Origin of the sequence: Thioclava sp. NG1 (assembly GCF_003122275.1) — a bacterium.
GTDB lineage: Bacteria > Pseudomonadota > Alphaproteobacteria > Rhodobacterales > Rhodobacteraceae > Thioclava > Thioclava nitratireducens.
The window spans coordinates 1-55,232 of record NZ_QFBB01000014.1 but is presented as its reverse complement, the minus strand read 5'-3'; the positions used below and the strand labels follow the sequence as shown (position 1 = coordinate 55,232).

The following is a 55,232-nucleotide window of genomic DNA, read 5'->3' as shown; positions in this document are numbered from 1 at the left end:
CGGACCCGACGCCGCAGGTCCTAGGACAGGAACTCCCGGCCCTCGTGCGCGACGGTTACAGCTCGTTCAAGGTGTTCATGACGTATGACGATCTGGTGCTGAACGATGCAGAGCTTCTCGATGTCTTCGACGTGGCCCGGCGCGAGCGCGCGCTGGTGATGGTCCATGCCGAAGGCCACGACGCGATCAAGCACATGACACGCAGGCTCGAGGAGGAGGGCAAGACAGCACCCTATTACCACGCTGTGGCGCATCACCAGATCGCCGAGCGCGAGGCGACCCATCGCGCGATCAGCCACGCGCAGCTGACCGACGTGCCCGTGATGATCGTGCATGTTTCGGGTCGCGACCCGATGGAGCAAATCCAATGGGCGAAGAAGCGTGGCATGAAGGTCTTCGCCGAAACCTGTCCGCAATATATCGTCCTGACACGAGACGATCTCAAAGGGCTGAACATGGATTTCGAGGGCGCGAAATATGTCTGCTCGCCGCCGCCGCGCGACACAGACAGCCAAGATGCGATATGGGAGGGGCTGCGCGACGGCACCTTCGATGTCTTCTCCTCCGATCACTGCCCGTTCTATTTCGAAGGCGCCAACGAGACCGGCAAGGACAATCCCCGCGCACGCACCTCGTTCAAATGGGTGCCGAACGGCATCCCCGGCGTGGAGACGCGGCTGCCGATCCTGTTCTCTGAAGGGGTGCGCAAGGGGCGGATCAGCATCGAGCGTTTTGTGGCGCTCACCTCGACCAACCCGGCCAAGCTCTACGGCCTCTACCCGCAAAAAGGTGCGCTGGTGATCGGAGCGGATGCCGATATCACGCTCTGGGATCCGGAACGCAAAGCGGTGATCACCCAAGCGAGGCTGAACCACGGTGCGGATTACACGCCCTATGAGGGGATGGAGATCGAAGGTTCGCCCGTCCGCACGATCCTGCGCGGCCAGACAATCGCCGTCGACGGAGAGGTTCTAGAGCAGGGCAGGGCCGGGCGGTATCTGTCGCGGGCGACCAGTTCGGCCTGGTAGGCGGGTGTCTGGCCAAATCAGGGCGCGCGTTTCGCAGCATCCAGACATTCCTCGATTCCGGAATTTTCAATGCCTTGCAGGCGGCATGGGGCGAGCGACCGACAACACGCAATGTCGCGATCCGAGCCCCCCTGAAGGCACGCCCATGTCGTTGGTCGAGCACCCAAGGGCGGTCAGGATCGCCTGTGCATGACGGGGCCGGGCCGAACCTCTGCGAAATGAGCGCGAAGAATTATCTGCAGGCGGCGCTTTATTCCGGCAGGCACAGGCGGATAAGAAGCGCGAGGATCAGCGCCGGTGGCATGACCTTCAGCCCGACGCCCAAAAACTGGGCAGCGGAGACGTGAAGCCCGGACCGGCGCAGAGTCGCGAGCCATAGGAGTGTTGCCAGCGACCCGGTCACCGAAAGGTTCGGTCCAAGATCCACACCAATCATCAGGCAGTCGCGCATGAGATCTCCGAGCTCTCCTGCTGTCGCGGCCGCAGCGGCAGCCAGTCCGACAGGCAAGTTGTTGGCGAGGTTGCTCGCGATGCCGACTGCGGTCCCGCTCAGCCCCGCGGTCGCCCGCGGCGAGGTTGCTGACATCTGCCCGAGCCATTGGCCCAGAGTCGACAGGACCCCAACGCGGTCCAGCATGGCGACCAGCACGAAAAGCCCGGCGACGAGTGGCAGCACGCCCCAAGTCAGGTGCCGCAACAGGGGCAGGGGAGACCGCCGGGTGCTCAGCGCAACCGCCAACGCCACGGCGACCCCGGCGCTGAGTGTCGCAAGACCAAGGCCGCCGCCCAAGGATGAGACCGTGACTAGTGCCACCGCCGAAAGGCTCAGCCCTGTCGCCGCGATCCAGCCGCCCCGCGAAAGCGTAGGCACCTCGGGCGTGGTAGGCTCTGTGTCCAGATCATGGCGCATCGCCCAGCGAAGGCAGAGATAGCTGACCACGATCGTGGCAAGAGCGGGGAGGGCGAGCCGCGCGAGCCAATCGCCAAGTGGCGGCATCACGCCATGGTAGATTACGAGATTTGCCGGGTTCGAGATCGGCAGGACGAAACTCGCCGCATTTGCCACGATGGCGCAGGTGAAGAGATAGGGCAGGGGCGGAACGCGCGCATGGCGCGCAACTGCGAGAACGGCAGGCGTCAGCACGACAACCGTGGTGTCGTTCGACAGGAAAGCCGTTACGCCCGCGCCGACCAGGTAGAGGATGAAAAACAGGCGCCGCGCGGACCCAGCGGCTGCCTGCACCGCGCGGGCGGCAAGATGGTCGAAAAGGCCTTCACGACCGGCGACTTCGGCGAGAAGCATCATGCCGAGCAGGAAGAAATAGACCTCTCGGCCTTCGCCGATGGCATGCAAGGCGTCGGAGAGTGGCAGTGCCCCAAGAAGAACCACCGCTCCAGCGCCGCTCACGGCAAAGATCCACTCAGCCCAGCCAAAGGGGCGCAGGATCACGCCAGCCGTCGCGAGAGCCGCGATACAAAGACCGATAATCTCGACCATCACCAACGTGTCCGACGCATCAAGCCGTTCCCATTCGCTCCTAGCTCCAATGCAATGGCCGATCTGGCGATAGCTGTCGATGGCTCCGCTTAAAGATGACGCAAAGATGTCTCAACGGCCAAATTTCGCCTTAAAGTTGTCTTAAATGTTGAACTCGAAGCACGTGGATGCTTCCGAAAATTTCTGAAGATTTTTTGGATTTGATATGGCTCGGAAATTTGGCAGAGGTGCAACTGCGAAAGCGCGATCTCCAAGCGCATTCGTCCGGGATCAAATGGATCGCGTTTCGACCGGCGAGCAGTTACATTTCGCCGCCCCCCTCCTCCTTCCGAAGCGCTGCATTATTTACTGTGGCGCAGGAGGTTCGATCGGCGCGGAACTCGCTGAAATTTGTGACCGCGAGGACGCGAGATTACTCATATGGCCGGAAGGGGTGTTGCCCGAAATTTGGCTGGCGCTTCATACCGACGAGATCGACGTCCTGATGGTCGACGGCGATCATTTGGGAGACATTGAAGACACGATTGATTTTTGCATGCGCGTAAGGCGCACATGCCCCTCGCTCCCCTTGATATTGGTCTCCAGCGAAATGCGCGCGGATGACCTTACCAGCGAACGTATGCAAGCCTGCGATGTGACCCTCAAAGTTCCTGTTTCACAAATCCGGTTGGAATGCGCGATTCAAGCGGCTCGTCAGAACAACGCGTATTTTCTGTCACGCCGGCATTGGGAGAACTCGTAGCAATTCCGCTGAAGAGGTTTCTCGGAGGCGAAAAGACGGAGCTTTTCAGGTGGGCGCTGCCCGCGCAGCCTGCCTGTTTCGGCCGCCCGAAGCTGAATGGCAGAGAGGCCCTGCGCGAACGCGTTACCTTTCAACGGCTCCGACGCAAGTTTGGAGGACGTCATCGCGCGAGCTGATATGTCTTCCCCTCTTTAAACGCTCGGTGATACCGCGGCGGAAACGGTGATCACGGCTGTTCTCGATCTTGTCACGCAAGCCGGGGAGGTGGGGGCGACCCGAGGCTGCGGTCGACAGGCGGATCAATCCTCTGACTCGATGGGCGCAGCTGCGCCAGACAAGTCGGTCGATGGATGCTCACGACGCGATGCCCGGGCTCTCGCGCATTAGCGTATTTTGATCAATCATGAACTCGCTTGCGATCCTGAAGGCTGCGGCTCCAAGGGCACGAGAGACGTCTCCAAATTGTCCCTCCAAAATTTCCGGGCGTAGCACGCCTTGCAAATCCTGCCGTCCAAGTTCTTCGCACAGCTGGGCGATGATGCGCGACCGAACGCTCTTTGGGAATGCTCCGTCGATTACGGCGGCCTCAAAGTCAATGACTGCGAGGCTTGAAACGATAGCCTGGGCCAGGCTACGCGCAACGCGGGAAATCCATTGCGACAGAAGAGGTTCCAAGGCGTCCCAGTCGGAGCTTTCATCCTGCACGATCTTGCGTTTTGCGTCGTCGAGTTGTCGTTCGAGGACGATCAGGGACGCATGATCGACAAGCCGTTGGCCGCCAGGTTCATCGGTAATTCTGAGTGGACCGAAGCCGCCTGAATTCCCGCGGCTTCCTGTGAATACTCCACCGTTCAGGACGACACCGCCACCGATGAAGGTCCCGACGAATAAGTATATGAAATCTTCCAGCTTGTTGTGGGCTCCGAAGACCAATTCGGCGCGGCAGGCTGCTGTCCCGTCATTTTCTACCGAGATCGGCCCAGAGAAGACCTGCGTCAACTCGGCGCCGATGTCGACGTTGCGCCATTCGTCCATCACATCGCTGGGCACTCCCAGTTCCTTTGTCCAGTGCCACAGCTCCCAAGGCATCGCGACGCCGAGACCCGAGATGTCGTCCTTGTATATCTTTGCCGATCGCAAGAGGGGGCGCATCGCGGATTTGACGAAGTCGATCGTGCTTTCAAGCGTCGGGTAGTCATGCTGCCCTTGACGTCGTGCCACGACGTTTCCGCTGAAATCAATGACCACCATGTCAAAGCTTCGGCGTCCAATCTTTAGTCCGAGATAGTGACGCGCCGCAGGATTTATCCGCATCGGGACCGATGGCTGGCCCACGCGCCCCCGGATGGGGTCGCACCGGAGAAGCAAGTTGTCGGTCTCAAGCGCCTTGAAGATCATCGACGCGGCATTGGGTGAGAGCCCTGTCGCGCGTGTCGCCTCAGCCTTAGTCAGAGTTCCATACCGACGGACGAGATGCAGCACCAGCCTCTCATTGAAGCTGCCAACCGTGATCTGGTTCGACCCCTTGATCGGGGTTGATCTGAGGTGTTCGTCCTTGTTGCCGCGATGCATCTTTTGCCTCTTCTCTATGCTCAAGAACACCGCCGTTGACCCTCGAGATGTGCGCTCCTGGAGCTTGGGTCGAATCGGTTTTCTCACTCGCAAATTTCACACGATAACTACTGTCGCCTCAAGTTTTCCAGATTTTACCGGCAGGTTAATCTCTAAATGCTTCCAGCTCTTAGCTCTTATGGGGGCGCATTGGCCGCCTTGAAACAATTGAATGCAAGCATATGTTTTTATTTAATAAAATGTTTTACCTCAGCGGCATATGGCAGTGTGTATGGTGCTGTTTTGTGTCCGGCGGCGTCCAGCGCATTTTGCAAATAATACTTCATCCAAAAGTAATGATTGACAGGTTTGACGATGGGGTCGAAGCTTTTGGAGAGCGTGGAGGAGCGGAAAATGCGTAAATGGGGAGGGGCAGGGCGGACGGCTGTTTGGGGGTCAACGTCATGCTGGAGATGAGAGAGCAGCAGATCGAACAACAAGACGCGGCGCACCAGGAAGGACATGTCCTTCTCCGCCTTTCTGGCGCGACCAAGCGGTTTGGCGGCACGACTGCGATCAGCGATGTTTCGTTCGAGATCAGGGCTGGTGAGGTGTTGGCGCTGCTGGGGGAGAACGGTGCCGGCAAGAGCACCTGCGTGAAGGTCCTCGCCGGTGTCTACGCCCCTGACGAAGGGGTAATCGAAATCGAAGGCTCGGAGCGGGTTTGGACGAGCCCGCTCGATGCGAAGCGGGCGGGCATCGCGGTCATGCACCAGCATCCGGGACTGTTCCCCGACCTGTCTGTGGCGGAGAACATCTTCTTCGGGCACTTCGTGGAGACGCAACGCGGCACTCTCGATATGTCCAGGATGGTCTCAGAAGCGGAAGACCTTCTGAAGACGATCGGTCTGGAAGTCAGCCCGAACCAGCCGCTCAGGACTCTGAGCGTCTCGGAGCAGCAATTGGTTGAGGTTGCGCGAGCGCTTTCGACCAATGCGGATATCCTGATCATGGACGAGCCTACCGCCGCGCTCTCCCATCGTGAAGTCGTCAAACTCTTCGCCGTTGTCGAGCAATTGAAGGCACGGGGCGTGGGTATCGTCTTCGTTGGTCACCGGATGGATGAGATTTTCGAGATTGCGGATCGCGTGGCAGTGCTTCGCGATGGCGAGTTGGTCGGGTTGGAACCCGCCGATATTCTGACGCGGCAGGAAGCGATCAACCTGATGGCTGGTCGCGAATTGACCGCAGAATACCCGACCCGGAGTTCCACCCATGGAGCAGTCGTGCTGGGCGTCCGCGATCTCTCCCGCGACGGAGAATATGACGGCATCTCCTTTGAGGTGCGCGCTGGCGAGATTCTCGGGATCGGTGGACTCGTGGGGAGCGGACGCACCGAGGTGGCCCGCACGCTCTTCGGGATCACCCAGCCGTCCTCGGGAGTGATAACGCTCGACGGTGAAGCGACGAGCATCAGGTCCGCGGGAGACGCGATGCGAAAGGGCATCACTTATGTTTCCGAGGACCGACTGTCGCAAAGCCTGATCATGGACTTTCCGATCCGGGTAAATGCCTCACTGACTGTTCTCGAGCAATGCACGTCCCGAGGGCTCCTGAAGGCGGAAAAGGAAATTGATGCCGTCAAGGATCACTTGGAGCGATTGAAACTGCGCTATGCGAGTTTTGACCAAGAAATTTCGGGTCTGTCAGGCGGCAATCAGCAGAAGGTCGTTCTCGCAAAATGGTTGGCACGTAAGCCGCGCATCCTGATCCTCGATGAGCCGACCCAGGGCATCGATGTGCAGAGCAAGGCAGAAGTCCACGAGATGATCGCGGATCTTGCGGCACAAGGCATGGCGATCATCCTGATCTCCTCGGAAATGCCGGAACTTCTTGGAATGTGCGACCGGATTGTCGTTCTCAACGAGGGACATCAGAGCGCCGAATTCGATGGCAAGGACGCAACCGCGGCGAGCGTCCTCGAAGCCGCAACCGCCGATCTGCGCGATCGCGGTGAAGCAGCGACCGATATGTCGGAGCCAGAAAAGGGAGGCCCTGCAAGCGGGTTGGCCGGCACGCTATCGCGTATACTGCTGCGCAGAGAGCTTGGACTTCTCGTCGCGATCTTCGCGGTGATGATCCCCGTGACGGCTCTCAATCCGCGAATGATCAGCGCTTCCAATCTCTATTCGATCGGAATGGATGCGGCACTGCTCGGCCTAGTAGCGCTGGGGCAGATGCTGGTGATCCTTACTCGGAACATTGATCTCTCTGTCGCTTCAGTAATCGGCCTGACCGCCTATGCGTCGGCCGCGCTGATGTCTGCTCATCCTGCGCTACCCGCGTTTGTTGCGGTCGCGATGGCTATCGCGATCGGAGCCGGGCTGGGTGTTTTCAACGGGGTCGTGATCGCCTATGGGCGCGTGCCCTCCATTGTCGCCACCTTGGGCACGATGTCGATTTTCCGCGGTCTCGACAGTATATTTGTCGGCGGAAATCAAATCAGTGCGGACGAGGTTCCCGAACACTGGCTTAACCTGGCGGGGACACGAGTGGCCGGGATTCCGATGATCGTTCTGATATCAGTGGCCGTGCTGGCGCTGGCCGCGTTTCTTCTGGCCAGAACGCGCTATGGACGTGAACTCTACGCCGTTGGTTCGAACCCTGCCGGGGCCGACCTGATCGGCATTCCGTCGACCCGACGGACTTTCGCGGCCTTCGTCATCTCGGGCGCGCTCGCGGGCCTTATGGGCGCGCTTTGGGCGTCACGCTATGCGACCGTGGATGCCCGTGTCGCGTTTGGTTTCGAACTGACCGTCGTAGCTGCAGTCGTGGTCGGCGGCGTCGCGATCCGCGGTGGGTCGGGGACGGTTCTCGGGATCGTGCTCGGAGCGCTGGCGCTCTTGATCATTCGCAACGGGTTGGTGCTGGTCCGGGTCGATCCGCTCTGGCTGCAGGGCATCTATGGCCTGGTCATCCTCGTGGCGATCACGATCGACGCCAAGATTGCGGCGCGCCATGAACGCAACCTCGCGAGGAGGGTCCCGTCATGAAGAAACCCGAATGGTTATCCGGCTGGGATACTTTCATCTGCGCGGTTGCCTTGCTGATTTTACTTCTGGGGCTGACGCTGTTCGACAATTTCGGCAGTAGCTTCAACATTTCGCAGATGATCGCGGGAGTTTCGGAGAAGGCATTGATCGTGCTGCCGATGATGCTCCTGCTGATCACGCGAGATATCGACCTCTCGGTGGCGAGCACGCTTGCGCTATCAAGCGTCATTCTAGGCCTCCTGGTTCAGGCTGGAATGCCGCTCTGGCCCGCGATCGCCCTGACGCTCGTCGCCGGTGCCTTGCTGGGGGCGTTCAACGGGGTGATGGTCACCGTGTTCGGCCTTCCCTCACTCGTGGTGACGCTCGGGACTATGGCGATGTTCCGGGGCATTGGCTACATGCTGCTTGGCACGAATTCGGTCAATGTCCTGCCCGACAGCCTGCTGAATTTTGGCTTCACCAATGTGCCTGGCGTTCCGATTCCGTGGACGATCGTGCCCTTCCTGGTGATCTTGCCGGTCTTCACCGTGATCGTGCATCGGACGATACTCGGGCGGCGCATCTTCGCGATCGGCGGGAACCCGATGACGGCGCTGTATTCCGGGATCGCGGTAAACCAAATCCGCTTCGGACTGTTCGTGTTTTCCGGGCTCATCTGCTCCATCGCGGGGGTCGTCTATACGGCCCGGCTTGCGAATGCACGGGCCAACAACGCCTTCGGGATGGAACTGGAGATCATCACCATCGCGATGCTCGGCGGCGTGAGCGTTTTCGGTGGGAAGGGTGGAGTTGTCGGTGTCGTGGGCGCGCTTAGCCTGGTTGCCCTGATCCGCAACCTGATGGGCATCAACGGTGTCGGCGGCGATGCGCAGAGCACGATTGTGGGCGCCCTGCTGATCCTGGCGCTTCTGGCGGGCCGGTTCGTCCCCGCTCTGAGCGAACGCTTCCAGCGGTTCAAGGCGTCTCGCACTGCGCTCGGGCAAGATGCCACCTGATCCAAGAAGCAACGACCCAGTTCAACAAGGAGGAGAGAGAAATGTTGAAGAGAGACCTACTGATTTCGGCCTGTTGCGCCTTCGCGCTCGCAGCGGGCAGCGCGTCGGCGCAGGACTGCCTCAAGTCGCCGGGAACAATCGGCTTCGTGCCCAAGCTGGACACCGATCCCTATTTCAAGGTCGCGAACGAGGGTGCGGAGAAAGCAGCTTCGGAAATTGGCGGTAAGGTCATTATGGCCGCGCCGAGCACAGCGACGGCCGAGGCGCAGATCGAGTTCATCAATAACCTCGTGGCTCAGCAGGTTGATGTGATCGCGATCTCCGGCAACGACGCGAACGCTGTGGCACCCGCGCTGAAGCGCGCCGCTGCGAATGGTGTCAAAGTGATTTCCTACGATTCCGATGTGTCAGCCTCGGCACGTTCGTTGTTCATCAATCAGGCCAAGGGGTCGAGCCTCGCCGAGATGATGCTGCAATCGATGCACAAGCTGATTGGAGAAGGGGAATTCGCGATCCTGTCCTCGACCCCTACTGCGACCAACCAGAATGCCTGGATCGCCCAGATGAAAGATGAACTGAAGTCGAATCCCGACTATGCCGGAATGAAGCTGGTCACCGTCGTCTATGGTCAGGAAAGCGAGCAGGTCAATCAGCAGCAGACCCTTGCACTCGCGCAGACCTATCCGGATCTGAAGGGGATCATCGTTCCCGCCGGGATCGGCCTTCCTGCCGCCGCTCGGGCACTTGAAGAGGCGGGGCTGACCGGAAAGATCAAACTCACCGGCCTTGCGCCGGCTTCCTTGATCCGGAAATACATCGAGAACGGATCAGCGCAGGATATCTGGTGGAACGTATCCGACCTCGGATATCTCGCCTATTACGCTGCTCAGGCGCTAGCCGAATGCAAGATCACTGGCAAACAGGGTGACACTTTCGATGCCGGCAAGCTTGGGAGCTACACGGTCGGAGAGGACGGCGAGGTTGTTCTCGGGCCTGCGAAGATCGTAACGCCGAAGAATCTTGACGAGTTCAAATTCTGAGACCTTCAGAGCCAATTGGTTTTGGATCCGCGCAAAAGAAGCTGGCCCGGTTGTCGGGCCAGCTTCTTTGACTTTTGGCGTTGCCCAAGATCCCCAGCTTTTTCTCGATGACGTGCTCCTGCTCGGAATCCAATCCACACCTCCTGCGTCGGCTCGCATAGGTTGAGACAAATCAATGACGCTGCCGCCATCTCGGCCGAGTGTAAAAGCATGTTCTGAAGAAACCGCTTTGAGAAACCTCGCTGGGGAGTGCCGGATTAATGCCGACCAAGAAAAAAGACGTCGAGGACGATGTGCCCCTGACGACTGGCATGCTTGCGAAGTCTCGCGAAACGCTGCGGGCGGCCTGCGAGCGGCTCAACATCCATCCCGACGTCTACGAAGAGCTGAAATGGCCCCGCGAGACTTTGGCCGCAACGCTTCTGATCCGGATGGATGACGGGAGCCGCATGGCGTTCCAGTCATGGCGGTGCCGCTATAACGATCGACGGGGACCGACCAAGGGTGGCGTTCGTTTCCATCCAAACGTCTCGCTCGACGAAATCGAGACCCTTTCCTTCTGGATGACCTTCAAATGCGCCGTCGCCAACCTACCGTTCGGCGGCGGGAAAGGCGGGGTCTGCGTGGATACGAAAACGCTCTCGGCCAACGAGTTGGAGCATTTGAGCCGGGCTTATGTCGAAGCATTCGCGCCGTTCATCGGCCCCGATCGCGATATTCTGGCGCCGGACATGTATACGAACGGGATCGTCATCGCGTGGATGGCGGACCAATACAGCTGGATTTCGGGGCAAGCCTCCCCGAGCGCGATTACCGGCAAACCTCTCGCTTTCGGGGGCACGAACGGGCGCGTCGATGCGACGGCACGCGGCGGATATTATGCCCTGCGCTATCTGGAATCCGCACTCGCTCTCGATCCGAACACCGCCACGGTGGCGATCCAGGGGTTTGGGAATGTCGGCTTCCACTGCGCCAAGCTGTTGCACGCGGACGGGTATAAAATCGTCGCCATTTCGGATTCCGGAGGCGGTATATACGACCCGGGCGGTTTGGACCCGCTGGCCGTCATGCAGCACAAGCATCAGACGGGCGGCGTGAAAGGCGCGAAAGGTCAAGGCAAGACCAAAGAGATCTCAAATGCCGAACTCCTGGAGCTTGATTGCGAGGTGCTGGTGCCTGCCGCATTGGAGCGGCAGATCACGCTTGAGAATTGCGACAGGATCAAAGCCCGCATCATTTTGGAAATGGCGAACGGACCGGTGTCTCCCGAGGCCGACAAGAAGCTGACGGAAGCTGGACATATCGTCGTGCCCGATATCCTCGCGAATTCCGGCGGCGTCACGGTTTCGCATCTGGAATGGGTTCAGAACAGATCGGGTTTTTATTGGGACAGCTCGCGTGTCCGGGACCATCTTAAAACGACCATGGAAACCGAGACGCAATCGATCTGGACGTTACACAACGAGATGGAACTCTCGATGCGCGATGCCGCCTACATCCATGGCCTGCGTCGGATCGCGGAATCCGTGGAAGCCCGGGGCACTCCCGCTTATTTCGAGGGATCTTAGCAGGCGCTGTCGACCTGCTGGGTTGGGGTTTGACCCGGAGGCAGCGTTGGCGCGCAACGAAGCCCAGCTTTTACGCTGGGCTCGGCGATCGGGTTCTGCCGGGCTTGACCCTGACCCCGAAGCCCCCCTCAAGCCCCTTCCAACCTGCGGGATTGGTGGGGGAGCCCGCAGGGCTGGTGAGGTCAGTCCGGTCGCTCCTGCGAGCGGACATATTCCTTGATCGTCTCCAGCGGGGCGCTGCCGCAGCTGCTCACGAAGTAGCTCGGAGACCAGAGGGCACCGCCAAGGCGTTTCAGGCTCGGGAAGTCCCTCCGGAGCCGCCGCGAGGTCGTGGTCTTCACCGCGTTTGCGAAGTCGGCGACCGCCTCGGCGGGCGGCAACGAGAACAGGATATGGATGTGATCGGCCTCCGCGCCGAACTCCTCCAGCACGCCGCCGCGAACATCGCAGCGCTCGCGGATCGCGACCTCGGCCGCCCGCAGCATTTCGGATGTCAGCACTGCGCGACGCTGCGTTATCACTAGAACCATATGATAGTGGAGACTGAAAACGCAATTGTTTGTACGACTATAAGATTGATCCGGCATGTAGGAACCAATATAATATTCAGGCCATGACCGCAACTCGATCCCTCTCCTTCAAGCTCTATCCGTCGCCCGCCCAGGCGGCGGCGCTGGCGCGCAAGCACCTGATGCTGAAAGACCTGTGGAACGCTGCGCTCGAGGAGCGGATCGGCGCCTGGCGGCATAGCCAGATCCGGGTCTCGCGCTCCGACCAGGAAAAGGCGCTGAAGGAGATCCGCTTCGGCCTCGAGGGCTGGCGCGGGCTCGTCCACACGCATGAGGCCCAGGTCGTTCTGAAGCGCCTGGATCTCGCCTTCCAGGCTTTCTTTCGCCGCTTGCGCGCGGGGGAAGCGCCGGGCTTCCCGCGCTTCAAGAGCGCCGAGCGTTTCCGTGGCTGGGGCTACAAGGAGCACGGCAACGGCTTCAGGGTCGAGATGCGCGACGGCGGCCGACATGGCCATGCCACGCTGTTTGGCATCGGGCGCATGCGGATGCGGGGCATCGCGCGCACGCCGGGCCGCGTGCTCAAGGCCGATGTGACCCGGACAATCCGCGGCTGGAGGCTCAACGTGGTCGTCGAGACCGGCTGCGCCGAGCGCGCGTCGGCCGAGGGGCAGGCGGTGGGGCTCGACTGGGGCGTCTCGACTTTTGCCACGCTCGCGCATGAAGACGGCGCCTTCGAGGAACTGCCGAACCCGCGCCACTGGGATCTCGAGGCCGAGGACCTCAAGGCTGAGCAGCGCCGGCTCTCGGCCGCAGCCCGGGCGCGAAAGATCTCCCGACGAGCGCTGCGGAAGCATCGCCGCGCTCTGGCGCGTCGTCATGCGAAGATCGCTGCGCGCCGGAAGGACTTCCTGCACAAGACGAGCGCGCAGATCGTCGGGCGGCACCGCCTGATCGCGACCGAGGCGCTGACGGTGCGCAACATGACCGGCTCGGCCCGCGGAGGCGCCGGGGCGGAATGTGGCCCAGAAGGCGGGCCTGAACCGATCGATCCTGGACACGGCTCCGGCCGGTTTTTTGAACATGCTCCGATACAAAGCGGAAGAAGCTGGTGCGGAGTTCTTCGAGGCGAAGACGCGAGAGCTGAAGCCGTCACAGCGCTGCCCGGACTGCGGCGCGGTGCGCAAGAAGACGCTCGCGGAGCGCCAGCATGATTGCGACTGCGGCTGTCGTCTCGGGCGAGACGAGGCCGCGGCCCGCGTCCTGCTGAACTGGGGGCTTGAGGAGAGCCGACGTCGCCAGAACGCGGAAACGATCAACCCGGCCGGGACGGTCGGGGATCAGGCTGCCGCCTGATCCGAAATCCCTTCCAACCTACGAGATTGGTGGGGCAGGTTCATCAAGAACTACAAGTCTGGCGGCCCCTCGCGGTGTTCTACGGCCTGTCCGAGACGCAAGCCGAGAAGCGTCCGGTCAAGCCCGGCTACGTCCCGGCGAGCTGATCGAAGCGGCTCGGGTCGAGGGCGCGAGCTGGTTCCGGCTCTCGACCGGCATAGAATATTCGGAACACTAGACCATCGAGAACGCCTACGCCTTAGCGCGATCAACGGGACTCGGTCGCGGAGTGCCTCTGCTTGCGACAGTCAAGCTTTACAACTTGGGCTACTGCTTGATCTCAGGTTCAACGAGCCGGGCAAGGTTCTCCAGTGACTGTTGCCAGCCGAGGTAGCAAGCCTCGACCGGGATAGCGTCTGGCACCCCGGCCCATATTTCCCATTGGGTGGCCGAACATCCGGGCGAAGATCGGCGCCACGACGAGGATGCCGATGATTTCGAAACTCACCGCTTGGTGGATAGGGTCTGGATGTTGAGCATGAAAAGTCTTCGTATACAGGACAGGCGGTTCATGGAGATCTTGTGATCGGGCGAGATTGTCCGCTCGCTGCACCCCCGGTGGTCCTGGGTGTGGCTTCGACCCTCTTGCTGTTTGTTGAGCACCTGTGAGCCCAGCGCTTTACCTTCTCGATAAGATGATTCAGAGCTGAAGCGTCGATTGCCGAGCAGATCTCTAAACGAGGAGAGGCGAGTTGGGCTTAGGGGTGCTTCATTGCCGCAATGACACGCGTTTGCAATTCTGAGGGCAGGGTGTCTATCGCGCGTGCAATGGCAACGAGGTCCTGTCGTGCGGCATGCAGCTGGTCAAGGAGCGACATCACGATCGCCAACGCCGTTTCGTCGAGGTCAAGATCATGGGAAAGATCGCATAATAGCTCCAACCGCGCGATGTCGACGCGGCGAAAAATAAAACCAGTTTCGCCCTTTGCCGGTCGAACGAGTTCGCCTTCGATAAAGTTCAAGAGCTGGCTTCTTGTGAGCCGTGTGACGTTGGAAATCACGTCCTCTTCGGAAAACCTGTCCGTCATGCGCTGGCCCTCTTCATCAAATCAACACGCGGATCGAAGCGATGTGTCTTGCGCCACTCGGTGAGGAAATTGCGCAGGTCCTCGTCAATGCTTGGCGGTGTCACGATCTTCAGCTCAACCCGCTGATCACCCTTGGTTTTGCGCTTCGCGTTGGCGATGCCACGTCCACGCAAACGAAAGACCTGGCCCGAATTCGCACCCGCTGGGATCGTGAGCCCAACGGGGCCGTCAATGGTCGGTGTCGTGACTTTGCCGCCGAGAACGGCCTCTTCGATAGTGATGGGGAGCGTTACCAGGATATCATCGCCGTCTCGCTCGAACACCGGATGAGCCCCGACCAGAACGGTGATCAACGCATCCCCCGCAGGAGCACCGCCATAGCCAGGCGCCCCCTTGCCGCGCAACCGAAGTGTCTGGCCGTCTTCAGTGCCCCGTGGGATCTTGACTGTCAGGCTTTGTCCATCGGGTAGCGTGATGTGGGTTTCCGCTCCGCGCGCAGCATCCAGAAACGGCACGTTGAGCGAATAGCGCGCGTCGGCGCCGCGCGCGGAAAAACCACGGTCGCCGAAGTAGCCAGCGCCAGACCGTCCGCGATTGCGCAATATGTCAGCGAAGATATCTGCCGGATCGACATCCGGTCCAAACCCGCGCTGTCGCTGATAGGTATTGTCGGATGAGCCCGAGAAATCACGGTAATACTGGCGCTGCGGACGTTCTGCACCGAGGCCATCGATTTCTCCGGCGTCGTAGCGCGCACGGGTTTCGGGATCTTTCAGGATATCGTAGGCGGCCGATATCGCCTTGAACCGCGCTTCGGCTCCTGCGTCATCCGGGTGCAAATCAGGATGGCTTGTCCGCACAAGTTTGCGATACGCCTTCTTGATTTCGTCAGCTGTGGCGGCCTTGGTCAGGCCAAGGACTTTGTATGGATCATCGGGCATCCAGGTTTCCTGTTCGGCGAGCGATGCATCGTAAGACAGAGCGCGTGCGAAAATGCGTTCACTTGTCGTTGGATGCCACGAGAAGAGGTCTTAGGTCCGTGATCCACGTCAATGTGGAAATGCCGTGAGCTGAGCGATGTGGGGCCAATCGGCTGCGAACTCAGGGCAAACGCGGCGCGCGAGGAGGCTGCCACCGATGAGGGAGTCTTGACCCAGAGCCAGGATCAAGACGTCTCAATAAGCATTCAGGAAAATGGCTGGTGCTGAACGTCGACTGATCAGCCCCGTCTCTTGGGAGCGGCCATCAGGCAGGTTCACTCGGGGAGCGGGGAAATCAGTTAACTCGGCGCAGCCGTTTATTTCGTCACAGCCTGTTTTGCGCCGGCTTTGACAGGGGTCGGATTTGTCGGCGCACGACGAAAACCGACGCCTTTCCGGAAGCCTTTCTTGGCGGGCTGGCTCAGGAAATCCTTGAGGTCGAGTTGTTTCTTTTGAGGGGAATAGCCCATGATCGTTCTCCGCGTAGACAGGTGAATTTTGAACCCGCCCGCACATCCTGATCCGGAATGCCGGATGGGTGGTTCTACAGATGTTTCGAACCTGGACTGCGCAAAGGTATTCGAGCAGAGAAGACTCTCGCCACATGGGCGCGTTCGCGGACCGGAAGACACCGGTCCGCGAACGGTTTTATCAGGCGAGTTCGAGATCCTTGGCGGATTCCCGACCGTCGCGGCCGGTTTCGATCTCGAAGGTCACTTTCTGACCATCGTCGATCTGGGAAAGGCCCGCCCGTTCGAGCGCGCTGATGTGCAGGAACACGTCCTTGCGACCGTTCTCGGGTTGGATAAAGCCGAAGCCTTTGCCGGGGTTGAACCATTTCACGGTGCCATTGGCCATCGTGTCGTCTCCTTGTTTGGAAATCGCCCGCAGGATGCGGCAGGTCGGCCGGTCAGATCGAAAAGCAAACTGAGGCCGATGAAGGAGACAGGGTGCGGTCGGAATAACGAAGCTCCCTATAAATGGGGCGGGCGGGCGGCGATACAAGGTGCAACCGAGAAATGAGATGAGAAATGCGTCTTTCAACCCAGATGCGCATTCGGGGCTGAGGACGGGCGACCTTTCTCGATATCGAGAAAGGTCTCGACCTGCGCGCTCACTTCCGCGGCGGGAGGCCCGGACGGGATCACCAGCAAGTATGCGCCCGTGCCCTTGCGCCAGACTATGTCCCCATTCTCCACGAGCGGCATGGTCTGCTTGCGGTGAAGCGAAAGGGCCATCAAAAAGCTTCGATCACATAGCCTGCAGCCTTGGTGCTTCGCGCGGCGGGCCCCGTTGCGGACGGGGTGCCGCAGGGGCTAACCGGTCAGGCCGCAAGTGCGCGAGCCGCTGGTTCAAATGGCACGAAGCCCGCAGTGCCTGCGGCGCCGAGGAAGGCGCTGCGCGCATCGCCCACGGAGCCCAGGCAGTCCATCGCGGCCTCGATGCGTCCGATCGCATGGTCTTGCGCGGTGTCGGCGACGGGCCACTTCTTGCGAAGCCAGTAATGCACCTGTTCGATGGTGCTGAAGTTCTTTACGTCGCCTTCGGGCGACACGACGAGAGAGATGGGTTTGCCCCAGTAAATTTCGATCATGTTTCGTATCTTTCCAAGAGTGCGTGAAGGGACCAGTCTGACTGGTCGCGCGATCACGGAGGCACGGTGCGGGCGAGGCCTGCGCCATGCGGTGAATTGGGTCGACGCGCGGTATTGCGCGCCAGATGTCTTTCCGTTCGGATCGTGACGCGTCAGCGTCAACGCGCGCGGTTCACGATCCGGCACTTTCGATGTGCGCAGCTCGCGGCGAACCCGCAAGGGGTGGAATATGTGCAATCGCCCAGAGCCCGCGAGGCATGGTTGCTGAGAGGCTGGTCTGCTCGAAAGGCGTCACGGCGCTATGGGCCGGGTGTGGCTCCTTTTCCTTGTGCCGCCTTCGAAAACGCCCGGCCCGACAAAGCTCAAGATCGTCGCTGAGCCGGAAGGAACAGGGTCCGAGAATTAAGATATGCAAGGTCACAGATAAGCGATCGGCGCCGCGATTGCGAGGAAATTGCAGTGCGCGCCCGCGTTTTCGCACAACAGATTGATTGTGCCCGATATTAATCGGCTTTCGTCAGGGGGAGGCCGGGTAGCGCGATGGAGCGCCGCGCATTTCCTTTGCTATATGGGCCAAAGTGGCGTAGACAGATCGAGCTACGTTATTCCCTTCTGCAACCTGTCTCCCTACTTGGCTTCAGTCTGCCTTATTGAATTGACTGAGCCGGGCTGTCGCATTCCGCGGACCGCATTATTTGAGGAGACATCACGATGGCCAATGGCACCGTGAAGTGGTTCAACCAGACCAAAGGCTTCGGCTTTATCGAAGCGAAGACCGGTGGACGTGATATTTTCGTCCACATTTCGGCCCTCGAGCGCGCGGGTCTCTCGCAGCTCGATGACGGACAGGCCGTCACCTACGAGATCGAAACCGGACGCGACGGGCGTGAGTCCGCCTGCGATCTCGCGCTCGGCTGAACGCAAAGGTTCCATATCCGGCCCGGTGGGCCGGATTTCGCAACCAAGGAGGGCATATGCCCCGCAATTACAATGTGGACGGCTTTTTCCGTGATCTGCCCAAGAAAGCCACGACGGCTCAGGACAAAACGGATGCTGCAGTGCGCCTCATCCGTGACGATGACGCCGAGAAAAGAGCGGAGCTGACCGCGACCTTGCGCGCGGCGCGCATGGAGCGGGATGCGGACGAAAGTGCCGCGGCAGAGGCTCCGCGCGGGAAGAAGCCGCGACGCTGACCGGATATTTCGGTCATCCACAGGAATTTCCCGAGTATCTCTCGGGGATTAAAGGGAGGGCCGAAATATGGCTGTCGAAAAAATGCCTGCGGGCAAGAAGTCCCAGACGAAGGACCACGCGCATTCCAAGGGCCATGCAGCCCTTGCTTGGCACCACTTCTTCCGGAGTTTGTCCGAAGAAAAGATATCGGACGAGCGCAGCGCCCTGACGGGCGGTGTTCAGGAATAGTCTTCCCTGAAAATAGGGACCGGAGTTCCTGGCAAGAGGGCTGAGCGATGTGAGGTTTCACAAGAACTTAACGATGCTCGCCTCACGACTTGTCGGGAGGCAAAGCGGCGGGAGGAAACTCCTGCCGCTTCGCTTATTTAGATGATAGGTCATTCGGCAGTCAGAACTCAAATCCGAGAACCGGATAGAGCGACCCGACGAGCAGAGCGGCCATCGTGAAATTGAAGACCCGCAAGCGGAACGGGTTCGACAACCAACGCCGAACGACCGTTCCGAGCCACGCCCAAACGGAAATCGACGGGAAGCTGACAAGCGCAAAGGCACCGGCCACGATGGCAACGGACAAGAAAGAGCCATCGGGCGCATAGAGCGTCACTGCCGAGAGGCACATCGCCCAGGCCTTGGGATTCACCCACTGGAACATCGCTGCCTGAAAGAAGGACATCGGCCGACTGTTCGCCTCCTGCCGGTCGAGTGGCGCCGCCGTCGCGATCTTCAGGGCAAGCCAGAGCAGGTAGCCCAGCGAGAGAACCTCGAGAATGGTGCTCAGCGCGGGCACTGCCTCGAAAAGCGCGATCATGCCGAGACCGACGAGCAGTGCCATCACCGAGACGCCGCCGGCAATGCCGAGCATATGCGGCAGAGTCCGTCGGAAGCCGAAATTTGCTCCGGAGGCCATCAACATGAGATTGTTGGGGCCCGGCGTAACCGTGGTGACGAAAGCAAAGCTCACAAGGGCCATCAGGAGGGTAAGGGGCATTGCGCTTGTCCTATCGAGTTTTACGGCGCAATATTAAGGCCGCTTCGGCGCAATGTTTCGCCTGAAATGACGTTGAATTGGGTATTCGAGCAATAAATGACCGAACTGGACGCAATGGAGCGGAAAATATTGCGAGAGCTGGCTCGCCACGGACGGATCAGCAACGTGGCGCTGGCGGATCGTGTCGGACTTTCGCCCTCTGCCTGCCTGCGGCGCGTGCAGGAACTCGAGCGGAGCGGCGTGATCCGTGGCTACCGGGTCGTCACCGATCCTGAGCGAATGGGACGAGGCCTTGCGGCTTATGTCATGGTTGGTCTGTCCTCGCACACGAAGGCTGCCCAGGAGGGGTTCGAACGGGCGATGGCAATCGCGCCCGAGGTGGTGGAATGTCACAATATCGCGGGCGCTTTCGAGTATCTGTTACGCGTCGAAACCGCCGATCTCGCCGATTACAAGCGCTTCCACACCGAAGTTCTCGGCACGCAATCGCATGTGCGCGCGATTACCTCCTATATCGTAATGGACAGCTCCAAGGACGAACGGGCTGCTTGAGGCGGGGCTCTGCCGAGCGCGGTGAGCGCGAAAGACGCGCGGCTTGTGTTCGCGCAGCGGCGGATTAAGTGGAAGGGGCAAATGCGCTTTATGTGAACTTCCCGCGCCGGCGCTCGGACACCGGGGTTCAAATCCACCGTATTTCAAGGGATCTTCGATGCTCGCTCCCGACGACCCTTTTCGCGATGATGTTCGCCAGATCAGTCGGATCAGCGAGATCCCTCTTATACTCGACGCCTGCCGCGCCGCGACGGGCATGGGCTTCACCGCGATTGCACGCGTGACAGAGGATCGCTGCGTCACCTGTGCGTCGCTCGACGAGGTCGATTTCGATTTGCTGCCAGGCGACGAACTCGATGTTGGCGCGACGATATGCCAGCAGGTCCGAGGCGGGAGAGCGACGATTTCCGTCCCTGATGTCGAGGCGAGCGAGGCCTACCGCGATCACGAGGTCCCGAAGCGATATGGAGCGAAGAGCTATATCTCGGTGCCGATCATCCGCACCGACAATCGCTTCTGGGGCACGCTTTGTGCGATTGATAAGGCCCCGAGCGAGATCACCAAGGAGGCCGAGAAGCTGTTCGAGCTCTTTGCCCAGCTGATCGCGCTGGAACTCGACCGGCAGGAAGAATTGGAAATGGGGCGCGCAACCTTGGCCTCGGAACGGGATACGGCCCGTTTGCGCGAAGAGTTCATCGCCATCGTCGGACACGATCTGCGAAACCCTATCGCGGCCGTTTCCGCGGGCCTGCGAATGATGGCAGAGCGGGATTTGTCGTCCGAGCGGACGTCTGATCTGATTCTCGAAATGCAGCGCGCCCTGACGCGGGCAAACCAGATCATCACGAACCTGATGGATTTTGCCAGAGGGCGTCTCGGCGCGGGCATAGAGGTGCGTAACCTTCGCCCGGTGAATCTCGGGCCCGTGTTTTCCGACGTGGTGAACGAGATCAAGCAGGTGGCCACTCAGCCGCTCGAGAGCGATATCGACCTGCCAAATCCGATCGTCGCGGATCCGCTGCGCCTCGGGCAATTGCTGTCGAACCTGTTGGGCAATGCAGTGACGCATGGCGACCGAAGCCAACCGATTCAGGTGCGGGGCTTTGAAAGAAGCGGCGAATTGTTCCTCTCGGTCAATAACCGAGGCGCGCCGATCCCAGATGCGGTTCGGGCTTCATTGTTTCAGCCCTTTTCGCGACCCGGAAAGCAGAGCAGCCTGCAGGGATTGGGGCTCGGTCTTTACATCGCGGCCGAAATCGCGCGGGCCCACGATGGAGAGTTGACCGTCGAGTCCACCGCGTCAGCCGGCACGACCTTCACGCTGCGGATGCCGTTTCAGGCGCAATAGAGGATATTGAGAGTTTTTCGTCAGGTGACGGCCGCGGCGAGCTCGCCGGGGCTGATCGGTTTTGACACAAAAGCACTGCGCTTGGGGAGGTCTAATGTTTCGGGCGCTGCGTGCCCCGACATGATGATGATCTGGCACGCGGAAAATCTGCGCCGCACCTCATGCGCGAGTCCCACTCCGTTCATCTTGCCTGGCATGTCGATATCGGTAATTAGCAGGTCAATTTCATGCCGAGCTTCTAGCAGGTTGAGTGCAGCATCAGCGGAGTTCGCCTCGATCACATCGTAGCCCAGTTCTTCGAGCCCGAGAACGAGATCCATCCTTATGATGGCCTCGTCCTCGACCACGAGCACCTTGATTGCTTCATTGCGCATCGTTTCACCTTGGTGCCTGAGGAAAAGGTGCGCTTTGCCGAGACACAGGGACAATACGCGATTGCGATAGAGCAACTTGTGGTCAGAAGACCTTGGCCAACGCTATCGCACATCTGCGGTTCCCTGGCGAATTTAATATTTATCTATTTTGGGAGCGTGTTCAGCGGGACATGCCCGCTGCCTCGCCACATGGGGCCAAGAAACGCCGGAACAAAGCAGGAGCGATTTCTCCCGCGACTTTGTCTTCCATCGTCACGCGATCCGTTCGCGTCGTTGCGGCGGAAAGATCGTGTCGTATCCCCAAGTGAAGAAGAAGGCGTAGACGAGATAGAAGCCCGCAAAAGACGCTTCCATCACGAGGATGGTCAGCAAGGAGGTCTCGAGCCACCATGCGAATATCGGAAGAAGCAGCGCGAGAAGGGTCGTCTCGAAAAGCACCGCGTGAACGACCCGGAGTGATATCGTCTTGCGGACATCCCCGCGACGCCAGATCAGGGCATGATCGAAGGCCAGGTTGAAAAGGTAGTTCCAGGCGGTGGCTGCGGTCGCCCCGAGAACGACCAGCACGCCCATATCTCCCATGGGGTGATCGAAGACCCAGGCGAAGAGTGGCGTCACGATGAGGATGCCGATGATTTCGAAACTCACGGCTTGGCGGATACGGTCTGGGGTGCTGCGCATGAAAAGTCTTCGTTAGGTCAGGCGGTCCAGCGGGCAGACCGTGTGCTCGGGCGGGGGGCGGGTCTCCCCTATGGTGGGTCCCGCGTGCTGGCTTTTCAAGCCGGACCCGACGCTGGTCGCGCCGGCCCGCAATTCAGCCATTCATGAAAGCTAGCTATGGTCTGTCGTATAGCTAGCTTTACGCCTCAGAATCTGGCGTCAGTTTTGCAGATGCGTTTCTGCTCGTTTTCTGGTCTGCCGAGCATCCTCTCAAATGTCAGCTTTCAAATGGGGGGTGCTCAATAAACGATATGCCACATCGCGAACCGCGAACTTCTAGACTGTTTATTGAGCATTTGCGGTCCAGGTGCTTTACGTGCTCGATCATATACCTTCCTAGCGTCATGTAGCGTTAATCGAGCTCCAGGGGTGGCCTCTGCGGCTCCCACCGCGCGCCGGATCTTTTGACGCCTTGCCCTGGGGATGCCCGGAGATGGTCAGTGGTCTGAAGGCGACCAATGTCCCAGACACAGGTGTCCACCTCGAATGCTTCAGGCCGCGGCCGCCAAGCTCGATTGAAGACCCGAACCTGCGCTCTTTCCCACAAGCGCCGGCCCGTAACGGATTTTTTCTGCATTTTAATCATGGACATCCTCGTGTTCCGGCGTGTTTGCGCTCATGAATTTCGGAGTTTTGGCGTGGTTTTTCCGAGCCCGGTCGCTCTCCGGAACGGCCATTACGCCGTCGTGTTGTCTTCCTGCCGACTGATGGTCGGCTCGTAAATCGGAAGGAGACTACTTATGACCTATAGCCTCAAATCGATCGCCCTCGTCGGCCTTCTCGCCTCTGCGGCTCCCGTTGCGGCCTTGGCCCAGGATAGCAACGCCGCTGCCGGCGTTTCGACTGACATGGGCGGCAGCGCTTCGGTCGCTGCGCAGGGTGCGGGCACCGATGTTGGCGTGAATGTGGATACGGGCGCCTCGGCGGATGCGGGCACGACCTCGGGTATGGGCCAAGGCGAGGCGGTGAAGACCTACGGTCAGCTCATCGCGGACCTGAAGGCGAACGGTGCCGCCTCCACCGATCAGTTCTCCGATTATCAGGTCGGCACCGATGGTGAGGTGGAGATCGTCGCGCTGTCGGACCTACAGGGCAAAGGTGCCGAGAATGGCTCCGCGGCTCTGAAGAACGCGGCCGGGTCCGATGTGGACGCCGATTACAGCCAGCTGCCGGACGGCGTGTTCGAAGGCACCGGCTACACCGCAGATGACGTCGAAACCGCATTCATCGATACCGATGGCAACCTGGTCGTCGTGGTCAACGGCAACGCCTGATCGACCCTCACACCTAAATCCTCCCCGGAGCCCCTCGTCGCACGCGGCGGGGGGCTTTCTCATGTTGCGCTCGTCTACGCGAGCGCAACTGCGGTTTTTCGCAAATAGGCTTGCAGCAACTCCGCTCTCCCGAAATACAAACGCCCGCACGAGTGCGGGCGTGCCCATGCGCATCTTGCACAGATTTGCAGTTTTGGCTTGGAATATAATTTGACGCCTGATCGAGCCCAATACTCCCGCGTCGTCTTCGAGGCCGCCGAGTCGCCCTCGATTTGAAGCCGGCTTTCGCTCATTTCTCGCTGGGCCGGCTCAACACGCGCAGCTTCGCCTCCGATCCCGAACAGGCCATCCTGCATTGCAATGAGGCGATCCGGCTCGATCCGAACTACCTCGACGCCTTCCCCTATCGCTTACTGATTACGACCTAGGGGCAGATTGCAATCTCGACGAGGCCGAGTGGATGGCGGTGGAATACGAGTCTCTAGGGCGTTCGGCGACCGTCTCGGCCCTTCTCGAGAGCGCATCCGTTCAAGACGCGGTTTGTCGTGCGCGGTTTGCCGAAGGGCTTCGCAAGGCGGGTCTTGCCGAAGAATGAGCGTTGAAAACCCGCGCGATAAGGGGAGGCAGGCGCTTAGCCGCCGAACTCCTTGCGCGCCGTCGTCGCGGCTGCGTGCAGGTGGGTCCGCATCGCTGTCTCCGCCCAATCCGGGTCGCCCGAGCAGATCGCGTCGGCGATTTCCTGATGATGCGCGGCGGAGCGCTGGATCGCCGCCTCGTCATAGCTTTGGAATGTCCGCGCGACGAGGGCGAGGTTTACTACGAGAGACAGCATCGCCTCCAGCCGCGGCGAGCGCGAGGTGGCGAGGATCAGTTGGTGGAACTCCCGGTTCGCCTCGGTGATCTCCTGGAAATCCGCATCGCCGCGCGGCGGCACATGGTCGGCCATGCGCTTGGCCAGGCGCTGCAACTCGGCGCATTCGGCTGCGTCGGCAAAGCCTGCGGCGCGTTTCGCGGCATAGGATTCCAGCAGCAGGCGGATCTGGAAGATCTGCTCGATCTCGTCGGGGCCGAGGCCCACGACGCGCAGGCCGGGGCCTGCCTCGCGGGTCAGCAACCCTTCGAGCAAGAGCCGCTTTACCGCCTCGCGGATCGGCGTGCGAGACATCTTCAGGCTCTGCGCGATTTCGGCCTCGGTGACACGCTCGTTCTCGGCGTAATGGCCCGAAAATATTCGTTTCCGAATGGCAAGATAGGCCTGCTCGGCGGCGCCGATTTTTTCGCCGCTTTCCTCCTTGTGTCCCATTCCCCCCTCCTTCGCCGGATCAGGCGGTCTGAGGCTTCGGGAAGCCGCCTGCTTTCATGAGCATCCCCGGCACCGTGTGCCCCACGGCCTCTTCGAGGGCCTTCGCTGTCTCGATCGCCTTGTCCAGATCGTATCCGGTTGTAATACCGGAGCGTTCGAACATGTAAACAAGATCCTCACTCGGGACGTTGCCGGTCGCGCGCGGTGCGAAAGGGCAGCCGCCGACACCGCCGAGCGCCGCATCGAAGGAGCGCACGCCCGCCTCAAAGCCCGCCCATGCATTCGCCAGCCCTGTATTGCGGGTGTTGTGGAGATGCAGGCGGATCGGCAGGTCGGGGTAGCGCTCGCGCACAGCCGCTACGCGCTCTGTGACGTCGCGCGGCGAGGCTACGCCGATCGTGTCAGCTAAGGTCAATTCGTCGGGCGCGGTCTCCATAACCTTATCGAGCACCCAAGTGAGCCGCGATACCGGAACCTCGCCCTCGAAAGGACAGCCGAAGCCCGCGGCGAAGGTCACATTGGTCTTCTGCCGTCCCTTCGCGCCAGCGGCGATGTCGCGCCATTGCGCGATGCCCTCCTCGGTCGTCATGCCCTGATTGCGCTGGCTGAACGTGTCGCTGAGGACGATCGCGTAGTTGATCTCGTCGACGCCAGCGGCCTGCGCGCGCAGGAAGCCGCGATGATTTAGCACCAGCCCTATATAGCGCATCCCGTCTCGGGGGAGTCGTGCGCAGATTTCCTCGGCATCGGCCATCTGCGGCACCTTCTTGGGATTAACGAAGCTGGTGATCTCCACCCGGCGCGCGCCGGCGCCGATAATGCCCTTCAAAAGCTCCAATTTTGTATCCACGGAGAGGGTCCGCTTCTCGTTTTGGATACCGTCTCTCAGGGAAACATCCACAATTTCAACGCTATTACTCAAGATTTCGCCCTCCCGAAGAAAAATTGTTGCCACGCAACTCCAAAAATGTATGCATTATTTCCGAGGAGAGTCGAGTCCGCTTCGGTGGGCCGATGTGAGGAAGAGGAAGATATACCCTATGGCCACGAAGGCAGAAACCGCGCGCAGCGGGCCGCTCAATGATGTTCGCGTGCTCGAGATGGGGCAATTGCTTGCAGGGCCATTCTGCGGGCAGCTGCTTGCCGATTTCGGCGCCGAGGTCATCAAGTGCGAGCAACCCGGCTCCGGCGATCCGCTACGGGTCTGGGGGCAGGAAAAGCCCTACGGGAAATCGCTCTGGTGGCCGGTCGTCGCGCGCAACAAGAAGTCGCTGACGCTGAACCTGCGCACCGAGGAGGGGCAGGAGATCGTGCGCGAGCTGATCCGCTCGACCGACATCCTGATCGAGAACTTCCGCCCCGGCACGATGGAGCGCTGGAACCTCGGCTATGAAGATCTGAAGAAGATCAATCCGCGCCTGATCATGGTGCGCGTCACCGGCTTCGGCCAGAGCGGACCATATTCCAAGCGCGCAGGCTATGGCGCGATTGGCGAGGCGATGGGCGGGTTGCGCTACGTCGTCGGCGATCCCTCGACGCCGCCGAGCCGCATGGGCATCTCGATCGGCGACGAACTCGCGGCGGTCTATGCCTGCATGGGCGCACTGATGGCTCTGCATGCGCGTGAGCGGACCGGGCAGGGCCAGGTCGTCGATAGCGCGATCTACGAGGCGGTTCTGGCGATGATGGAAAGCACGGTCAGCGAATATGATGTCGCAGGCTACGTGCGTCAGCGCACGGGCGCGACCCTGCCGAATGTCTCGCCTTCGAACGTCTTCGAGACCCGCGACGACAAGTTGCTGCTGATCGCGGCCAACCAGGACACGGTGTTCCGCAGATTGGCGGCCGCGATGGGACAGCCCGAGCTCGCCGAGGACGAGCGCTACGCGACCCACTCGGCGCGCGGCAAGAACATGCGTGCGCTCGACGGCAAGATCAACGAATGGACCAAGACACTCGATCTCAAGCCGCTTGAGGAGTTGCTGCACGAACATGGTGTGCCCTGCGGTCTGATCTACAGCGCGGCTGAAATGATCGACGATCCGCATTTTCAGGCGCGCGAGGCGATCGTGGAGCTGCCGCATCGCGATTTCGGCTCGATCAAGATGCAGAACGTCGCGCCACGCCTGTCCGACACCCCCGGCGAGATCCGCCATGTCGGGCCGGAACTGGGCGAGCACACGGAGGAAATTCTGGGAGGTGAGCTTGGCATGAGCTCCGACCGTATCGCGGAGCTGCGCGAGGCGGGGATCGTCTGAGCTTTTAGTTCGGCGCGTGCCGTGGAGGAGCAGCGCGCGTCGGGCATTGATGGCATTTCGCCAGACAAAAGGCCGGCAAAGAGGTCGGCACTCATTGGGAGGACTATCATGAAATCTTACGCAATTGCTGCGATGCTCGTCGGCAGCGCGCTGATCGGCACCACTGGACAGGCGATGGCCGAAAAGACCCTGCGCGCGACCGTTCAGGTGTCGGTCGATCATCCGATCGGAGCGAACCTCGTGACCTTCAAGGACGAGGTTGAGAAGGTCTCAGGCGGCGATATCAAGGTCGAGATCTATGATAGCGCGCAGCTCTTCAAAGGGAGCGAGGTCCCGAAAGCAGTGGCGAGCGGCGCGATCGACATGGGCGTCGTGCTGGCGGACGAGTATTCCGGCACCGTCCCCGCCGCCGGCATCTTCAGCGAGCCCTTCCTGTTCCCGAGCTATGATGTGCTCGCCAAGGCGGCCGAGCCCGACAGCCCGGTGCGCAAGACCTTCGACGAGCTGATCGGCAAGACCGGGACGAAGGTTCTCTGGTGGCAGGATTACGGCCCGGTCCAGATTCTCTCGAAGGACGAGCCGATCCGCACCCCCGCCGACATGAAGGGCAAACTGGTGCGTGCTCTGGGCAAGCCCTCGGGCGACTTCATCGAGGCTGTCGGCGGCACGCCGGTCGTGATGGGCGGCTCCGAGCAGTTCATGGCCTATCAGCGCGGCACCGTCGATATCGGCATGAGCGGCACGACCGCCACAAAATCGCGCAAGCTCTATGAAGTGATGAACAACGTTACGATGACGAACCACGCGCTGGCCGAGTTCATCGTTGTCATCAATCCCGATGTCTACGCGTCGCTGAGCGACGAGGAGAAGGGCTGGGTCGATCAGGCCGCGCATGATGCCGAGATGTCGATGCGGGCCAATACCCGGCAGGAGAACGAGGATGCCGCGAAATGGCTGCAAGAAAGCGGCAACGCGACGGTGACCGACCTGACCGACGATGAGATGGAGCAGTGGCGCAAGGCTTCGGCCCCGGCGATCGATATCTATATCAAAGATGCGGGCGATGTCGGCCAGAAGTTGGTTGACGAAGTTCGCGCTCTCTATTGATCGCGTCCCCGCGCCATGATGGATGAGCATATTCCTCAGCGGCCGGAGCCCCCTTCAGGGGGCTCCGGTTCGCCGGACGGTCCGCGCGCGCTGCGGGCCGTCGACTCTGTTTCCTCCATCGCGGCATGGGGGGCGGATATCGCCATCGTCGCGATCTGCTGCATGGTCAGCTACGAGGCGCTTGCGCGCTATGTTCTGCACGCGCCGACGCGCTGGACGGCGGATGTCGCGACGACACTGATGCTGTGGCTGACCTTCATCGCGATGGCGCAAAGCCTGCGCCATCGGCGGATGATCCGGATCACCGCGCTGATCGCAAATCGCAGCCCCAATGTCGCTCGACTGGTGGAGCTGTTCTCGCTGGTCGTAATTGGCGGCTTCTCCGTCATGGCGGTCTGGCTCTGCTGGGGCGAGTTGATTGAAAGCTTCGAGATGGGGCGACGAACGGCGAGCATGCTGCAGATGCCGCAATGGATCGTGGAGGCGCCCGTCGTCGTGGGCTACGCATTGCTCGCGCTGCAGGCCTTCGCGGATGCAGCCCGGCTCTGGATGCGGCCGCCGCCCGAGTTCAGCCATGCTGAAGATCCGGAATTTCACGAAGACGAGGGGCAGGGCGCATGATCCCGGTTATGATTATCCTCGGCCTGATCGCGTTGCTGCTGACAGGGCTGCCGGTGGCTTTCGGCCTCGCCACCTTCGGCACGCTTCTGATCGTGCTCAAGGGGCTGCCGCTTGCGCTGATCCCCGCGAACCTCTTCGGCGGAGTAAATGACTTTGTCCTGCTCGCGGTGCCGCTGTTCCTGCTGATGTCCAACATCCTGCTGCGCGGCGGGGTAGGGCGCGATCTGTTCGTGGCGCTGCAAAGCTGGGTCGGCCATCTGCCCGGAGGGCTCGGCATCGCAGCGCTTCTATCCTGCGGTGTCTTCGCGGCGATCTCGGGCAGTTCGGTGACCACCGCCGCGACCGTCGGCACCGTCGCGATCCCGGAGATGACCAATCGCGGCTACGGCAAATCCTTCACGCTGGGGCTGCTTGCGGCGGGCGGCACACTGGGCATCCTGATCCCTCCCTCGATCCCGCTGATCGTCTACGGGGTGATCGCCGAGGAAAGCATCGGCAAACTTTTTCTCGCCGGGATCGGTCCGGGCCTCGCCCTGATCGTCGTCTTCGGTATCTACGCGGTGTTCGCCTCCACCATCGGTTCGCGCGCGAGCGCCACGCCGAAAGCTACCTGGCCCGAGCGCTTCCGGGCGAGCCGCCGGGCCATGCCGACCGCGATCCTTGCGGTGATCATGCTGGGCGGCATCTACTCCGGCGCTTTCACGCCCACCGAAGCCTCGGGCATCGGCGCCTCGGTCGCGCTGCTGATCACGGTGCTGCAACGCTCGCTCAGCTGGAAGGGCTTCCTTGCCGCGGTGCGGGATTCCGTCATGACGACCTCGGTGATCTTCCTTATCGTCATCGGCGCGAAGATCTTCGGTCGCGCGATCACCCTCTACCAGATCCCCGCGCAGGTTGCGCATATGTTCGAGATCGCCGGAGATAACCGCTGGGTCTTCCTGCTGATCGTGTCGATCATCCTGCTATTCGTCGGGCTGTTTCTCGAGAGCATGTCGATGCTGCTGATCATGGTGCCGGTGTTCCTGCCGACCGTGATCGGGCTGGGGATCGATCCGGTCTGGTTCGGCGTCTATTTCGTCCTGCTGATCGAAATCGCGCTGATCACGCCACCGGTCGGGCTCAATCTCTTCGTCATACAGGCGATCGCAAAAACCGGGATCGGCACGGTGATCAAGGGGGTGACGCCCTTCGTGCTGCTCATGCTGCTCGTCGCGGTGACGATGTGCCTGCTGCCCGGCCTCGCGCTTTTCATACCGTTTCGCTTGTGACCGGATCGGGCGGTGCGACATATTGCGGGGCCGCGACCGAAGCGTGGCCCGGACGCTCCGCCCGCGCGGGGCCGCGGGCGTGGCGCGGGATTTGTCGGGGTCGGGGAGGGCTGTGACAGTCTCGCGAAGACAGATGGTCAGGGAGAGACCAGAGGGAGGAGAATATGCGTCTTGGATTTTCACAGGATAGGCCCGCCGGATGATTGAACCTGTCATCGTGGTGATCGCCTTGATCGGCCTGATCGGCATCGGCGCGCCGATCTTTCTCGCGCTGGGCGCAAGCGGTCTGCTCGGTCTTTGGATGGCGCGCGGATCGCTCGCGTTTTTCTTCGCGCCGACGTCGTTTTTCGGCCAGCTCAACTCGTTCGAACTGATCGCGCTGCCGTTGTTCATCCTCATGGGCAACTTGCTGGGTGCAACGCCTGTGGGCAAGAACCTGTTCAAGGCGGCGGCGCTGTGGCTGCAATGGCTACGCGGCGGGCTGGCGATCGCGACCGTGGGTGCGTCTGCGATCTTCGGCGCGGTGTCCGGGGTTTCCGTCGCGGGTGTCGCGGCAGTGGGCTCCATCGCAGTGCCGCAAATGCTGGAGCGCGGCTATTCTCGCGGTCTCGCGGCTGGTTCGGTCGCCTCGTCGGGTGCGCTCGCGATGCTGATCCCGCCCTCGGTGCCCTTCATTATCTACGGCGCGGTGTCGGGCGTCTCGGTCGGCTCACTCTTCATCGGGGGTATCCTGCCCGGGATCGCGTTGGCGGCGGCGCTGTCACTCTACATCTATATCCGCGTGCGCCTGAAGCCCGAGCAAGCACCGCGCGAGGAAGGTCCCGCCCCGTCGATGGGCGAGAAATTTCGCTCGCTCGCCGGTATCTGGCACGCTTTGCTGCTGGTCGCGATCGTGCTGGGCTCGATCTATTCCGGCATCGCGACCCCATCCGAGGCCGCGGCCTTCGGGGCGTTGGGAGCCTTTCTCATCGCGGTTCTGGTGTTCCGCGCTCTGACATGGCGCAGCTTCGCGCTGATCCTGTCCTCCTCGGTCAAGGTTTCCTGCACGATCCTGCTGATCATCGGCTGCGCGAAGATTTTCGGCGATTACCTCAATCTCGTGCGGGTGCCCGAGATCGTGGCGGAGAGCTTGACCTCGACCAGCCTGCCGAACTGGGGGATCCTCGTGATCCTGATGCTGGCGCTGATCCTGCTGGGGATGCTGGTCGACGCGGTGTCGCTGATCGTGGTGACGACGCCGATCCTGCTGCCGCTGATCCAGACCTTGGGATACGACCCGCTCTGGTTCGGGATCATTCTGGTGATGAACCTCGAGATCGCGGTGGTCACGCCGCCGGTGGGGCTGAACCTCTACGCGCTGCGCGGGGTTTGTCCGATGCTCAGTGTCGAAGAAATCGTCCGCTCCATCGTGCCCTTCGTCGCGGTGCAATTCGTGATGCTGATGATCTTCGTGCTGTTTCCCGGGATCAGCCTCTGGCTGCCAAGCCTGCTGTGACCGGATCGTTGCTGCAAATTCAAAGGGAGGAGAACCTAAAATGACGCAGACAAGACGCAATTTCCTGAAAAGCGGGGCCGCACTCATGGGAGGAAGCGCGGTTCTGGGGATGGCTGGCAGTCCGGCCTTCGCGAGCACTACGCTGACAGGCGTGAGCTACCTTCCGCCAAGCTACAAGGCGCTGGCCTACGGCTCGGCGGGTTTCGTCGAGCGGCTCAACAAGAGCGATGCCGTCACGGTCGATTACTACGACAGCGCGAAGCTGCTGAAGGCCGACGAGCAACTCCCCGCCCTGCGTGCGGGCACGATCGACTTCATGTTCCACACCACGAGCTACATCACGCGCTCGGTGCCGATCCTCGGCGTAACTGGTCTGCCCGGCGTGGTGGAAGAGCTTTACGAGAATCCCGACCGGCTGAAGAAAGGCAGTCCGCTGTTCGACCTGATCAACGAGCAGCTGGCGAAGGAAGATCTCTACATGGTCTCGATGATGGGCAACATCCTGCAGCCGGAATACATCTGGTCGAGCGCGGACGCCCCAGTCCGCTCGATTGCCGACGTGAAAGGCAAGAAAGTCCGCGTCGTCAGTTTCGAGGGCACGAAGGTCATCGAAAACTTCGGTGGCGCGGCAGTGCGCATCCCGTCCTCGGAGCTCTATCTCGGGCTGCAGCGCGGCACAGTCGACGCAGCAGTCGCCAACATCTCGACGATCATCGGGCGCTCGCTGCAAGAGCAGCTGCACCAAGTCTACAAGCTGCCGATTACCGGCTTTGGGATCGGTCTCTTCGTCACGCCGAAGCGCTGGGAGGCGATGGATGCCGACGCCAAGGCCGCGTTCGAAGCCGCCGCAGACTGGTTCGACGAGAACGGCGCGAAGGAGGCCAATGACGTCATCTACAAGGATGAATACTGGCCGATGGTAGAAGAGGCAGGGATCGAGGTGATCGAGCCCTCGGAGGAAGATCTTCAGGCTCTGAACAAGGCGGCCGAAGAGGTGCGCGCGGCATGGATCGACGAGGTCGGCAAGGACCTTGGCGAGCGCGCCATCGCGCTTGCGACCGGTCAGGCGAGCTAAAGGGAGGGCGCCGTGAGGACGATTTTCAACCGTATCGTGCGGGGCACGCGGTTCCTCGGCCAGCTGGTTCTGGTCTTCATGGTCCTGACGATCTGCTACGATGCGATGATGCGATACATCTTCGCGGCGCCGACCTCCTGGTCTCTCGAGATCAATACGTTCCTGATCGTCTATGTCGCCGTGCTGGTGGCGGCGGACGTTCAGCGAACGGATAGCCATATCCGGATCACCTTCTTCGTCGAGACTGCGCGCCCCCTGGTGAAACGAGGTTCGCAGGCGATCATCGCGCTGGCGGGAATGGCGTTTGCGGGGATCATGACATGGCGCGGCTTCCTGATGGCCTTTCAGGCGTGGGATTACGGCGAGCGTGTCTCGTCGAGCTTCGGCACGCCGATGGTGATCCCCTACGCGCTGCTTCCGCTCGGCTTCGGGACGCTGACGTTGCAGTTCCTTTTCGACTTGCTCGACGCGACAATCTGGCCGGATAGGGATATCGGCACCGGTCAGCAAGACCTTCAATAGCGCATGACCTAGACGCTGAACTGCTGATGAGAGGCTCAAAAGCTTGGCGCGGGCGAATAGCATGCCGCCCTCCACTGTGGCTCTTATCCCAGCAAAGATCGGCTTTCATAGCAGGGGGCTCGTTTAGCGACTTGGCATGTCACGAACTGCGCATCCATATGCTGTTGAACGAGCACCCGAGGACACAGTGATCGGGGAATGCTCCTGAAGTTCCCGAATACTACCGAGACTATCATGCAGGAATGCTAATCTGGGACAAAGGGTAGCCACCACCGATGGGCCGCGCGCGCTCTTTGGATGCGGCGCGCGCAGCGCAGATCATGCCCTAAGTTTTCAGTCTGGCGCTTCTACCAGAATCTTCACCTGAGATTTTTCCGCGACGAGCGCTTCGAAGCCTTGCTCCACGATCTGATCGATCTTGATCCGCTTGGTCACCAGCTTGTCGGCACTGAAATAGCCCTGCACCATCAGCTCCATCACCGCCGGATAGACATTGCGGTAGGCGATGGTGCCCTGCAGTTGGCGCTCTTTCAGAACGGCGGTATTGGGTTGGAAAGAGGCGTCTCCCTCCCAAATCGAGACGATCAGCGTCTGGCCTTCGTGGCGCGTGCTGTCGATGCATTGCGGCAGAACGCGCGGCACACCCGTCACCTCGAAGGCGACATGAACACCGCCTGTGGCCGCACGAATTTTCTCGACGGGGTTTTCCGCCATCGGGTCGATTGTGCTGGTCGCGCCGAGTTCGAGCGCTTTTTCGCGGCGTTCGACCGAGGGTTCGACGACATGGATCTGGGCCGCGCCCGCGACGCGCAGCGCCTCGACGACCAAAAGCCCGATCGGGCCCGCGCCGAAAACAGCGGCGGTATCACCCGCCCTGATCTTCGACATGCGCACCGCATGCAGCGCGACGGCGGCGGGCTCGACCAACGCACCCTGTTCCATCGACAGCGCGTCGGGCATCTTGTGAACCATTCGGGCAGGCACGACCGAGGTCGAAGCGAAACCGCCATGTCCCCCGGAGAGCCCGACGAAACCGAGGCTGTCACAGAGATTGTATTTGCCCTCAAGGCATGCGGCGCAGGTGCCGCAGGCGAAGATCGGCTCGATCGCGGCTCGGTCGCCGATCTTCAGTCCGGTGACGCCTTCGCCCAACTCCGCCACGGTCCCGCAATATTCGTGACCCATGGTGATCGGCGCCTTGTCATGGCTAAGCGGATGATCCTGCTCGACCGGGACGAAGATCGGGCCCGCCAAATATTCGTGCAGATCGGAACCGCAGATCCCGGTCCATGCGACCTTGATCGCGACCTCTCCGGGACCGGGGGTAGGGGTGTCTATTTCCTCGACGCGAATGTCTTTCACGCCGTGCCAACGTGCAGCTTTCATGGAATGTCTCCGTTCAATGGGGGGAGTTATCCCGGCCCGTGAGGGGCCGGGAGAGGGATGGGGTCAGGAGAGGTGATGGACCTCCTGAAGCCCGTAGACCGGGGTCTCGAGCCCCTCCAGCCGCGCTTTCAATTGCAGTGCGAGATAGAGCGAGTAATGCCGCGATTGGTGCAGGTTGCCGCCCATGAACCACAGATGCTCCTGTTGGGTCGGCTTCCACATATTGCGCTGCTCGCCTTCCCACGGGCCGGGATCCTTGGTCGTGTCAGAGCCAAGCCCCCAGACCTTGCCGACCTTGTCGGCGACCTCTTGGCTGATCAGATCCGCCGCCCAGCCGTTCATCGAGCCGTAGCCTGTTGCAAAGACCACCAGATCGGCGGGCAAGCGCGTGCCGTCGGCGAGCACCACAGCGTCTTCCTCGAAATGGTCGACCTGACCCTTGGCCAGCTTCACCTCGCCATCGATGATCAGTTGGCTCGCGCCCACGTCGATGTAATAGCCCGAGCCGCGGCGCAGGTATTTCATGAACAGCCCCGAGCCGTCATCGCCCCAGTCCAGATCGAACCCGGCCTTTTCCAGCCCTGCATAGAACTCCGCATCGCGTTCGCGCATCTGGTCGTAGAGCGGAATCTGGAACTCATGCATGATCTTGTAGGGCAGGGAGGCGAAGATCATGTCCGCCTTCTCGGTCGTAACGCCGTTTGCGACCGCCTCTTCCGAGTAGAGCGCGCCGAGCCCGATCTCCATCAGCGAGTCCGAGCGCACGATATGGGTGGAGGATCGCTGCACCATGGTGACATCCGCATCGCCTTCCCAGAGCGCCGCGCAAATGTCATGGGCGGAGTTGTTCGAGCCGATCACGACCACTTTCTTGCCCGCCCACGGATCCGGCCCCTCATGCTGCGACGAGTGCTGGATCGTGCCCTTGAAGTCTTCCATGCCTGGGAAATGCGGCATGTTCGGCTTGCCAGACATCCCGGTGGCCAGCACAAGCTGCGTCGGCTCGAGTGTCACCGTCTCGCCGTCGCGATTGACCTCGACCGTCCATTTGCCGGAAGCCTCGTCGTAGCTGGCGCCGGTCACTTCGGACCGCGTCCAGTAATTGATCTCCATCACCTTGGTATACATCTCGAGCCAGTCGCCAACTTTATCTTTGGGCGTGAAGACCGGCCAATTGTCGGGGAACTTGATGTAGGGCAGATGGTCATACCAGATCGGGTCATGAAGGCAGAGCGACTTGTAACGACTCCGCCACTGGTCGCCGGGTCGGTCATGCTTATCCAGCACGATCGCAGGCACACCAAGCTGGCGCAGCCGCGCACCAAGCGCGATGCCCCCTTGGCCGCCGCCGACGATCAGCACATAGGGCTGCGTGCCATAGCCCAGATCCGCCTCTTCCGCCTCGCGGCGCTCCTTCCACGAGGTCCGGTTCTTGCGCGCGCCATGTTCGGCGCCCATCGGACGGCGCGTGCCGCGGTTTTCCTCGAAACCCTTGAGTTCCTGAAGCGCTGTCAGCAGCGTCCAGATACGGCCATCTCGGATGCGCATCAGGCCCCAGCCGCGGCCCGACTTCGTCTCGAAAGTGACCCAGGCGGTGATCACACCGCCCTCCTCGGCGGGGATCTCGCCCGACTGGATCTCGAACTTGCCAGGACGGGTGTGCTCGAGCTGGTTTCTCAGCATGTCGGCCACGCCGTCCGGCCCCTCCACGGTTTTCAGGTTCCAGCTGACCGCCACGAGGTCGCGCCAGTAGCTGTCGGTCGCAAACAGCGCGGCCGCACGGTCGATATCGCCGCTCTCCAGCGCGGCGTTGAGACTGTCCAGCATGTCCTGGGTCTGGGTGTTGATGGTGGTGTCAAGCATCGCGTCTCCTCCTCTGCGCGTGTCTCCAGGAGGAGTATCGGCGCGTGATCGCTGAGCGATCCATGGTCGCGACACGTGCAAGGGGAGGAAAAGCGTCTGCTGCGATGCGGCATGTTGCGCGCGCAACAAGGGCGCAACAGATCACTCGGGCGGGCGCAACCCGGCCTTGCGAATCCGGCGCAGGATGGTCGAGCGGTTGACCCCGAGCCGCCGCGCCGCGCGCGCCATGTTCCAGTCGCAGGCGTCCAGAACCTCTTCGAGATTCGTCTCGGGCTCCCTTGGTTTCTGGGCGGCTTGTTCGATCTTGACGGCTGGGTCGAGCGGCGCAGGGAGATCGGGAAGGTCGATCACCGATCCGACGCAGAGCGCCGCCGCCACGTCGAGAACTTGTTCGAGCTCGCGGATGTTGCCGGGCCAGCGCCGACCCAGCAGTTCGGCGCGCGCCGAGGGCGAGAGCCGGATCGTATCGCCCGCGTGGCGGCGCAAGTGGCGCGATATCAGCCAGTCGAGATCGCGACGCATCCGCAAGGGCGGCACGTTGAGCACGCACCCTGCCAACCGGTGGAACAGCGGGCGCGGCAATGCGATCCGGCCCGGGTCCAGACAGCTCGTCGCCAGCGCGCGCAATTCGGGGCGACGGTCGAGGAGCCCGCCGAGCGCAATCGCCGTTTCTGGTGCGATCTCTTCGATCCGACGCAGCAGGAGCGTCGTTGGCCCCATCGCCTCGGCGCAGTTTTGCATCAGCGTCTGCGGGTCTAGCCCCGCGCATTCGAGGCTGATGAACCCTTGCGCCTTGCTGGTCATGTGGATCGCACGGGCGAGTTTTGTTTTCCCGGTGCCGGTCTCGCCGCCGATCAGCAGGGGCACCGTGCCCGGGGCAAGCCGCTCGGCCTGTCCGATAAGTCGATCCATTTCGGGATCGCCCCCGGTCAGACCAGCAAGTGGCCCGCCGTGGCGCATCCGCTGATGGGCGTGACGGGGTGCTTTAGGAGCGATGGCATGACCAAACAGCGCCCCGCCATCGCGCATCTCGATCACCCGCTCTTCGGTCGGGCGGTCGCGCATCAGGTCGGGCAGGTCATCGACGCTTACGCTCAGCACCTCGTCTATCCGGCGACCGAGGATCGGGGCGCCTTCAGGAAACAATCGCCGCGCGGCGCGGGTATAGCCGAGCACGCGCCCAGCCCCGTCGAGCCGCACCGCCGCTTCGGGATCGACATCGAGAAATTCCGGGCTGGAGGACAGGCGCAACACCCAGTCGCGCGGGCTCTCGGCCATGAGGTTCGCCATCTCGACCCGTCGTGCCGCGGAGGTCACGAGGTTCATCGCGAGGTTCTGGCTGCTCTTCGGCGCAGGCGAGCGCAAAAGCGAGATATCGAGCACCGCCGCGAGTTGCCCGAGACTGTCGAAGATCGGCGCCGCGGTGCAGGACAAAACAGTATGGGCGTTTCCGAAATGATCGTCCTGATGCACGGTCACAGGCTCTTGCGTCACGATGCAAGCTCCGACACCACAGGTTCCGGCTAGGTCCTCAGACCAGTTCGACCCCAGATAGAGCCCCGCGCTGCGCAGATCTTCGGTGAAGAGATCATCGCCGAAGAAATCGACGCAGACCCCTTTGGCATCGGTGAGCAGCAAGACGTAATTCTGCGCTGCTACCTGCCGGAAAAGCGATTGCAACCCGGAGCGCGCCGCGGCGATCATCCATTCCGCTTGTTTGCGGTGATCGCGCAGCTCCGCCTCGGTCACGATATGGGCCGGGTCGGAGCGCGTGGGGTCCATGCCGTAAAGCTCGACACAACGCCGCCACGAGGCCGAGACAAAACTGTCGCGCCCAGTCTGGCTGCCTTCCAGCACCCGTCCGATCTCCTCGACATGCCCTGCATCTCTCATGGCGCGTCGCCTCCCTGGAGGGACGATAGCACAGACTGCGCTTCAGATCGGAACAGAAATTGGTCGTAGAGAAAGGCATCGCTGATGCGGAGCTTTTCGCCTTTGAATACTGGCCCTTTGACAGTGGGGCTTCGGCTGATCGTTCTCAATGCCTTTCGCCGCCCGACGCACTGCGCGAATTCGCGAAACCGGAGTTTCTTGACTGGCGCTGAAAGTCAGGCTCACGGTTGCGCTTGCTCGGTCTGTCGCTTCTTCTTCAAGCTTGGGAAATAAAGATTTTCGTATACGTCTCGCTTCGTCGATCCTGAGAGTCAGGCGAATGGGGTGGGAGCCCCATGCAGGCCGAGTTCGCGTCCCGGGCTAGATCTGGCGAGAAACGGCTGCTGGTCAGCGCGCGCCCTCGCGGCAGCCTAAAGCGGCCAGACGATCAGTAGCAGCGGCAAGCTTACGGCCACGACGATTATCTCGAGCGGCAGTCCAAGCTTCCAGTAGTCACCGAAGCGAAAGCCGCCCGACCCGAGGATGAGCGTATTGTTCTGATGCCCGATCGGTGTGAGGAAAGCACAAGATGCCCCGATCGCCACCGCCATCAGGAAACTGTCGGGGTTCACGTCGAGCGAAGCGGCGATGCCCAGGGCAACTGGGCTCAGCACCGCTGCCGTGGCCGCATTGTTCATCAAGTCGGATAGGAACATCGTGGTGACCAGAATTGCCGCCAGAGCCGCGATGGAGTTCCCGCGCGCGATCGTCTCGACCAGAAAACGCGCCAGAACATCTGCCGCACCAGTGGTCTGCATCGCGCCGGCCACCGGGATAAGCGACGCCAGCAGGACGATGACTGGCCAGTCGATGGCTTTATAGACCTGCCCGGGCGGCACGGTTCGCAGCAGCATCGAGCCCAGAACCCCTAACGTAAAGGCCACGGATGCCGGCAGCAGCCTGAAGGTGGCAATGCCGATAGAGCCAAGCAAGAGCGCGCTGGCGATGATCGCCATTCGCGCGTTGGGAAGATGCAATTCCCGCTCTCCCAGAGGCGCGCAACCGGTCTCGTTCATGAAATCGGCCATGATCTCGGCGGGCCCCTGCATCATCAGCAGATCGCCGGGCTTCAGCTTCAGCGTCCGCAGCCGCGTCCGCGGGGGGCGTCCTTCCCGTGAGACGGCCAGAAGATTGAGGCCGTAGCGCGTCCGCAACCGCAGGTCAGTCGCGGACTGCCCGACGATCGTGGAGCCCGGAAGCACCGCGAATTCGCGCAACACGATATCCTCGTCGCGGTCCGAAGGCTTCGCCGCTGCAGCGGTGTCCTCGGCGGAGTTGTTGCTCTCGGCTTCGTCGTTTTCGGTCTGTGGCGTCGTCTCTCCGGCTTTCCTTTCCGCTCGCGCCGCCCCGCTCTCCTCCTCTTCCAGCGTGATGCCGAAGGCCGACAATACTTCGGCGAGCTCTTGAGCTTCGGCTTCCAGGATCAGAACGTCGTCCGCCTGTATGCGCCGTCCGCCATGTGGCGCGGTCATCCGCACGTCGTTACGGACTAGCCCGATGATCTGCGCGCCGCTTTTTTCAATCCCGCGTTCGAACTTGCGCAGGGTCAGTCCCACGGCCTTACTTTTATCGGGCACCCGAACCTCGGTGAGATAGCTGCCAGTGTCGAAACCTGCCGTGCTCATCGGTTTGCGCGCAGGCACGATGCGCCATCCGAGAAGCGCGATGAACGCCACGCCGACGACGGCGACCGCGACACCTACGGGGGCATAGTCGAACATACCGAACTGCCCCAATCCGGCTTCGGCGCGAAAACCCGAGACGATCAGGTTGGGCGGTGTGCCGACCAGCGTGGTCATGCCGCCGAGGATCGTGCCAAAGGCCAGGGGCATCAGCATCTGCCCGGGTGTCAGGTCCAGCCGTCCGGCGAGCCGGATCGCGACCGGCATGAGAAGCGCCAGCGCTCCGACGTTGTTCATGAAGCCAGAAAGAACAGCCGAAAGGGCTATGAGCGCCGTCATGCTGGTCAGACGCTTTGCCTCGGAAGGTAGAATTGCCCCCGCCAGCCAGTCTACCGCCCCGGTATTTTGTAACCCCTGACTTAGTATCAGAACGCAGGCCACCGTGATCACGGCAGGATGGCCAAATCCCGCAAACGCCGCATCGGCCGGAACCAACCCGGTCAAGACGCAGGCCATCAGCGAGGCCAAGGCAACCAGGTCGTGGCGAAGCCTCCCCCACAAGAACAGCGCGAGGGTTCCGGCCAGAATCGCAAACAAGGTGATTTGTGGCGCTGTCATCATGCGATCCTTGGTCGTGAGGTCCGCTGCTATGATGGCAGGAACCACATGCCTTCGATACGCACCAGATGGAATTTCGCACGCATTTATCTTGCCTTGCCAGCGCGAAGGTCGGAGTTCTTTGCTCTGTTTTTCGCTGATCGCCAGACGACCTGGTCCCCAGCCCCTCCGCTCAGACTAGCCTCTAAAGCCAACTCATGGCACGTGTCAGTTCGCACCGCGGATGCCAGCCAAGATACCGACTTCCGTTTTTCGCGTCAGCTAGATCAAGCCTTTTTCGCACCGCGCGGATGCCTGGCCCGGCTGAAATTGCTGATGGGTTCCTCGGGTGCCATGTTCTTCAGGGTGATCTCGAAAAGATCGCGCGCGACGCTGGGGCAAATTTCGCTCAGAAGCGGGAGATCACCGTCGGAAACAAGCGCTACCTACGCGGCACTCTGTGGAGTGATTTCGCGCGCGGACCGGGTAGCGTTGCGGTGAAATCTTCCAAAACGGATTGGGTGATGAATGGCTATCGCTACATCCGCGGCGCGCGAAGCAACTACCGCAAGGCGCGGCCAGCCGACACGATTGCGCAACACCACGACCATCGCGAATGACTGCGCGCGCAGCTGGCAGCGCCGTTCGATGGCGCGACGGTTGTCGTCACTCATCGTGCCCCGCACCTGGCCGCGGTCCCCCCCAGAAGCTCCGCTCCCTTGGTTCTACGCGAGCGATCTCACCGATCTAATTCGCCAATATCAGCTGGCCGAGTCGTATTTCGGGCATACGCATCACCGGACGGAAATCAATCTCGGGCAAACGCGTGTCGTGAACGTGTCAGCCGGATATCCGTGGTAGAACGTAGGCGGCGCAGTGGATGGCCAAGCCTGTGCGCGCTGCCTACGCCTGTCTCAGTCGAGTGGCGAGAATGCTGCGGGCTGCAGGAAGATGCTTTCCTGATGCACGAGATAGGGGAGGATCTTGGGCACGAAACCTTGCCATTCCGGGTCCGCGCCCAGCTTGGCCCGTTGTGCGCTGCGGTGGCCGTAATCCTCATAGGCCCAGAGGAAAGTGACAGCGTTCAGCACGCCGCTGTCGCTAATCCAGCATCCAGCCAGCTTCGCGTATTGGGTGATGATGTGCAGGCCCTCGGCCTCATAAAGCTTCAGGAACTCGGGCGCTTTCCCGGGCGTGATGCGATAGGTGCGTTGTTCGTAGATCATGTTGGGCTCCGGCATGAATGGCAGAAAATCGCAGGTGCTGGCGCGACCTGACGGGCCGAAGCTACGACCAAATCCTGGGCTTTCGCAACATATAAGTCGTCAAGTGACGAAAACAGACTTTGCCTTCCTGCGGAATGGGCTAATGTAAAAGGCTCAAGTCATTGCGTCCGGCGCCAGAATGAACAACAAGGGGTGCCAAGGGGAAAACGTGCAGACCAAGCCGAAAATGACTGAAGGTTCGTCCAAAACGAACGGCGCCGGAAGCAAGCCCGGTTCGCCGCAGGGGACTGTGCGGATGCCGTTCAACGAGCGCCGTGCTCAGATTCTGGACGTCGCTACTGAATTCTTCGCCGAGAATGGGCTGGCGGGGCAAACGCGTCAGCTGGCGGAGAAATGCGGTATCTCCCAGCGCCTTCTCTATCGCTTCTTTCCGACCAAGGAAGACCTGCTCAAAGAGGTCTATAACCGAGAGATTCTTGGCGCCTTCAAGGCCGTCTGGTTCGTGGAGCTTCAGGATCGATCGCAGCCCGTTTTCAAGCGCCTCGATGCATTCTATCGCGACTATCTTCAGTCCACCTTGACGCGCAAGTGGTTGCGATTGTTCCTTTATGCCTCGCTGGCTGAGGCGAATATGGCGCCTGACTACATCGCAGCGATCGTCATGCAGTTGCTGGAGACGGTGATGCGTGAGGTGGCACATGAGCGCGGCGTGGAGCTGCCGGAAGATCCCGCATTGCTCCGCGAAATGGCGTGGACGCTGCATGGTGCGATCTCTCACTATGCGATTCGGCGTCATATCTATCAAAGCAGCCTGTCACTCACCGAAGATCAGGTGGTTTCGATGCATGTTCGTGTGTTCCTCGCGGGATTCGAGGACATGGTCGAGGTGTGCAGCGGCCGCTGAGCGCTGCAATCAGCTCCATTTTTGTCGCATTTTCGTCTGCGGAGGGCTCCGCAGGTGCTGAAAACTTGTGCGATTTCCGTTGCGGAAAGGAAATCTTCAACTTTTCGTTTGTCGTCAGTTGACGAATAAATAAATCGCCAATAGCGTCATTCCTCACAAACAAGACCAACAGGGACGGCTTGCTTTGGATCGGGCCTTGATCGGGCTCGGCTGAGGCGGCCACGCATAAGGAATCGAATGATGCTCAAGGATAAGACGCGCCGTCTCGGGCGCCGGGATTTCCTCCGTTACTCGGCAGCTGGCGCCGGCGCGCTCATGGCGCCGGGTCTGGTTCGTCCGGCAAAAGCCGAAACGGCCGCGCTGACGATGCATACGTGGTCGGCTGCAGTAGACACCGTGCAGAGCCACCTCAGCGCTTTCACCAAGGAAACCGGGATTCCCGTCAATTACGGCAATTCGCCCTGGGCCCAATACCGCGAGGGCATGGTCGCGAAATTCGTCGGCGGCGCTCCTCTCGACGCCATGTGGGTCTCGGATTCCTGGCTCCCCGAATGGGCCGAAGCCGGCTGGATCGCCCCGGTCGACGAGTTCGACAGCCTGATGAAATACAATGCCGAGGCCGAGGACTTCTGCACCGACTCGATGACCTACGGCGGTCGCCAATATGGCCTGACCTATTACACCGATTACATGGCGTTTCTCTATGACGAGGCGAAGCTCAAGGAAGCTGGGTTCGACGCCCCGCCGTCGAGTTGGGATGAGCTGGTCGAGCAGTCGCTCGTGATGAAAGAGAAGGGCATTGCCGACTACCCGATGATGCTGGCAATGGCGCAGGAAAGCTGGCTGATCGAGTTCATCTCGACGCTGGTCTATTCGCATGGCGGGCGTCTGGTCGACGACAACGGTATGGCCGTGATGCAAGACCCGAAAGAAGGGGCCGTCGAGGCGCTGAGCTGGGTCGTCGATGCGGTCAACAAGCACAAGATCGTCTCGCCCGCCTGTGTGGAGACCGGCGAGCTGGCTGGTCTGAAAGCCTTCGCGGCGGGCAATCATGCTTTCGCGATGGTTGCGAAATACCGTCTGCGGATGCTCAACGACCCCGAACAGTCGCAGATCGCCGGCCACGTGAAGCAGGCGATGATGCCGCAGGGCGCCAACGGCTCTCACGCGACGGTCGGTTGGATGCGTTTCCACGGCATGTCGGCGCAAGCTGCGCAGGACAAGGCCCGCGCCGAGAATGCCGCGAAGCTGATCGAATGGTTCGGCGGCAAGGCGGACGGCGCCTACACGTTCCAGAAGCTCCTGTTCCTCGATATCGGGGCCGGGTTCGGCGTCAAACCGCTGTTCGAGGATCCCGAGATCCGCGCGGCCTACGACTCCTACGGCGATGTCGACATGATTCAGGCTCAGCAGGCGCTTGCGCGCAAGAAGGACACGGTCACCCCGTGGTTCGGCGAGTGGAACGACACCAATGGTTCGGCCTGGCAATCGGCGATCCTCGGCAATGTCGACGCCGCCGGCGCGGTCCAGAAATCCGCCGAGCTCTGGAACGAGTTGAAGGACAGCTACTGAACAAGCGCGGCGGGCCTTTTTGAAAGGCCCGCCGACGAGCGGGCAGGGCAACGGGAGAGCATGACGTGGCGAATGCAATGACACGGGCGACACGCCCGAGATGGCGGGTGGGATACGAGGAGCGCAGCGCGATGCTGTTTCTTGCTCCGGTTATGGCCGTGCTGGGCGCGGTCGCGGTCTTCCCGATCGCCTATTCGCTTTACATCAGCTTCTTCAGCATGAAGCTGACCCGTCCGAACCGGACCCCCTTCGTCGGGCTGAAGAACTATACCGATCTCTTGGGCGACGAAGCTTTCTGGGGTGGGGTCTGGCGCACGGTGAGTTTCTCGCTCGTTTCGGTCACCGCGATTGCCCTCATCGCGCTGCTTGTCTCGCTGCTGCTGAACCAGGAATTCCGCGGTCGCCGTATCCTCTCCACGATCCTGCTGGTGCCGTGGGCGATCCCCTATGTCGCGAATGCGCTGATGTGGAAATGGATCTACGATTCCAGCTATGGCGCGCTGAACGGTCTGCTCTACCAGCTCGATTTCATCGACAAATACATGGTCTGGCTGGGCGATCAGGACAAAACGCTGTTCCTGATCGCCAATGCCTTCGTGTGGAAGGAAGTGCCGCTGGCGACGATCCTTCTGCTGGTCTCGCTCAAGTCGATCCCGTCCGATCTCTATGCGGCGGCGCGCGTCGACGGGGCGACGGTCTGGCAGCGCTTCGTGCATGTCACCCTGCCGGCGATGAAGCCCGGTTTCATGCTGGTGATGATCTACGAAACGATGATGGCGATCCGCCATTTCGACCTGTTCTTCATCCTGACCGAGGGCGGGCCCGGCAGCGCGTCGCATGTGCTCTCCTGGCACATCTATGTCGAGACCTTCCGCAACCTGTCCTTCGGGAGCGGTGCTGCGATGTCCTACCTTCTCGCAATCGCGACTTTCGCACTCTCCTACCTCTTCATCCGAACGCTGGGGCGCAAGATCTGACATGAGCGATATGCCTATCACCCCGCCTGTCGACACGATCGACTACCGCCGCCGCCAGAAAATCGGGCGCATCGTCCAGCGCCTGGTGATCTTTGCCTCCGCGATCGTCGTGGCGGCCTACGTGCTCGCGCCCGTGTCCTGGCTTGTCTCCTCGGCCTTCCAGACCGAGACGGAGATCGTCTCGATCCCGCCGCACTGGATTCCCGAAGAGCCCACCTTGCGCAATTTCGAGGCGATCTTCACCGCCGGAAACGATGAGCCCCTCACCTACGACACGCGCTCGGGCACCGATCCGGCCGCGGGCGATTTCATCCCCTCGACCGCCGAGAACCTTCTGCCGTCGATGGCCAACAGCCTGATCGTCGCGACCTTGGTGGTGATCTTGAACCTGCTCGTTGGTGTTCCCGCCGCCTATGCCATCGCGAAGATCCGGTTCTGGGGGCGCAACGCGTCGGTCTACTTCATCCTGATCACGCGGGTGATCCCCGATATCGCGCTGGTCGTGCCGTTCTTCCTGGTGATCCGGAAGCTCGGGATGCTAGATACGCTTGGATCGCTGGTGATTACCTATCTCGCGATCACGGTGCCCTTCACGGTCTTCATCCTGATCCAGTATTTCGAGGGCCTCCCAGACGAGCTGGACAAGGCCGCGCGGGTCGATGGCTGTTCGCGGTTCCAGGCGCTGATCAAGGTGTTCCTGCCACTTTCGATGCCCTCGCTCGTCGCCGTGGTGCTCTTTACCTTCCTCACCAGCTGGAACGAGTTCCTGCTCGCGCTGTTGTTCACGCAGACCTCTGCGTCGCAAACGCTACCGATCCTGCTGGCCTCGTTCACCTCGGATTTTACGGTGAGCTTCTCCTTCCTCAACGCCGCGGGCGTCCTGGCGGTCGTGCCGCCGGTGATCGTCGCCATCGTCTTCGAACGCTACATCGTTTCCGGTCTGACCGCCGGGGCTGTCAAAGGTTAGAAAGGACAAAGTCTTGGCCCGGATCCGCTTCACCAACGTCAACAAGAAATACGCCAACGGCTTCCATGCCGTGCGCGATCTCAACCTCGATATCGAGGATCGGGAGTTCATCGTCCTGCTCGGCCCTTCGGGCTGTGGCAAATCCACGACCCTCAACATGATTGCAGGGCTCGAGGAAGTCTCGGACGGCGATCTGATTTTCGACGAGCAGGTCGTGAACTACGTGCCCCCGCACAAGCGCGACGTCGCGATGGTGTTCCAGAGCTACGCGCTCTACCCGCACAAGACCGTCTACGACAATATCGGCTTCGGACTGAAGATGCGGAACGCGTCCAAGGAAGAGATCGACGAGCGCGTTCGCGATGCGGCGAAGAAGCTCGAGATTTCGCACCTGCTCGACCGGCGTCCATCGCAGCTTTCGGGCGGCCAGCGCCAGCGTGTGGCACTCGGCCGCGCGATGGTCCGCGACCCGTCGGTCTTCCTGATGGATGAACCGCTCTCGAACCTCGACGCAGCGCTGCGCATCTCAATGCGGGCGGAGATCAAGGAACTTCACCGCGCGATGGAGACGACCTTCGTCTACGTGACCCACGATCAGGCCGAGGCGCTCACGCTCGCGGATCGTATCGTGGTGATGAATGACGGGGTCGTGCAGCAGATCGGCACGCCTGACGACATTTACGAGCGCCCGGCGAACACTTTCGTGGCGTCGTTCCTCGGCAGCCCGCCTATCAACTACTTCGACGGCGTGCTCGAGGCAGGTCCGGATGGCGAGATGGCCTTCGTCCGCGATGGGCTGCGTCTTGTGTTGCCGGTCGATCAGGCGGCGCGCCTGAAAGGGCAGGAGGACCGCGCAGTGCGGCTGGGTATCCGGGCCGAGGATGTCGCGGAAGGCACCGCCGAGCCGCGATACAATGCCCTCAGTGGCACAGTGACTTCGGTGCTTCCGGTTGGCTCGGATCAGTATCTGGGTATGGATTTCGGCGGCGAGGAGCTGTTCTTCCGCGTCGGCAAGGATCTGCGCCATGCGTTCGGCGAGGACATCACCCTCGCGGTCGATCTCAACCGCCTGCATGTCTTCGATCGCGAAACCGGTCAGTCGCTGGTCTGGAACGCAGTTTGAAGCGATGAAACCGGCCCCTTTCACCTACCATCGGCCCGCGAACCTCGCTGAGGCGTTGGCACTATTGCGCGCGCATGGGCCCGCAGCGAAACCGATTGCCGGAGGACAAAGCCTCGGGCCGATGCTGAACATGCGACTGGCGCGTCCGAGCCATCTCGTCGATCTCAACGATCTGATCGAGCTGGACCGCGTCCGGGTGAAGGAGAACATGCTGGAGATCGGTGCGCTGACGCGCCATCACCGACTTGCCAATGCGCCGGAAGTGCAGCGGAGCCTGCCGCTTCTCGGTGCCGCTGCCGCCTCGATCGGGCATTACGCGATCCGCCAGCGCGGCACTATCGGCGGCAGCCTCGCCCATGCGGACCCCGCCGCCCAGTTGCCGCTGATCGCGGTGACGCTGGGGGCGACGCTGGTGATTTCGGGAACCGCAGGCGCGCGCGAAGTTCCCGCGTCCGATTTCCTGCAATCGATCATGACGGTCGATCTGCGCGATGGCGAACTGATTACCGCGCTGCGCTTTCCGCTCCCCGTCGGCGATCTGTGGGCCTTCGAGGCTTTCTCCCGACGTCACGGCGATTTCGCGTTGGTCAGCGTCGCGCTCAGTTTCGCGCGCGACGCGGAGGGGAAGATCATTGCTTTGCGGCTCGGGCTTGGGGGCGTCGATACCGTTCCGCTGCGCCTGCCCGAGATCGAGGCGCGCGCTCAGGGCAGGCCTGCCGACGAGAACACCATCCGTGACCTCGCAGCCGCGAGTGCCGCGGCGATTGCGCCCGAAGACAGCGAGCAGGTGCCCGCGGTCTATCGCCGGGAGCTTGCCGAAACGCTCGTCATTCGCGCGTTCCAGTCCGCGTTGAACCGGGAGAAGGGTGCATGACCGCTCCGACACACAACCCCCTGACGCTTTCGCTGAGCGTGAATGGCGAGACCCACGAAGTTCGGGTGCCTGCGCGCAAGCTCCTGTCGGATGTGCTGCGCGAGGATCTTGCTCTGACCGGCACCCATGTTGGCTGCGAGCACGGCGTCTGCGGTGCCTGCACGATCCTGATCGACGGGCGCCCCGCCCGTGCCTGCCTGACTTTCGCCGCCCAGATGGAGGGCCACGAGGTCACGACGGTCGAGGCCATGGGGCGGCCCGATGCCCTCTCGGCGCTTCAACAGGCGCTGCACGAGGAACACGGGCTGCAATGCGGTTTCTGCACGCCCGGCATCGTGGTGACCTTCGAGCATTATCTGCGCGAGAACCCGGACCCGACCGCAGAGGAGGTGCGCGACGTCCTGTCAGGCAATCTGTGCCGCTGCACGGGCTATCAGAATATTGTCGCCGCCGTGCTGAAGGCTGCGGCCCGGATGCGTGGAGAGGCGGCATGAGCGGTGATTTCACAGAGATCGGTCGCGCCCTGCCGCGCAAGGAGGATCGACGCCTTGTCACGGGCCGCGGGCGCTATCTCGACGATCTCGCCTTTCCCGGCGCGCTCCATGTGAGCTTCGTGCGTTCGCCCCACGCTCATGCGCGCATTCTGGGGATCGACAGCGCAGAAGCCTCTGAGATGCCCGGGGTCGTAGGTGTCTTCACCGGGCGCGATCTCGATCAGATGACGACGCGGCTGCGTCTCGCGCCGCCGATCGAAGGGTTGCAGTCAACCGAAATGACGACGCTGCCGATCGACAAGGTCCGTTTCCACGGCGATCCGGTGGTCTGCGTGGTCGCGACGGATCGCTACCTCGCCGAGGATGCGGCCGAGTGCGTTACTGTCGACTATGAACAGCTTCCGGCCGTAACCTCGATCGCGGAAGCCCTCGCTCCCGATGCGGCGCTGGTCGATGACAGCCTTTCGAGCAATCTGGTCTCGCATCAAAGCCTGAATGTCGGCGATCCTGCCGCGCGCCGGGCCGAGGCGCATCGCGTGGTCGAGGCCCGTTTCGCGCTTCATCGCCACACCCATGTTCCGCTGGAGACGCGCGGCTGCGTCGCCGATTGGGATGAAGGGCGCGCGCATCTGAACATGCATATCGGCAATCAGGTTCCGCACCCGTTGCGCAGCCAGCTTGCTGCGCGGCTGGGCCTGTCGGAAAGCCAGGTCACGGTCATTAGCCCCGATGTGGGCGGCGCGTTCGGTCAGAAGATCGCGCTCTATCGCGAGGAACTCACGGTCGCGGCTCTGTCTCGTCACCTGCGACGCCCGGTTCGGTGGCGCGAGGACCGGATGGAGAACCTGATGGCCGCCGCGCATGCGCGGGAATACGAGTGCCGCACCCGCGCTTCGGTCAGCGAAACCGGACGGATCCTCGGTCTCGAGCTCGAGATCGACGAGGATTTCGGCGGCTACTGCTTCTACCCGGCCAATTACATGGCCCGCGTCATCGCGCTTATCATGACCGGGCCTTACCGGATTCAGGACTACGCCTATGACGTCCGCGTCGCACTGACGAACAAATGCGGTGCTGGCCCGATGCGCGCGCCGATGGCGATCACAAGCTGGGTGATGGAGGGCACGATCGATGCCATCGCCCGCGAGCTGGGCCTCGACCCGGTCGAGCTGCGCCGCATCAACGCGCTCGGCCCGGAGGATTTGCCCTACAAGATGCCCACGGGCGAAATCCTCGAGGATGTCAGCCCGCGGGAAACGCTCGAGATCGCCGTGGAAGCGATCGATGTCGCCGCGTTCCGCGAACGGCAAGAGAAGGCGCTCGCCGAGGGGCGGTTTCTTGGGCTCGGGCTTTGCACGGTAATCGAAAGCACAACTTACGGATCGGAATTCTACAAAGCCGCCGGCATCCCCGGATCGGGCCATGAATCGGCATGGGTGCGGATCGAGCCGAGCGGGGCGGTCAACGCTTCCGTCGGGCTGATGGGCACGGGGCAGGGTTACGAGAGCCCGCTTTCGCAGGCGGTTGCCGAAGGGCTCGGCGTGCGCTCGGAAGATGTCACGGTCCATATGGGCAATACCGATATCGCGCCCTACGGCATGGGTAGCCGCGGCGGGCGCGGCGCGACCGCCGGGGGCGGGACGCTCTATCTCTGTGCGCTCAAGGCGCGCGAACGGGTGCTCGCGATTGCGGCCTCGATGCTCGATCTCAACGGTGCTGGTGGGCTGCGCATGCGGGCGGGCCAGATCGAACGGATGATTGGCGACGACTGGCAGGAGACGGGGCTTGCGTTGCCGGATATCGCGCGACGCGCCTATCTCGACCCGCTGGCGCTGCCCGAGGGGATCGCGCCGGGGCTCGACTTCTCGCACAGTTACGACCCGCCCGCGATGACCTATTCCAATTCGACCCACGCCTGCGAGGTCGAGGTCGATCCGCAGACCGGGGCGATTTCGATCGACCGCTATCTCGTCGCGGAGGACGCCGGCACCGTCCTCAACCCGATCGTCGTGCGCGGCCAGCAGCAAGGGGCGATCGCGATGGGGCTGAGCGGCGCGTTGCTGGAACAGGTCGTTTATGACGGCACGGGGCAGAACCTCTCTGCGACGCTCGCCGATTACCTCGTGGCCTCCCCGAACGAACTGCCGGAGTTCGAAATCCTGCACCACCATACGCCGAACCACCGCACGCCCGCCGGGATCAAGGGCATGGCCGAAGGCGGCGTGATGGGTGCGATCGGCGTGATCGCCAATGCCGTGAGCGACGCGCTCGCGCCGTGCGGCGTGACGATCGAGCGTCTTCCGCTGACCCCCCAGTCCATTCGCGCGCTCCTGCGGGAGGCCGCGCCCAGCTCAATGAAAAGGACCCAGCCGTGAAAGAAGAGAAACTCAGCGTCGGCTTCATCGGACTCGGAATCATGGGCCAGCACATGGCGGGGCATATCCTCGCCGCGGGGCATCCGCTCAACATCTACAACCGCACCCGCGCCAAGGGCGATGCCCTCGTCGCGAAGGGGGCGACATGGTGCGACAGCCCCGGCGCCGTTGCCGAGGCCAGCGACATCACGATCACCATCGTGGGCTACCCAGCCGATGTCGAACAGGTCTACCTCGGTGAGGGTGGGATCATCGCCAAGGCGCGCCCGGGCTCGGTGCTGATCGATATGACCACCTCGAGCCCGGCCCTGGCCGCGAAGATCGCGCAGGCGGCTCTCGCGCGCGGCCTCTCTGCGCTCGATGCACCGGTCTCCGGCGGCGATGTCGGCGCGAAAGCGGGCAAGCTCGCGATCATGCTGGGCGGCGACCAGCGGGCGTTCGAGCGGGTTCTGCCGGTGCTGGAGTTGATGGGCGGAAATATCGCGCTGATGGGCAAGGCGGGGGCTGGCCAGCACACCAAGATGGCCAACCAGATCGCCATCGCCTCGACCATGCTCGCGGTCGCGGAAAGCATCAGCTATGCGCGCGCCGCCGGTCTGGAGCCGATGCAGGTTCTCAAGGTCATCGGAACCGGGGCGGCGTCGAGCTTCTTGCTCAACGGGCTCGGACCGAAGATGGTCGATGAGGATTTCGCACCGGGTTTCTTCGTCCATCATTTCGTCAAGGACATGTCGATCGCGCTGAGCGAAGCCGAAAGACTGGGCCTCGATCTGCCGGGCCTGTCGCTGGCGCGCAGCCTCTATGGGAAGCTGGTGGATGACGGTTTCGGCGAAGAGGGCACGCAGGCGCTCTACCGTGCCTATAACGCGATTCATGCGGAGGCCGGGTGATGCGGTTCGAAGGCGATCACCTGATCCCGGCCGATCCCGAAACCGTCTGGCGTGGGCTCAACGATCCCGAGGTGCTGCGCCGCGCGATCCCGGGCTGCGAGGCGATGGAGCAGACGGGTGAGTCCGAATTCACCGCTACGGTCGTGGCGCGGGTCGGCCCGGTCTCGGCCAGTTTTCGCGGCAAGGTGGAGCTGAGCGATCTCGTCCCCCCCGTCTCATACCGGATCACCGGGCGCGGGCAGGGTGGCCCTGCGGGCTTCGCCAAGGGCGGCGCGGAAATCAAGCTCGCGCCCGAAGGCGAGGGCACGCGTTTGTCCTATGTCGCCGATGTCGAGGTTGGCGGCAAACTGGCCGCGGTCGGCGGGCGATTGATCCAGGGCGTCGCGCGCAAGAATGCCGAGGATTTCTTCAATGCCTTCTCGCGGGTCGTGACCGGCGAGGCGGAGGATGTAAGTTCGGATAGCGCAGGCGCCGCCCCGACGGGTGCGGTGGCTACTGCGGCGGTGGGGCATATTCCGCTGATCGACCGCGTGGCTTGGCTTCTGGTCGGTCTTGGCCTCGGGTTTGGGATCTGCTGGCTCTTTGGTTGAAAGGACGCGCGATGAACATCACCCCGGCGATCAAGGCGATGGAAGACCAGTTGGTCGAATGGCGGCACGCGCTGCATCGCCGCCCCGAACTGGCCTTCGAAGAACACGAGACCGCTGCCTTCATCGCAGCTGAGTTGCGCAGGTTCGGGCTCGAGGTCCACGAGGGGCTCGCCGGGACCGGGGTGATCGGCGTTCTGCGTAATGGCGAAGGGCCGACGGTCGGCCTGCGCGCCGATATAGATGCGCTGCCGATTTCCGAACTGACCGGAGCGGAATATGCCTCCGAGATCCCCGGCAAGATGCATGCCTGTGGCCATGACGGTCACACCACGATGCTGCTCGGGGCGGCGCAGGTGATGGCGGTCGATCCGCCGGGTCCGGGCACGGTGGTGTTCATCTTCCAGCCCGCCGAGGAAAACGAAGGCGGTGCGCGGGTGATGATCGAGGATGGGTTGCTCGATCAGTTCCCGCTCGACAGCACCTTTGCGCTGCATAACTGGCCGGGGCTGGAGGCAGGCAAGATCGCGATGCGCGCGGGCCCCGTCATGGCCGCGTTCGACACGTTCGAACTGAAGGTGATGGGCAAGGGGTCGCATGGCGCGATGCCGCATGAGGGGATCGACCCGATCACGCTGGCCGCGCAGTTGCAGATGGCGTGGCAGACGATTGTGAGCCGCGCGGTGGATCCGACCGACGCGACGGTGATTTCCGTGACGCAAATACATGCGGGCCACACGCTCAATGTGATCCCCGACGAAGTGATCTTGCGCGGCACCGTGCGCACCCTGCGCCCCGCGACGCGTGATTTCGTGCAGGTCGAGATGACGCGCCGCGCCGAGATGATCGCCGAGGCGTTTCACGCCAAGGCCGAGTTGACCGATCAGCGCCGCTACCCTGCCACGATCAACGACGCGGGGGCCGCCGAAACGGCGCGCCGCGCGGCCGAGGCCATCGTGGGCCGCGATGCGGTGCAGGTCGATTACGCACCCAGCATGGCGAGCGAGGATTTCGCGTTCCTTCTGGAGAAGGTGCCCGGCGCCTATGGCTGGATCGGCAACGGCTCGGCGGAAGGCGGTCGCAATCTGCACAGCCCGCATTACGATTTCAACGATGCGATCCTGCCGCTCGGCGTGCAGTTCTTCGTCGAGGTCGCGCATCGCGCGCTGGCCGGGTCGAACGACTGAGGGTCCTGCCGTGACGCATCCCGCCGCGCAAGATCCCTGGTTCGAACTGGCGCGATCCGATGTGCCGGGAGCGATCGCGGTTATCTCCGGCATCGAAGGCCCGGCCTATCGCAATCTCGGCACAGCGATGGCGATCTTGCCGGACGGTCGGCGCTTCGGGGCGCTCAGCTCCGGCTGTATCGAAGAAGATGTGGTCGATCATGCGCTCGCGGTGCTGGCCGACGGGAAGGTGCGCAAGCTGCGCTATGGCGCGGGCTCGCCCTTTTTCGATCTGAGACTGCCCTGCGGCGGCGCGCTCGAGGTCACAGTGATCCCCGCGCCGGACTGCGCCTTGTTGACCGAGTTGGCAGACCGGCGCGCGCGGCGCGAGGAGACGGCCTTAGGGTTGAGCGCGTCGGGTGGCTTGCGTTTCGCGCCCAAGGACGAGGCTCGCGACGAGACGGTTGATCTGCGTATCGCTTTCCTCCCGGAGCCTCGCTTCGTGATCTTTGGGGCTGGCGCCGAGGCGGTCTTCTTCGCCGATCTGGTGCGCGCCACCGGCGCGCCGCATCTTCTTTTGACGCCCGAAGACGACACGTTTGCCAATGCTGAAGGCGCAGGTTGCTTGGTCCGAAAGTTGGACCGAAGCGCGATCCCTCTAGATGTTGTCATCGACGCCCATACCGCCGTGATCCTTCTGTTTCACGATCACGATTGGGAACTGGATATACTTCAAGAGGCGCTCGCAACTCCCGCGTTCTATATCGGAGCGCAGGGAAGCATGCGCGCGCAAAATCGCCGACAGAAAGGCTTGCAGGCCCGTGGTGTCGAGGCGGCGTCCCGCGCGCGGGTTCGCGGGCCGATCGGGGTGATCCAATCCGCGCGCGACCCAAGGCTGTTGGCCGTTTCGGTGCTGGCCGAAGTGTTTGCAGAAGTGCAGCGCGGCCTATGAAATTCGAGGGTGCCGGCCCGAACAAGTTCCTGCGAACCTTATCTGAGCCCAAAAATGCTCTGAGCGACAAAAGCTCGACCGATGCCTTGAGCGGCGCTTTTCTTTCGGCAGGCGTCACAGCAGAGGCCACCATCGATGTCTTTGGTGGTCGAGCCTTCGTGGCTGCCCGGCTCTCGCCCGCAGTTAGGCCTTCCGACTTTTCAAGAAGCGCCGGACGTAGAAGCCGAGGCCTACCAGGATCGCAACCAGCACCACACCGTTGAGGGCGTGCATCGTGTTGCGCAGGGCCGGGCTTTTGCCCCACTCTTCGCCGAGCTTGAGGCCGACATAGGCAAGGACGAGGCACCAGGGCCACGAGCCCATGAATGTGTAGATCTGGAACTTCCAGAACGGCATTCGTGCGATGCCGGCCGGGAGGGAGATGAAGGTTCGCACCAGCGGCAAGAGCCTCGAGATAAAGACTGCGGCGCTGCCGAAACGGGAGAACCAGCGATCGGCCTGGTCCAGCTCCGATGGGCTGAGCAAGATGTATCGCCGCTTTCATGGAGCCGATTTTTCTTGATCAGATCCACTTTCCTGCTTCATCGTGGCCGGTTTCACGACAGGATCAGTCCCGCCGCCAGAGCCTTCCACTCCACAAGCTGACAC

Annotated in this window: 55 protein-coding genes and 1 pseudogene (1 of these 56 running past the window's edge); 35 read left to right on the top strand and 21 right to left on the bottom strand. The window is 61.8% G+C overall.

What is annotated here, in order from left to right; genetic code table 11:
* Window positions 1-1,028, top strand: partial view of a dihydropyrimidinase gene (gene hydA / locus DEM26_RS19110; protein ID WP_109173167.1) — the 3' portion only. Its footprint begins 388 nt before the window's first position; only the last 1,028 of its 1,416 coding nucleotides appear in the window; the start codon falls outside the window, past its left edge; the stop codon is at window positions 1,026-1,028.
* A gap of 250 nt (window positions 1,029-1,278) precedes the next feature.
* Here the strand turns inward: hydA and DEM26_RS19105 are convergent, their stop codons facing one another.
* Complete coding sequence (locus DEM26_RS19105; RefSeq protein ID WP_109173166.1) at window positions 1,279-2,526, bottom strand: SLC13 family permease; 1,248 nt, start codon at window positions 2,524-2,526, stop codon at window positions 1,279-1,281.
* Window positions 2,527-2,800: 274 nt separating this feature from the next.
* On the opposite strand from DEM26_RS19105, the gene DEM26_RS19100 reads away from it, so the two are divergent.
* Window positions 2,801-3,268 carry a hypothetical protein gene (locus DEM26_RS19100; protein ID WP_109173165.1) on the top strand — a complete coding sequence of 156 codons (468 nt, stop codon included), beginning with the start codon at window positions 2,801-2,803 and terminating at the stop codon, window positions 3,266-3,268.
* A 354-nt stretch (window positions 3,269-3,622) separates the two neighbouring features.
* Here DEM26_RS19100 and DEM26_RS19095 read toward each other — a convergent pair whose 3' ends face one another.
* The gene (locus DEM26_RS19095; protein WP_146194494.1) at window positions 3,623-4,864 is read right to left on the bottom strand and encodes an ROK family transcriptional regulator; all 1,242 of its coding nucleotides are present in this window, start codon (window positions 4,862-4,864) and stop codon (window positions 3,623-3,625) included.
* 419 nt (window positions 4,865-5,283) lie between these two features.
* On the opposite strand from DEM26_RS19095, the gene DEM26_RS19090 reads away from it, so the two are divergent.
* From DEM26_RS19090 to DEM26_RS19080, 3 genes are read left to right on the top strand one after another with little or no spacing between them, the layout of a single operon-like run.
* Window positions 5,284-7,872 (top strand): ATP-binding cassette domain-containing protein, encoded by a 2,589-nt coding sequence (locus tag DEM26_RS19090; RefSeq protein WP_199224710.1) that lies wholly within the window; start codon window positions 5,284-5,286, stop codon window positions 7,870-7,872.
* Entirely contained in the window at window positions 7,869-8,867 is a 999-nt protein-coding gene (locus DEM26_RS19085; protein ID WP_109173163.1) for an ABC transporter permease, read from the top strand. Before DEM26_RS19090 ends, DEM26_RS19085 begins: the two co-directional genes overlap by 4 nt.
* 41 nt (window positions 8,868-8,908) lie before the next feature.
* A complete protein-coding gene (locus DEM26_RS19080) occupies window positions 8,909-9,907 on the top strand; it encodes a rhamnose ABC transporter substrate-binding protein (protein ID WP_109173162.1) in 999 nt (332 codons plus the stop codon).
* Here the strand turns inward: DEM26_RS19080 and DEM26_RS20490 are convergent.
* On the bottom strand, window positions 9,897-10,040 hold the full coding sequence (locus DEM26_RS20490; protein ID WP_158275170.1) for a hypothetical protein: 144 nt from the start codon (window positions 10,038-10,040) through the stop codon (window positions 9,897-9,899). The two genes, DEM26_RS19080 and DEM26_RS20490, sit on opposite strands and share 11 nt — an antisense overlap.
* 127 nt (window positions 10,041-10,167) lie before the next feature.
* Here DEM26_RS20490 and DEM26_RS19075 point away from each other — a divergent pair, with 127 nt between their 5' ends.
* Window positions 10,168-11,475 carry a Glu/Leu/Phe/Val family dehydrogenase gene (locus tag DEM26_RS19075; RefSeq protein ID WP_199224709.1) on the top strand — a complete coding sequence of 436 codons (1,308 nt, stop codon included), beginning with the start codon at window positions 10,168-10,170 and terminating at the stop codon, window positions 11,473-11,475.
* 182 nt (window positions 11,476-11,657) lie between these two features.
* On the opposite strand, the gene tnpA is transcribed toward DEM26_RS19075, so the two are convergent.
* Window positions 11,658-12,062 (bottom strand): IS200/IS605 family transposase, encoded by a 405-nt coding sequence (gene tnpA, locus DEM26_RS19070; protein WP_109173161.1) that lies wholly within the window; start codon window positions 12,060-12,062, stop codon window positions 11,658-11,660.
* A gap of 26 nt (window positions 12,063-12,088) precedes the next feature.
* Here tnpA and DEM26_RS19065 point away from each other — a divergent pair.
* Together DEM26_RS19065 and DEM26_RS20915 are read left to right on the top strand one after the other, a co-directional pair.
* Window positions 12,089-12,967 (top strand): annotated as a pseudogene (locus DEM26_RS19065) (RNA-guided endonuclease InsQ/TnpB family protein); the annotation flags it as partial.
* A 97-nt stretch (window positions 12,968-13,064) separates the two neighbouring features.
* Complete coding sequence (locus DEM26_RS20915; protein WP_109173159.1) at window positions 13,065-13,337, top strand: zinc ribbon domain-containing protein; 273 nt, start codon at window positions 13,065-13,067, stop codon at window positions 13,335-13,337.
* A gap of 737 nt (window positions 13,338-14,074) precedes the next feature.
* Here the strand turns inward: DEM26_RS20915 and DEM26_RS19055 are convergent.
* The 6 genes from DEM26_RS19055 to DEM26_RS19035 all read right to left on the bottom strand — a co-directional run bounded on the left by DEM26_RS19055 (window position 14,075) and on the right by DEM26_RS19035 (window position 16,978).
* Window positions 14,075-14,404, bottom strand: a complete 330-nt coding sequence (locus DEM26_RS19055) for a chaperone modulator CbpM (protein ID WP_109173158.1) — start codon at window positions 14,402-14,404, stop codon at window positions 14,075-14,077.
* A complete protein-coding gene (locus DEM26_RS19050; protein ID WP_109173157.1) occupies window positions 14,401-15,345 on the bottom strand; it encodes a DnaJ C-terminal domain-containing protein in 945 nt (314 codons plus the stop codon). The genes DEM26_RS19055 and DEM26_RS19050 overlap by 4 nt, the downstream gene beginning before the upstream one ends.
* 356 nt (window positions 15,346-15,701) lie before the next feature.
* Window positions 15,702-15,854, bottom strand: a complete 153-nt coding sequence (locus DEM26_RS20485; protein WP_157771556.1) for a hypothetical protein — start codon at window positions 15,852-15,854, stop codon at window positions 15,702-15,704.
* Between the two features lie 181 nt (window positions 15,855-16,035).
* On the bottom strand, window positions 16,036-16,242 hold the full coding sequence (locus tag DEM26_RS19045) for a cold-shock protein (RefSeq protein WP_075777126.1): 207 nt from the start codon (window positions 16,240-16,242) through the stop codon (window positions 16,036-16,038).
* Between the two features lie 182 nt (window positions 16,243-16,424).
* Window positions 16,425-16,622, bottom strand: a complete 198-nt coding sequence (locus DEM26_RS19040; RefSeq protein ID WP_109173156.1) for a hypothetical protein — start codon at window positions 16,620-16,622, stop codon at window positions 16,425-16,427.
* Window positions 16,623-16,708: 86 nt separating this feature from the next.
* Window positions 16,709-16,978 (bottom strand): DUF982 domain-containing protein, encoded by a 270-nt coding sequence (locus tag DEM26_RS19035; protein WP_088722097.1) that lies wholly within the window; start codon window positions 16,976-16,978, stop codon window positions 16,709-16,711.
* A gap of 711 nt (window positions 16,979-17,689) precedes the next feature.
* Between DEM26_RS19035 and DEM26_RS19030 the strand changes: the two genes are divergently transcribed.
* The 3 genes from DEM26_RS19030 to DEM26_RS20480 all read left to right on the top strand — a co-directional run bounded on the left by DEM26_RS19030 (window position 17,690) and on the right by DEM26_RS20480 (window position 18,400).
* Window positions 17,690-17,896, top strand: a complete 207-nt coding sequence (locus DEM26_RS19030) for a cold-shock protein (protein WP_075777127.1) — start codon at window positions 17,690-17,692, stop codon at window positions 17,894-17,896.
* A 56-nt stretch (window positions 17,897-17,952) separates the two neighbouring features.
* A complete protein-coding gene (locus DEM26_RS19025; RefSeq protein WP_075777128.1) occupies window positions 17,953-18,171 on the top strand; it encodes a hypothetical protein in 219 nt (72 codons plus the stop codon).
* Window positions 18,172-18,238: 67 nt separating this feature from the next.
* On the top strand, window positions 18,239-18,400 hold the full coding sequence (locus DEM26_RS20480; RefSeq protein WP_158275169.1) for a hypothetical protein: 162 nt from the start codon (window positions 18,239-18,241) through the stop codon (window positions 18,398-18,400).
* 160 nt (window positions 18,401-18,560) lie between these two features.
* Here the strand turns inward: DEM26_RS20480 and DEM26_RS19020 are convergent, their stop codons facing one another.
* Entirely contained in the window at window positions 18,561-19,160 is a 600-nt protein-coding gene (locus DEM26_RS19020) for a LysE family translocator (RefSeq protein WP_109173155.1), read from the bottom strand.
* Between the two features lie 96 nt (window positions 19,161-19,256).
* Between DEM26_RS19020 and DEM26_RS19015 the strand changes: the two genes are divergently transcribed.
* Window positions 19,257-19,712, top strand: a complete 456-nt coding sequence (locus DEM26_RS19015) for an Lrp/AsnC family transcriptional regulator (protein ID WP_109173154.1) — start codon at window positions 19,257-19,259, stop codon at window positions 19,710-19,712.
* Window positions 19,713-19,869: 157 nt separating this feature from the next.
* Window positions 19,870-21,060, top strand: coding sequence for a GAF domain-containing sensor histidine kinase (locus DEM26_RS19010; protein ID WP_109173153.1), 1,191 nt, complete (start codon window positions 19,870-19,872; stop codon window positions 21,058-21,060).
* A gap of 20 nt (window positions 21,061-21,080) precedes the next feature.
* On the opposite strand, the gene DEM26_RS19005 is transcribed toward DEM26_RS19010, so the two are convergent.
* Both DEM26_RS19005 and DEM26_RS19000 read right to left on the bottom strand, forming a co-directional pair.
* Window positions 21,081-21,434 carry a response regulator gene (locus DEM26_RS19005; RefSeq protein WP_109173152.1) on the bottom strand — a complete coding sequence of 118 codons (354 nt, stop codon included), beginning with the start codon at window positions 21,432-21,434 and terminating at the stop codon, window positions 21,081-21,083.
* 252 nt (window positions 21,435-21,686) lie between these two features.
* Window positions 21,687-22,115: a PACE efflux transporter gene (locus DEM26_RS19000; protein WP_109173151.1), complete on the bottom strand. Its 429-nt coding sequence runs from the start codon at window positions 22,113-22,115 to the stop codon at window positions 21,687-21,689.
* Window positions 22,116-22,894: 779 nt separating this feature from the next.
* Between DEM26_RS19000 and DEM26_RS18995 the strand changes: the two genes are divergently transcribed.
* Both DEM26_RS18995 and DEM26_RS20475 read left to right on the top strand, forming a co-directional pair.
* On the top strand, window positions 22,895-23,428 hold the full coding sequence (locus DEM26_RS18995) for a hypothetical protein (RefSeq protein WP_109173150.1): 534 nt from the start codon (window positions 22,895-22,897) through the stop codon (window positions 23,426-23,428).
* A gap of 272 nt (window positions 23,429-23,700) precedes the next feature.
* The gene (locus DEM26_RS20475; protein WP_158275168.1) at window positions 23,701-23,856 is read left to right on the top strand and encodes a tetratricopeptide repeat protein; all 156 of its coding nucleotides are present in this window, start codon (window positions 23,701-23,703) and stop codon (window positions 23,854-23,856) included.
* 203 nt (window positions 23,857-24,059) lie between these two features.
* On the opposite strand, the gene DEM26_RS18990 is transcribed toward DEM26_RS20475, so the two are convergent.
* A complete protein-coding gene (locus tag DEM26_RS18990; protein ID WP_109173149.1) occupies window positions 24,060-24,731 on the bottom strand; it encodes a GntR family transcriptional regulator in 672 nt (223 codons plus the stop codon).
* Window positions 24,732-24,750: 19 nt separating this feature from the next.
* Window positions 24,751-25,686, bottom strand: coding sequence for a hydroxymethylglutaryl-CoA lyase (locus tag DEM26_RS18985; RefSeq protein ID WP_255415044.1), 936 nt, complete (start codon window positions 25,684-25,686; stop codon window positions 24,751-24,753).
* Between the two features lie 85 nt (window positions 25,687-25,771).
* On the opposite strand from DEM26_RS18985, the gene DEM26_RS18980 reads away from it, so the two are divergent.
* From DEM26_RS18980 to DEM26_RS18950, 7 genes are all read left to right on the top strand, one after another.
* On the top strand, window positions 25,772-26,989 hold the full coding sequence (locus DEM26_RS18980) for a CaiB/BaiF CoA transferase family protein (RefSeq protein ID WP_088724518.1): 1,218 nt from the start codon (window positions 25,772-25,774) through the stop codon (window positions 26,987-26,989).
* 108 nt (window positions 26,990-27,097) lie between these two features.
* Entirely contained in the window at window positions 27,098-28,096 is a 999-nt protein-coding gene (locus tag DEM26_RS18975) for a TRAP transporter substrate-binding protein (RefSeq protein ID WP_109173147.1), read from the top strand.
* Between the two features lie 15 nt (window positions 28,097-28,111).
* Complete coding sequence (locus DEM26_RS18970; RefSeq protein ID WP_109173146.1) at window positions 28,112-28,717, top strand: TRAP transporter small permease; 606 nt, start codon at window positions 28,112-28,114, stop codon at window positions 28,715-28,717.
* On the top strand, window positions 28,714-29,985 hold the full coding sequence (locus tag DEM26_RS18965) for a TRAP transporter large permease (protein ID WP_199224708.1): 1,272 nt from the start codon (window positions 28,714-28,716) through the stop codon (window positions 29,983-29,985). Before DEM26_RS18970 ends, DEM26_RS18965 begins: the two co-directional genes overlap by 4 nt.
* Before the next feature lie 199 nt (window positions 29,986-30,184).
* The gene (locus DEM26_RS18960; protein WP_088719272.1) at window positions 30,185-31,480 is read left to right on the top strand and encodes a TRAP transporter large permease; all 1,296 of its coding nucleotides are present in this window, start codon (window positions 30,185-30,187) and stop codon (window positions 31,478-31,480) included.
* A gap of 40 nt (window positions 31,481-31,520) precedes the next feature.
* Window positions 31,521-32,555 (top strand): TRAP transporter substrate-binding protein, encoded by a 1,035-nt coding sequence (locus DEM26_RS18955; RefSeq protein ID WP_109173145.1) that lies wholly within the window; start codon window positions 31,521-31,523, stop codon window positions 32,553-32,555.
* A 12-nt stretch (window positions 32,556-32,567) separates the two neighbouring features.
* Entirely contained in the window at window positions 32,568-33,077 is a 510-nt protein-coding gene (locus DEM26_RS18950) for a TRAP transporter small permease (protein ID WP_199224707.1), read from the top strand.
* Window positions 33,078-33,410: 333 nt separating this feature from the next.
* Here the strand turns inward: DEM26_RS18950 and DEM26_RS18945 are convergent, their stop codons facing one another.
* From DEM26_RS18945 to DEM26_RS18930, 4 genes are all read right to left on the bottom strand, one after another.
* Window positions 33,411-34,463, bottom strand: a complete 1,053-nt coding sequence (locus tag DEM26_RS18945) for a 2,3-butanediol dehydrogenase (protein ID WP_109173144.1) — start codon at window positions 34,461-34,463, stop codon at window positions 33,411-33,413.
* A gap of 63 nt (window positions 34,464-34,526) precedes the next feature.
* Window positions 34,527-36,326 carry an NAD(P)/FAD-dependent oxidoreductase gene (locus DEM26_RS18940; protein ID WP_109173143.1) on the bottom strand — a complete coding sequence of 600 codons (1,800 nt, stop codon included), beginning with the start codon at window positions 36,324-36,326 and terminating at the stop codon, window positions 34,527-34,529.
* 141 nt (window positions 36,327-36,467) lie between these two features.
* Window positions 36,468-38,219 carry a sigma-54-dependent Fis family transcriptional regulator gene (locus DEM26_RS18935; protein ID WP_109173142.1) on the bottom strand — a complete coding sequence of 584 codons (1,752 nt, stop codon included), beginning with the start codon at window positions 38,217-38,219 and terminating at the stop codon, window positions 36,468-36,470.
* 410 nt (window positions 38,220-38,629) lie between these two features.
* Entirely contained in the window at window positions 38,630-40,546 is a 1,917-nt protein-coding gene (locus DEM26_RS18930; protein WP_233243214.1) for an SLC13 family permease, read from the bottom strand.
* Between the two features lie 242 nt (window positions 40,547-40,788).
* On the opposite strand from DEM26_RS18930, the gene DEM26_RS18925 reads away from it, so the two are divergent.
* A complete protein-coding gene (locus DEM26_RS18925) occupies window positions 40,789-41,097 on the top strand; it encodes a hypothetical protein (RefSeq protein WP_109173141.1) in 309 nt (102 codons plus the stop codon).
* Window positions 41,098-41,391: 294 nt separating this feature from the next.
* On the opposite strand, the gene DEM26_RS18920 is transcribed toward DEM26_RS18925, so the two are convergent.
* Window positions 41,392-41,703: an NIPSNAP family protein gene (locus DEM26_RS18920; RefSeq protein ID WP_075777132.1), complete on the bottom strand. Its 312-nt coding sequence runs from the start codon at window positions 41,701-41,703 to the stop codon at window positions 41,392-41,394.
* Between the two features lie 178 nt (window positions 41,704-41,881).
* Here DEM26_RS18920 and DEM26_RS18915 point away from each other — a divergent pair, with 178 nt between their 5' ends.
* From DEM26_RS18915 to DEM26_RS18860, 12 genes are all read left to right on the top strand, one after another.
* A complete protein-coding gene (locus DEM26_RS18915; RefSeq protein ID WP_199224706.1) occupies window positions 41,882-42,607 on the top strand; it encodes a TetR/AcrR family transcriptional regulator in 726 nt (241 codons plus the stop codon).
* A 237-nt stretch (window positions 42,608-42,844) separates the two neighbouring features.
* Window positions 42,845-44,179 (top strand): extracellular solute-binding protein, encoded by a 1,335-nt coding sequence (locus DEM26_RS18910; RefSeq protein WP_233243212.1) that lies wholly within the window; start codon window positions 42,845-42,847, stop codon window positions 44,177-44,179.
* A gap of 131 nt (window positions 44,180-44,310) precedes the next feature.
* Complete coding sequence (locus tag DEM26_RS18905) at window positions 44,311-45,156, top strand: carbohydrate ABC transporter permease (RefSeq protein ID WP_199224705.1); 846 nt, start codon at window positions 44,311-44,313, stop codon at window positions 45,154-45,156.
* A 1-nt stretch (window position 45,157) separates the two neighbouring features.
* A complete protein-coding gene (locus DEM26_RS18900) occupies window positions 45,158-46,123 on the top strand; it encodes a carbohydrate ABC transporter permease (RefSeq protein ID WP_199224704.1) in 966 nt (321 codons plus the stop codon).
* 13 nt (window positions 46,124-46,136) lie between these two features.
* Window positions 46,137-47,246: an ABC transporter ATP-binding protein gene (locus tag DEM26_RS18895; protein ID WP_109173138.1), complete on the top strand. Its 1,110-nt coding sequence runs from the start codon at window positions 46,137-46,139 to the stop codon at window positions 47,244-47,246.
* Window positions 47,247-47,250: 4 nt separating this feature from the next.
* A complete protein-coding gene (locus DEM26_RS18890) occupies window positions 47,251-48,120 on the top strand; it encodes an FAD binding domain-containing protein (protein WP_109173137.1) in 870 nt (289 codons plus the stop codon).
* Window positions 48,117-48,614 (top strand): (2Fe-2S)-binding protein, encoded by a 498-nt coding sequence (locus tag DEM26_RS18885; protein WP_088722091.1) that lies wholly within the window; start codon window positions 48,117-48,119, stop codon window positions 48,612-48,614. Before DEM26_RS18890 ends, DEM26_RS18885 begins: the two co-directional genes overlap by 4 nt.
* Window positions 48,611-50,989, top strand: coding sequence for a xanthine dehydrogenase family protein molybdopterin-binding subunit (locus DEM26_RS18880; protein WP_109173136.1), 2,379 nt, complete (start codon window positions 48,611-48,613; stop codon window positions 50,987-50,989). The genes DEM26_RS18885 and DEM26_RS18880 overlap by 4 nt, the downstream gene beginning before the upstream one ends.
* Entirely contained in the window at window positions 50,986-51,879 is an 894-nt protein-coding gene (locus tag DEM26_RS18875) for an NAD(P)-dependent oxidoreductase (RefSeq protein ID WP_233243211.1), read from the top strand. The genes DEM26_RS18880 and DEM26_RS18875 overlap by 4 nt, the downstream gene beginning before the upstream one ends.
* Window positions 51,879-52,469, top strand: a complete 591-nt coding sequence (locus tag DEM26_RS18870; protein WP_109173135.1) for an SRPBCC family protein — start codon at window positions 51,879-51,881, stop codon at window positions 52,467-52,469. Before DEM26_RS18875 ends, DEM26_RS18870 begins: the two co-directional genes overlap by 1 nt.
* Before the next feature lie 11 nt (window positions 52,470-52,480).
* Window positions 52,481-53,653 (top strand): M20 aminoacylase family protein, encoded by a 1,173-nt coding sequence (locus tag DEM26_RS18865; RefSeq protein WP_109173134.1) that lies wholly within the window; start codon window positions 52,481-52,483, stop codon window positions 53,651-53,653.
* A 10-nt stretch (window positions 53,654-53,663) separates the two neighbouring features.
* A complete protein-coding gene (locus DEM26_RS18860; protein WP_158275167.1) occupies window positions 53,664-54,584 on the top strand; it encodes an XdhC family protein in 921 nt (306 codons plus the stop codon).
* Between the two features lie 183 nt (window positions 54,585-54,767).
* Here DEM26_RS18860 and DEM26_RS18855 read toward each other — a convergent pair whose 3' ends face one another.
* Window positions 54,768-55,109, bottom strand: a complete 342-nt coding sequence (locus DEM26_RS18855; RefSeq protein WP_158275166.1) for a DedA family protein — start codon at window positions 55,107-55,109, stop codon at window positions 54,768-54,770.
* Window positions 55,110-55,232: the final 123 nt, after the last annotated feature.

What these genes read in the sequence shown, in the direction of transcription:
- tnpA (WP_109173161.1), bottom strand. Translation starts at nt 12,062, where the DNA reads ATGCCGGATCAATCTTATAGTCGTACAAACAATTGCGTTTTCAGTCTC.
- DEM26_RS18945 (WP_109173144.1), bottom strand. Translation starts at nt 34,463, where the DNA reads ATGAAAGCTGCACGTTGGCACGGCGTGAAAGACATTCGCGTCGAGGAA.
- DEM26_RS18890 (WP_109173137.1), top strand. Translation starts at nt 47,251, where the DNA reads ATGAAACCGGCCCCTTTCACCTACCATCGGCCCGCGAACCTCGCTGAG.
- DEM26_RS19100 (WP_109173165.1), top strand. Translation starts at nt 2,801, where the DNA reads ATGGATCGCGTTTCGACCGGCGAGCAGTTACATTTCGCCGCCCCCCTC.
- DEM26_RS18915 (WP_199224706.1), top strand. Translation starts at nt 41,882, where the DNA reads ATGAACAACAAGGGGTGCCAAGGGGAAAACGTGCAGACCAAGCCGAAA.
- DEM26_RS18970 (WP_109173146.1), top strand. Translation starts at nt 28,112, where the DNA reads ATGATGGATGAGCATATTCCTCAGCGGCCGGAGCCCCCTTCAGGGGGC.
- DEM26_RS18990 (WP_109173149.1), bottom strand. Translation starts at nt 24,731, where the DNA reads ATGGGACACAAGGAGGAAAGCGGCGAAAAAATCGGCGCCGCCGAGCAG.
- DEM26_RS19050 (WP_109173157.1), bottom strand. Translation starts at nt 15,345, where the DNA reads ATGCCCGATGATCCATACAAAGTCCTTGGCCTGACCAAGGCCGCCACA.
- DEM26_RS19000 (WP_109173151.1), bottom strand. Translation starts at nt 22,115, where the DNA reads ATGCGCAGCACCCCAGACCGTATCCGCCAAGCCGTGAGTTTCGAAATC.
- DEM26_RS18955 (WP_109173145.1), top strand. Translation starts at nt 31,521, where the DNA reads ATGACGCAGACAAGACGCAATTTCCTGAAAAGCGGGGCCGCACTCATG.
- DEM26_RS20485 (WP_157771556.1), bottom strand. Translation starts at nt 15,854, where the DNA reads ATGGGCTATTCCCCTCAAAAGAAACAACTCGACCTCAAGGATTTCCTG.
- DEM26_RS20915 (WP_109173159.1), top strand. Translation starts at nt 13,065, where the DNA reads ATGCTCCGATACAAAGCGGAAGAAGCTGGTGCGGAGTTCTTCGAGGCG.
- DEM26_RS19040 (WP_109173156.1), bottom strand. Translation starts at nt 16,622, where the DNA reads ATGGCCCTTTCGCTTCACCGCAAGCAGACCATGCCGCTCGTGGAGAAT.
- DEM26_RS19025 (WP_075777128.1), top strand. Translation starts at nt 17,953, where the DNA reads ATGCCCCGCAATTACAATGTGGACGGCTTTTTCCGTGATCTGCCCAAG.
- DEM26_RS18910 (WP_233243212.1), top strand. Translation starts at nt 42,845, where the DNA reads ATGATGCTCAAGGATAAGACGCGCCGTCTCGGGCGCCGGGATTTCCTC.
- DEM26_RS18935 (WP_109173142.1), bottom strand. Translation starts at nt 38,219, where the DNA reads ATGAGAGATGCAGGGCATGTCGAGGAGATCGGACGGGTGCTGGAAGGC.
- DEM26_RS19055 (WP_109173158.1), bottom strand. Translation starts at nt 14,404, where the DNA reads ATGACGGACAGGTTTTCCGAAGAGGACGTGATTTCCAACGTCACACGG.
- DEM26_RS18905 (WP_199224705.1), top strand. Translation starts at nt 44,311, where the DNA reads ATGCTGTTTCTTGCTCCGGTTATGGCCGTGCTGGGCGCGGTCGCGGTC.
- DEM26_RS19080 (WP_109173162.1), top strand. Translation starts at nt 8,909, where the DNA reads ATGTTGAAGAGAGACCTACTGATTTCGGCCTGTTGCGCCTTCGCGCTC.
- DEM26_RS18885 (WP_088722091.1), top strand. Translation starts at nt 48,117, where the DNA reads ATGACCGCTCCGACACACAACCCCCTGACGCTTTCGCTGAGCGTGAAT.
- DEM26_RS18980 (WP_088724518.1), top strand. Translation starts at nt 25,772, where the DNA reads ATGGCCACGAAGGCAGAAACCGCGCGCAGCGGGCCGCTCAATGATGTT.
- DEM26_RS18880 (WP_109173136.1), top strand. Translation starts at nt 48,611, where the DNA reads ATGAGCGGTGATTTCACAGAGATCGGTCGCGCCCTGCCGCGCAAGGAG.
- DEM26_RS20480 (WP_158275169.1), top strand. Translation starts at nt 18,239, where the DNA reads ATGGCTGTCGAAAAAATGCCTGCGGGCAAGAAGTCCCAGACGAAGGAC.
- DEM26_RS19020 (WP_109173155.1), bottom strand. Translation starts at nt 19,160, where the DNA reads ATGCCCCTTACCCTCCTGATGGCCCTTGTGAGCTTTGCTTTCGTCACC.
- DEM26_RS18925 (WP_109173141.1), top strand. Translation starts at nt 40,789, where the DNA reads ATGCCTGGCCCGGCTGAAATTGCTGATGGGTTCCTCGGGTGCCATGTT.
- DEM26_RS18900 (WP_199224704.1), top strand. Translation starts at nt 45,158, where the DNA reads ATGAGCGATATGCCTATCACCCCGCCTGTCGACACGATCGACTACCGC.
- DEM26_RS19045 (WP_075777126.1), bottom strand. Translation starts at nt 16,242, where the DNA reads ATGGCCAATGGCACCGTGAAATGGTTCAACCCCGGCAAAGGCTTCGGC.
- DEM26_RS19090 (WP_199224710.1), top strand. Translation starts at nt 5,284, where the DNA reads ATGCTGGAGATGAGAGAGCAGCAGATCGAACAACAAGACGCGGCGCAC.
- DEM26_RS19075 (WP_199224709.1), top strand. Translation starts at nt 10,168, where the DNA reads ATGCCGACCAAGAAAAAAGACGTCGAGGACGATGTGCCCCTGACGACT.
- DEM26_RS19035 (WP_088722097.1), bottom strand. Translation starts at nt 16,978, where the DNA reads ATGATCGAAATTTACTGGGGCAAACCCATCTCTCTCGTCGTGTCGCCC.
- DEM26_RS19005 (WP_109173152.1), bottom strand. Translation starts at nt 21,434, where the DNA reads ATGCGCAATGAAGCAATCAAGGTGCTCGTGGTCGAGGACGAGGCCATC.
- DEM26_RS18960 (WP_088719272.1), top strand. Translation starts at nt 30,185, where the DNA reads ATGATTGAACCTGTCATCGTGGTGATCGCCTTGATCGGCCTGATCGGC.
- DEM26_RS19015 (WP_109173154.1), top strand. Translation starts at nt 19,257, where the DNA reads ATGACCGAACTGGACGCAATGGAGCGGAAAATATTGCGAGAGCTGGCT.
- DEM26_RS18995 (WP_109173150.1), top strand. Translation starts at nt 22,895, where the DNA reads ATGACCTATAGCCTCAAATCGATCGCCCTCGTCGGCCTTCTCGCCTCT.
- DEM26_RS18975 (WP_109173147.1), top strand. Translation starts at nt 27,098, where the DNA reads ATGAAATCTTACGCAATTGCTGCGATGCTCGTCGGCAGCGCGCTGATC.
- DEM26_RS18865 (WP_109173134.1), top strand. Translation starts at nt 52,481, where the DNA reads ATGAACATCACCCCGGCGATCAAGGCGATGGAAGACCAGTTGGTCGAA.
- DEM26_RS19085 (WP_109173163.1), top strand. Translation starts at nt 7,869, where the DNA reads ATGAAGAAACCCGAATGGTTATCCGGCTGGGATACTTTCATCTGCGCG.
- DEM26_RS19030 (WP_075777127.1), top strand. Translation starts at nt 17,690, where the DNA reads ATGGCCAATGGCACCGTGAAGTGGTTCAACCAGACCAAAGGCTTCGGC.
- DEM26_RS18965 (WP_199224708.1), top strand. Translation starts at nt 28,714, where the DNA reads ATGATCCCGGTTATGATTATCCTCGGCCTGATCGCGTTGCTGCTGACA.
- DEM26_RS19105 (WP_109173166.1), bottom strand. Translation starts at nt 2,526, where the DNA reads ATGGTCGAGATTATCGGTCTTTGTATCGCGGCTCTCGCGACGGCTGGC.
- DEM26_RS18940 (WP_109173143.1), bottom strand. Translation starts at nt 36,326, where the DNA reads ATGCTTGACACCACCATCAACACCCAGACCCAGGACATGCTGGACAGT.
- DEM26_RS18920 (WP_075777132.1), bottom strand. Translation starts at nt 41,703, where the DNA reads ATGATCTACGAACAACGCACCTATCGCATCACGCCCGGGAAAGCGCCC.
- DEM26_RS18870 (WP_109173135.1), top strand. Translation starts at nt 51,879, where the DNA reads ATGCGGTTCGAAGGCGATCACCTGATCCCGGCCGATCCCGAAACCGTC.
- DEM26_RS19010 (WP_109173153.1), top strand. Translation starts at nt 19,870, where the DNA reads ATGCTCGCTCCCGACGACCCTTTTCGCGATGATGTTCGCCAGATCAGT.